This is a genomic window from Clostridium sp. MSJ-8, assembly GCF_018918325.1.
Lineage (GTDB): Bacteria > Bacillota > Clostridia > Clostridiales > Clostridiaceae > Clostridium.
On the sequence record NZ_JAHLQH010000032.1, the window covers coordinates 1 to 57,671 of the forward strand.

The following is a 57,671-nucleotide window of genomic DNA, read 5'->3' on the forward strand; positions in this document are numbered from 1 at the left end:
AATAATAAATTATTCTATGATATTATGATTTTCTACAAAATTGTATATCACTAAAATCAAATAAAAATGTGATTATTTCTAAGAAGAAATTAAGAATACACAAAATTATTTACAGGCTCAATTTTCAGGATTAAGGCATTTTAACTCATCTAATACAAATAATCCGTCTTTTCTGATAAGAATATCATCAAAATATATTTCTCCGCCACCATATTCAGGTCTTTGAATTAAAACTAAATCCCAGTGGATGGCAGAAGCATTTCCATTATAAGCATCATCATAACAACTACCTGGTGTAAAGTGTATAGAACCACATATTTTTTCATCGAAAAGTATGTCTTTCATAGGTTTTAATACATAAGGATTAACACCAATAGCAAATTCACCTACATATCTTGCACCTTCATCTGTATCAAATATATCGTTGATTCTCTTAGTATCATTTGATGTTGCATTTATAATTTTTCCGTCTTTAAAGGTAAGAGAGACATTTTCATGTACAAAACCTTCGTATAATGAAGGCGTGTTATATGTTATAGTTCCATTTATTGAATCTCTAACAGGTGCTGTATACACTTCTCCATCAGGAATATTCATTGCTCCATCACATTTGATAGCTGGTATATCCTTTATTGAAAATGTTAAGTCGGTTCCTTCAGCTACAAGACGTACTTTATCTGTTTTATTCATAAGATCTACTAGGCTGTCCATAGCATTCGACATTTTAGAATAGTCTAAGTTACATACATCAAAATAGAAATCCTCAAAAGAATCAGTACTCATATTAGCAGCTTGAGCCATTGAATAGTTAGGGTATCTTAAGATAACCCATCTTGTTTTTGGTACTCTTATATCGCCATGAACCTTGTTCCAGAAATATTTATTATATATTGCTAATTTTTCTGAAGGCACATCAGCTAGTTCTGATATATTGTTACTAGAACGAACTCCAATGTAACAATCTACATCATTCATTCTATCTGCTTCATATTTTGCCATCATAGACATTTGATCTTCTGTACAACTCATAAGAAGAGCACGGTCTATTTCTTTATCTTTTAATGTTACTAGAGGTATAGCTTTTGCCTTATATGTTTCGTTTATTAATTCCTTAATAAGTGGTTTACATTCTCCTATACCTTCTATTAAAACTTTTTCTCCAGGTTGAACTTTACAAGAGTAGTTTATTAAATTATGTGCTAAAGTAGTATATCGTGGATCTTTCATAAAATAAATACACCTCCAATTATTTATATATTAATTTATAAATAGTATAACACTAATAATGTACATATTTAATACATATTTTAATTATAGAAAAATATAAATAGATTAATAGGGGGGGAGTTTTGGTTGAGAAAAGTAATAAGGTTTGCTTCTATTTTTTTTCTTATAATTGTTGCTTCAATTTTAATATTTAGTTTTTCAGATAAGTATAAGATTGGAGTTATAAAAAATAATATTGAGTGTACAGTTATTGCAAAGTGCAATGATGATGCAAGAGCTATTGATGTTATAGATAATAGTATCTATGTAGCATATCCACATAGCGTTAAAGTAATATCACAAGATGGTAGGGTAAAAAAGTTATTTGATGTAGATGAGAATATAGATGATATAGTCTGTTTATCAGATAGAATATATGTAATAAGTGATAGTAGTATATATGAATATAATAATTCTAAGGTTAATGTATTATTGAGTAATATACCAAGTGGAAATAATGATATAAAACATAAAATTTTAGTGTGTGGAGACAAAATTTTATTTACAGTACCTGCCAAAACTAATTCTGGAGTATATGATGATAATAGTCTAGAGAAAATAGCTACATTTGAAGATGAAGCAATAGGAACAGCAAGTGTATATTCTGTAAATGTAGGTACAAGGAAAATTGAATTATATGCAATGGGGATAAGAGGAATAAAGGGAATAGATATAAGTAGTGAAGGTAAAATATATGCAATATTTTCGGGGATGAATAATAAAGGCGTTAGACCTGTATGTAATGATACTGATTATATATATGAAATAAAAGAAAAAAAGAATTATGGCTGGCCTAATTATAGTGGAGGAGATCAAATAGATTCATCTAGATTTGCAAGAGATAAACTTATAGAATTTATAGGAGAACATAAAGTAATTGATATGGATAAACCTGTTTTTGTAGCTAACTCTTTAGGTGAATTAGAAGAACTTGGAGTGTATAAATGGAATAAAATATTACCTAAAGATTCAATAATATATGTAAATACATTGAAAAATGAAATAGAAGCTATAGTTAATAAAAAATATAAGATTAGTTTATTACGATTGATAGATAAAAGTAATATAAAAGATATAACTGTTAAGGAGGATAAAATAATATTATTAGATAGTGGGGCAAATGCCATTTATAGCATTAATTCAAAAAATGATTTTTCAAAAGGTAAGGTATCTATTGAGATTTTAGTATATTTATTTATTCTTGTTTTAGCAATAATTATGATTATAATGTTCAAGAAAAGAAAGGCAGATGAAAATGAATAAAACATTAGTTGTTAATATGAGTTATTTTAATCTAAATGGTGATATTTTAGATATTTCATGTGATGAGTATGGAATTATATATAATCTATCAAAAGATGTGCTAGATGAGATATCTTTAGATTATGTAGATGAAAATAATAAAAAGTTATTGTATGATAGAAAATATGATGCCTGTACGTTCTTTTTTAATATAAGTAAGATATTTAGTAATAGAAAAAGGAAAAAAATGATAAAAGAAGTATCACAATATATAAAAAAAGAAGGTCATATATATTTATGGGATGTAAATAAAGATATTAGGGAAAATGTGAATAGTAAGATTGAAATAATTCTACCTAATGGAAATGTTAAAACAGGGATTTTAAAAAATAATAATCCTTTTATTAAGTGCGGTTATGATGAGATAATAGATATTGTAAAACAATATTATATAATCGAAGAAACAAGAGTGTGGGAAAATATGTTTTTTATAAAAGGAAGAAAAGAAAATTAAATAAACATGTATAGTAAAGGAGTAGCATAAGAACATGAAAGTATTATTAGTAGCGTTAAATTCAAAGTATATTCATAGCAATTTGGCAGTAAGATATTTGAGAGCATTTACAAAGGATATGGATTATGAAGGAAAAATAAGAGAATTTTCTATAAATGATAGAGAAGAGAGAATATTAAAGGAAATAATATATGAAAAACCAGACGTGGTTGCATTTTCTACATATATATGGAATGTAACTATGGTAACTGAATTAGCATCTCTTATAAAAAAAGTAAATAAAAATATAGAAATAGTATATGGTGGGCCTGAAGTATCTTATGATAGTAGGGAATTTCTAGAAGAAAATGTAGGTGAATATGTTATAGAAGGAGAAGGAGAAAAAACATATAGAGATTTTATTGAATATAAATTAGGAAAAATTGAATTAAAAGATGTAAAAGGGTTACACTATAAAAAAGATGGTATTGTATATTCTAATGCTAGAAGAATGCCTATGGACATGAATGAAATTGTGTTTCCTTATGAAGAAGATGAAGATTTGAGTAATAAAATAGTCTATTATGAGTCTAGTAGAGGATGTCCATTTAATTGTATATATTGTTTATCTTCAACAACACATGGGGTTAGATTTTTAGATATAGAACGAGTGAAGAGAGAATTGCAGTATTTTATAGATAAGAAGGTTAGGCTAGTTAAGTTTGTAGATAGAACTTTTAATTGTAATCACAAGCACACTATGGCTATATGGCAATTCTTGATTAATGCTGATACTGATACAGAATTTCATTTTGAAGTTTCGGCTGATATTCTTAAGGACTCTGAGATAGAGTTACTTAAAACAGCACCTAAGGGGAGGTTTAGATTAGAAGTTGGAGTACAAACAACTAACAATGAGATTCTTAGAAACATTAATAGATTTGTAAACTTCGAAGATATAAAGGAGAAAGTTGAAGAGCTTCAAGAACTTAAGAATATAACTCAACATTTAGATTTAATAGCTGGCCTTCCAGGTGAGGATATGGAGTCGTTTATTAAGTCATTTAATGATGTGCATGAGATAATGCCTGAAGAAATTCAATTAGGTTTCTTGAAATTATTAAAAGGATCAGCTATGAGAGAAGAAAGCTCAAAATACAACATGGAATATTCTGACAAACCACCTTATGAAATATTAACAACAAGTAAACTTTCGTATTTTGAAATTCAAAGACTAAAAAAAGTAGAGGAAATGGTCGATAAATATTACAACAGTAAAAAATTTGATAATATACTAGGTTTCTTCTATAGAAAGTTTGACACACCGTTTGATTTTTACGATAAGCTTGGAGACTTTTTTGAGCAAAAAGGTTATTTTGATAAAAACATTGGTAATTCACAATACTATAAAGTATTCTTAGATTTTAATGTGGAGATGCTAGAAGGTGAAGAGGACTATTTAGTAGATATAATTAGATATGATTATCTTAGATTTAATAAAAAAAGAGGAATGCCTGAATTCTTAAAGGTGAATATTGATAGAGATATAGAACAAAAAATAAAAGAATACTATAAAGGTATATACTCATTTAAAGATTATATTATAGAATTTTTTTCAATAGATATGGATACATATGTCTCTACAGGAGATGTTTATAAGCGAGATAATTACTACTTGGTAAATAATAATAATGAAATGATAAAAATATATTAATTATCTTGAAACATGTATATAAAGTTATTGAAAAAAAGTTGAGATAGTGTATAATTAAATAATATAAAGTAATTAATACTATATTAAATATTAATTCATATATTATTAATTATTATATAAGAAATCCTTATACGTAAAGGTGGTGAGATTTTGGCATTAGAAGCAATAAAAGAAATTAAAACTGCAGAAGCTCAAGCTGATGAAATTATTAAAAATGCTAATATTGAGGCTAAGACAATTGTTCAGAATGCAAAGAAAGAGGCTGATGAGCAATACATAGCAGCAATAGAAAAAGCTAAAGAAAAATGTAAATCAATTTTAGACAGCAAGATTAAAGAAGGCGAAGAGATAGCTCAGCCTATATTAGAAAAAGGTGATGTTGATACTAAAGGGATTTATGATTTATCTGATGCTAAAAAACAAGAAGCTGTAAAAATAGTGGTTGAGAGGATAGTGAAGATGAATGGCAATTGTTAAGATGAACAAATTCACCTTGCTAGCTTTTGAGTCACAGAAAAAAGAACTTCTTAAAGAATTACAAAAATCTTCTTTAGTAGAGTTCATTAATTTACAAGACGAAAACTTTTTAGAAAACAACGAAGAGTTTTCAGACCTAGGAAAAGATGATTCGGGGTCAGTATATGGTGATTGTGAAGAAGAATTATCATTGGCTAAAGTTACTCTAGCATACTTAAAAGAATTTATTCCTCGACAATCAGGATTTAAGGCTATGAAGGAAGGCAAGAAGGAATTAACAGCACAAGAATTAGAAAAAACAGTTAAAGAAACTGACTGGAAAGCTATCTGTGCAAAGGTTAAAGAAAAAGAAGATAAGATATCAGGGTTAGAACATGAGAAAACTCAATATCAAACTGAAATAGAAGCTATGAAGCCATATGAAAGTTTTGATGTTCCATTCTCAGAATTAAAAACTCTGAAAACACCTTATTACATTGGTAGCCTTCCAAATCAATACAAGGAAACAGTAGTTTCTGAGTTTGAAGATTGCTATGTAGAAGTAATTTCTAGCAACAATCAAGATGTGTTTTTATTCTTAATGTGTGATAAAACACAACAAGAGGAAGTGTCAGAAAAGCTTAGAGGGTTTGGATTTAGTCAATTCAAGACAGAATTGGAAGACACAGCAATAAAGATAATCCATGACAATATGGATAAGATTGAGAAGATTAACTCAAACATATTCTTTGTTAAAGAAGAACTAGCAGCTTTAGATGAAGATGCTAAAACCTTAGAACTAGTATGTGAATACTACGAGAATATGATAATAAGAAAAGAAGCGGTAACAAACTTCTTAAAAACAGAAAATGTCGCTGTAATTCAAGGTTGGTTAGCAATCGAAGATAATGAAGAATTCACTGCTATACTTAATAAGGTATTAGGTGATGAATATAGTTTATCATTTGAAGAAGTTACAGAAGACGAGATATTAGATGTACCAGTTAAGCTTGAAAATAATTCGCTTAATAGTGCATTTGAAGATATAACTCAAATGTACAGTACACCTAGATATAATGAAATAGATCCTACACCGCTATTAGCACCATTCTATTTGATATTCTTTGGAATGATGATAGGAGATATAGGATATGGATTATTACTATTAATAGGAACAGCAGTTGCACTTAAATGTTTTAATCTAGAAGAAGGTACAAAAAAGTTTATGAAATTCTTCTTCTACTTAAGTATACCAAGTATACTTTTTGGAGTTATAACAGGTTCATTCTTTGGTGATTTAATTGCGTTACCGAAATTAATAGATACTAATAAGGACATTAATACTTATTTAGGTATTTCAATTGCATTTGGTGTTATCCAAATATTCTTTGGTTTAGGAATTAAGGCATATATGCTAATAAGAGATGGAAAACCAAAAGATGCATTTTATGATGTAGGAGCATGGGTAATAACATTAATTTCCCTTGCATTAGTTCTATTTGGAAGTAAAGTTGGACTTCCACCAGTTGGAAAGAAAATTGCTATTGGCTTTATGATATTTGGTATGGTAGTAATAGTTCTTACAGGAGGAAGACAAGAAAAGAACGTTGGTGCAAGACTAGGTCAAGGTGCTTATTCTCTATATAATATTACAGGATACGTTGGAGACTTGGTATCTTATACAAGACTTATGGCATTGGCATTATCTGGAGCATCACTAGGAGCTGCTATGAATCAATTAATGAATATGGTTCCTGGAGTAGCTGGACTTTTATTTGGACCTATAATATTTTTATTTGGTCATATATTTAACTTTGCATTATCTTTATTAGGTGCATATGTTCATACATGTAGATTACAATATGTTGAATATTTTGCTAAATTCTATGAAGGTGGTGGAAAGGCATTCAAACCATTCAAAACAGAAAATAAATTTATTAACTTGAAGAGAGAGTAGGAGGAAAATAATAATGGAAATGAATTGGGTACAATTTTTTGCAGAAAATAATGGAGGATTTATATTTGGAGCTTTAGGTATTGCTCTAGCAGTTGGTTTATCAGGTATTGGATCAGCTAAAGGTGTTGGATTAGCAGGAGAAGCAGTTGCAGGATTACTTACAGAACAACCAGAAAAGTTTGGTAAAGGGTTAATCCTTGAATTATTACCAGGTACACAAGGTTTATATGGATTCGTTATTGGATTAATGGCTTTAGGTAGTGTTTCACTTGATACTTCATTAACTGATGGATTATATATCTTATTTGCTTGTTTACCAATGGCAATTGCAGGTTTATTCTCAGGTATAGCTCAAGGTAAAGCAGCAGCAGCTTCAGTTCAAATCTTAGCTAAAAAAGAAGAACACAATACAAAGGGTATCGTATTAACAGCAATGGTTGAAACTTATGCATTATTAGGATTCGTTGTATCAATCATCCTATTAACTCAACTATAATATTTAGCGGATTGGAGTAGGTAGCTATGGCAAATATAAGCACTCTAACTTCTAAGATCCTTAAGGATGCAGAAGATAGAAAGGAAAGTATTTTACAAGCTGCTAATGCTGAAAAAGCAGAAATCCTTGAAAAGAAGTCAAAAGAAGCTAAGGTATTAGAAGCTGAAATGACTGAAAAGGCAGAAAGAGAAGCTCAAACTAGTAAAGAAAGAGTAATCTCAGGAGCTGAATTAAAATCAAGAAATAAAAAATTAGCAGCAAAGCAAGTAATAATAAATGAAGTGTTTGAAAAAAGTGTTGATGCATTATGTGCATTAAATGCTGATGAATACACAGACTTTATAAAAAATACTATTGTAAATTTAGATATTGATGGTGATGAATCATTAGTACTAAATGAACAAGGAAAAAAATTATTAAATGATACTGTACTAAAAGAAATTAATGATGGTCTTGTATCAAAAGGAAAAAAAGGTGAAATAAAAATAGCTAACGAAGTTGGCAACTTCAAAGGTGGTTTCATACTAGAAAAAGGTGGAATAGAAATAAATAATACTTTTGAAGCATTAGTTTTATCTTTAAGAGAAGAATTAGAATTTGAAGTAGCAAAAGTTTTATTTAATTAAGGAGGTTCATTATGAAAGCAATGCAATTTACTCAAGTAATTCCAAGACTTAGAGTATTAGAGACTAGACTCCTTGATAAAGCTAAAATTGACAGAATGATAGATTCAGATTCTGCAGAAGCATCAATAAAAGTGCTACAAGAAACAGAGTATGCCAACGTGATGTCAGAAGTTAAGAGAGCTGAGGATTATGAAATAATGCTTAGCTCAGAACTTAAGAGAATATATAATGAAATGTATTCTATGAGTCCATCAAGAGCTTTAATAGACCTTATGGGAATAAAATATGATTATCACAACATAAAGGTAATAATAAAAGGAATGATTCTTGAAAAAGATTTTTCTGATTTATTAATACCAGTTGGAGTAAATGATATAAACAAACTAAAGTATTCAATTGAGAATAATGAGTTATCAGGATTTGCTCCAATAATGAGAAAAGCAATAGAAGAAGCTATTGAAGATTATAATTCAAAGAAGGACCCTCAAAGAATAGACGTAATCTTAGACAAGTATATGTTTGAAGATATGAAGTTAATAGCTAAAGAAATAGATGATAAATTCGCTGATAAATATGTTAGTTCATTAATAGATTTAACTAATGTAAAAACTTTACTTAGAGTAAAGAAACAAAACAAGAGCAGAGAATTTTTATTATCAGTAGTTATTGATGGAGGCTCTATTGATAAGGAAACATTAGCAGCATTGTTAACTGATTCAGTTGAAAACATTCCTGGAAAGTTAAGCTATACAGATTATGTTGATGTTTTAAAGAATGGAGTAGAGGAATATTCTAAAAATGGTTCAGCAGGACTTTTAGAAAAGCTAATTGATAATTACATAATGGATATGATGAAAGATGCGAAATTAATACCATTTGGAATAGAACCTGTCTTAGCATATATTTATGCAAAGGAAACAGAAATAAAAGTAATTAGAATTATAATGGTAGGCAAACTCAATAATATTGCTGGGGAAGTAATAAGAGAAAGGCTGCGTGATATATATGTATAAGAAAATAGGAGTAGTTGGTGATAAAGATTCAGTTTTAGCATTCAAAGCACTAGGAATAGATGTATTTCCAGTAGTAGAAAGCGATGAAGCAAGAAAAATTATCGACAAATTAGCTATGAACGATTATGCAGTTATCTTTGTAACAGAACAAGTTGCTCAAAATATAGAAGAAACTATTGAGAGATATAACAATAAAACACTTCCCGCTGTAATATTAATTCCTAGCAATCAAGGATCATTAAATATAGGATTACAAAGAATTAGCGATAACGTAGAAAAAGCTGTAGGCGTTAATATTTTATAGGAAGGTAGGTTGGTAAGGTGAAGACCGGAAGAATAATTAAAGTTTCAGGACCTTTAGTAGTTGCTGAAGGAATGGACGAAGCAAATACTTATGATGTTTGTAAGGTTGGAGAAAAAGGACTTATCGGTGAAATTATAGAAATGAGAGGCGATAAGGCATCAATCCAAGTTTACGAAGAAACTGCAGGTATAGGACCTGGAGACCCAGTTGTTACAACTGGAGAACCACTAAGCGTTGAGTTAGGACCAGGACTAATAGAATCAATGTTTGATGGTATACAAAGACCACTAGATGAATTTTGGAAGGTAGCAAAATCTGACTTCCTTACAAAGGGTATATCAGTTCCATCATTAAACAGAGAAAAGAAATGGGCATTTAAAGCAACAGCTAAAGTTGGTGATGAAGTATCTGGTGGAGATGTTTTAGGAACAGTTCAAGAAACATCAGTTGTTGAACAAAAGATAATGGTTCCACCATATATGAAAGGTAAAGTAAAATCTATCCAAGAAGGTGAATTTACAGTAGTTGATACAATTGCTGTTATTGAAACTGAAGATGGAGATAAAGAAGTTCAATTAATGCAAAAATGGCCAGTAAGAAAAGGTAGACCATATGCTGAAAAGCTTAATCCAAAAGCCCCTATGACAACTGGTCAAAGAGTTATAGATACTTTCTTCCCAGTAGCAAAGGGTGGAGCAGCAGCAGTTCCAGGACCATTCGGAGCTGGAAAAACAGTTGTACAACACCAAATAGCTAAATGGGGAGATGCTGAAATAGTTGTATATGTTGGTTGTGGTGAACGTGGTAACGAAATGACAGACGTTCTTAACGAATTCCCAGAACTAAAAGATCCAAAGACTGGTGAAAGCTTAATGAAGAGAACAGTTCTTATAGCTAACACTTCAAACATGCCAGTTGCAGCTAGAGAAGCTTCTATATATACAGGTATAACAATAGCTGAATACTTTAGAGATATGGGATATTCAGTATCTATTATGGCTGACTCTACATCAAGATGGGCAGAAGCATTAAGAGAAATGTCAGGTAGACTTGAAGAAATGCCTGGTGATGAAGGATATCCAGCATATTTAGGATCAAGACTTGCTGATTATTATGAAAGAGCTGGAAAGGTTGTATGTTTAGGAAATGGTAATAGAGAAGGAGCAATAACTGCTATAGGTGCGGTATCACCTCCAGGAGGAGATATTTCAGAACCAGTATCACAAGCAACTTTAAGAATTGTTAAGGTATTCTGGGGACTAGATGCTCAACTTGCTTATCAAAGACATTTCCCATCAATTAACTGGTTAAATTCATATTCTCTATACCAAAGTACAATAGATGCTTGGATGGATCAAAATGTTAAACCAGATTGGTCAGATTTAAGACAAGAATGTATGTCTTTATTACAAGATGAAGCAAACCTTCAAGAAATCGTAAGATTAGTAGGTATAGATGCTTTATCAGAAAAAGATAGATTAAAATTAGAAGTAGCTAAGTCAATTAGAGAAGACTATTTACAACAAAATGGTTTCCACGAAATTGATACATATACTTCATTAGATAAGCAATATAAGATGCTAAAAGTTATTATTGGTTTCAAGAGAGAAGCTGAAAGAGCACTTGATAATGGTGTTTATTTATCAGAAGTTTTAGCATTAGAAGACATCAGAGATAGAATTGCTAGAAGTAAATATGTAAAAGAAGATGAATTAGAAAAGATCGATCAAACAGCTGAAGATCTTAAGAAAGCTATCGACGACTTAATAAACAAAGGAGGGGTACAAGATGCTTAAGGAATATAAAACAGTTACAGAAGTTGTTGGCCCTTTGATGGTTGTTGAAGGCGTTGAAGGTGTTAAATACGATGAATTAGTAGACATCGAGTTACAAACTGGAGAAAAGAGAAAAGGTAAAGTACTAGAAGTTAGTGGTTCAAAGGCCATGGTACAAATCTTCGAAGGTTCTTCAGGAATTAACTTAAAGGGAACAAAAGCAAAATTTTTAGGAAGACCACTTGAAATAGGATGTTCAGAAGACATGCTAGGAAGAGTATTTACAGGAATGGGTGTTCCAAAAGATGGTGGTCCAGCTATCATTCCAGAGGAAAGAAGAGATATAAATGGTGAAGCAATTAACCCAGTAGCTAGAGATTTCCCTTCAGAATTTATTCAAACAGGAATATCAGCTATTGATGGACTTAACACTTTAGTTAGAGGACAAAAGTTACCAGTTTTCTCTGCTTCTGGTTTACCACACAAGGAATTAGCAGCACAGATAGCAAGACAAGCGAGAGTTCTTAACAATGATTCAAAATTCGCTATAGTTTTTGCAGCTATAGGTATTACATTCGAAGAAGCTCAATTCTTCATAGATGAATTTGAATCAACAGGAGCTATTGATAGATCAGTTCTATTTATGAACTTAGCATCTGACCCAGCTATCGAAAGAATTAGTACTCCAAGAATGGCATTAACTACTGCTGAATATTTAGCATACGAAAAGGGAATGCAAGTACTAGTTATAATGACAGATATAACAAATTATGCAGAAGCATTAAGAGAAATTTCTGCAGCGAGAAAGGAAGTTCCTGGTAGAAGAGGTTATCCAGGTTATTTATACACTGACCTTTCAACATTATATGAGAGAGCAGGTAGAATAAGAGGTAAAGAAGGTTCCATTACACAAATTCCAATACTTACAATGCCTGAAGAAGATAAGACTCACCCAATCCCAGACTTAACTGGATATATCACAGAAGGTCAAATAATTCTTTCAAGAGAATTATATAAAAAGGGTATAGAGCCACCAATAGATGTTTTACCATCATTATCAAGATTAAAAGATAAAGGTATTGGTAAGGGAAAAACAAGAGAAGATCATGCTGATACAATGAACCAATTATTCTCAGCATATGCACAAGGTAAGCAAGCAAAAGAATTATCTGCTATCCTTGGAGAATCAGCATTATCTGATACAGATAAAAAGCTAGCTAAGTTCGCAGAAGCTTTTGAAGAGGAATATGTTTCTCAAGGATTTAACACAAATAGAACAATAGAAGAAACTCTTAACTTAGGATGGAAGTTATTAAAGATGCTTCCTAGAACAGAACTTAAGAGAATCAGAGATGAATACCTTGAAAAATATATGCCAAGAGAGGATGCGTAGCATATGGCAAAGCTTAATGTTAATCCTACCAGAATGGAACTTAGCAGACTTAAGAAAAGACTGTCTACCTCTACAAGAAGTCACAAGCTGTTAAAAGATAAGCAAGATGAGTTAATGAGACAATTCATTAATTTAGTTAAATATAATAATACATTAAGAAAAGAAGTTGAAGGACAACTAGAAGGATCTCTAAAGGACTTCGTTATGGCAAGAGCTGTAATGAGTTCTGAGTTTCTAGAAGAAGCTATAGCTTACCCAAAGGAACATATATCAGTTGATGTTGGAGAGAAAAACGTTATGAGTGTTTCTGTTCCAGTAATGAATTTCAAGAGGGAGCTAGAAGGTGATGAAGGTAGTATATATCCTTATGGATTTGCTAACACTTCAGCAGATTTAGATGATGCTATAGCAAAATTATATGGAATTCTACCTAAGCTACTAGAATTAGCAGAAGTAGAAAAATCATGCCAACTTATGGCTGATGAAATAGAAAAGACTAGAAGAAGAGTTAATGCTCTTGAATATATGACAATACCACAATTAGAAGAAACTATAAAATATATTCGTATGAAGCTTGATGAAAATGAAAGATCAGCAACTACACGTCTAATGAAGGTTAAGTCAATGATAGAACAAAGAGGTTAATTTCTGGATGTAAAAGCGTATTTTCACAGTTAAACTTTAACTGTGAAGATGCGCTTTTTAACTTTTCAAGGAAATTATATTTTATTTGATTAAAGTGCAGGATAATAGTATAATCTAATGTGAATTATAATATGAAAACTAAAAGAGAAAATTAGAGGAGAATATGAGATGCGTTATATATTAATTTTATTAGTGGCATTTGTTATATCTTTTTTATTAACTAAACCACTTATAAAACTATCTCAAAAGATAGGATTTACAGATAAGCCAACAAAAAGAAAGGCGCATGCAGCACCTATACCGTTATCAGGAGGTATAGGAATATATATAGGATTTTTTATTTCATTTTTAATATTTGTAACTGAGATTGATGAACATAAGTTTTGGATTTTTATAGGAGCAACATTAATATTATTTATAGGAATATTTGATGATACATATAAGTCTAGAAAAAAAGAATTTCCTATATTGCCTAGATTAATTGTACAGTTATTTGCTGCTTATTTAGTTTATAGAGCAGGAATAGTATTTAGAGGATTTGACAATCCATTTACAAATGAATATATATTATTACCAGAATATCTTCAATGTATTCTTACTATAACATGGATATTTGGAGTAACAACAGTTATTAATTGGTCTGATGGAATGGATGGATTAGCAGGTGGAATATCTGTAGTTTCTTCATTAACCTTTTTTTGTGCAGCATTAATATTAGGTCAAACATGTTCAGCAGAAACATCAATATGTTTAGTAGGTGCTATTCTAGGTTTCTTGATATATAATAAGTATCCTGCACAGGTATTTATGGGGGATTCAGGAGCTAACGTTATAGGATTTTTACTTTCTATAATAGCATTAGATGGAGCATTTAAACAAGCAACAGTAATGAGTTTGTTTTTACCTATATTTGCATTAGCTGTTCCTATTTTTGATAACATATTTGTTATTTTTAAGAGACTTTTTGATGGAAAACCTGTATATCAAGCAGATAGAAGCCAAATACATTTTAGACTTAAGTCTAAAGGTATGTCTACAAAGCAAGTTGTTAATTTTATTATTTTTATTAGTTTAATATTTAGTACAATTTCTATAGTATTATTAATTATAAAATAAATTATTTTAAGGAGGAATTTATAAATGGAAAAAGTAGAAAGTTTTGAATTAGATCATAGAAAAGTAAAGGCACCCTATGTGAGAAAATGTTGTGTGCTAGAAGGACCTAATGGAGACAAAGTAACTAAGTTTGATCTTAGATTTTTACAACCTAACAAGGAAGCATTTGGTACAGCAGCAATGCATGGACTTGAACATTTATTAGCTCATGAATTACGTAGTAGAATGGAAGGAATAATAGACTTTTCACCTATGGGATGTAGAACAGGATTCTATATAAGTATATTTGGAGATGTTGAACCTAGTGTAATGAAGGAAGCATTAGAAGCTTCATTAAAGCAAGTTTTAGTAGCAACAGAAATACCAGCTGCAAATGAGATACAATGTGGTAATTATAGAGATTTATCTCTTTTTGGTGCACAAGAATATGCAAAAGAGGTTTTAGAAAAAGGTTTTTCATTAAATATATACGGAGAATAAAATATGAATTTTAAGGGATTAAGTATTCCCAAGAAGGAAGTGCTTCGATATCTAGGTCATAAGAATCAAGAGATAAACGGGAATATTGATAGACTTATAGATGAAACTATAGAAGAAGCAAAAGAGTTAATTGCTCCTAAGAAAGTTGTTGCAAGATATAGAATAACAATAAAGGATACAGGAGTTTATTTAGATAATACTAATCTTGTCTTAACAGGAGAGGATATTAAAAATCATTTAAAGTACTCAAAGGATATATATATAATGGCTGTAACACTTGGAAGTGTGATTGAGAAAAAGATTGCGTATTATGAAAAGATAGATTTAACTAAAGCTATTATATTAGATTCATGTGCAACAACAGCAGTTGAGGAGTTTTGTGATTATATAGAAGAAGATATTAAGAAAATAGCAGAAAATGAAAATATGGGGATAACATTTAGATATAGTCCTGGATACGGTGATTTACCTATAGATATTCAAAAGGATTTTTTAGATACGCTTAATGCAACTAAGGTTATAGGTCTTACTGTATCTAGGCATAATCTTCTTATGCCTAGAAAGTCTGTAACTGCTATTATTGGATTAATACCAAAGGATAAAGAATTAAATAAAAGAACATGTGAAGTATGCAGTAATTATGAAAACTGCAAATTTAGAAAAGAGGGTGTAAGCTGTGGAAGTTAAAAAATATATAGAAGATAATATCCTTGTATTCGATGGAGCAATGGGGACAATGCTACAGAATAAAGGACTTAAGTTAGGTGAACACCCTGATGTATTAAACATTACAGAAAAAGAAAAAGTAATGGAAGTATATAGAGAATACATAGAAGCGGGAACTATGGTTATAACAACTAATACTTTTGGTGCTAATGAGTTAAAGTTAGAAGCATCAGGATATTCTGTTGAAGAAGTAATAGATGCTGGTATAAAACTTGCAAAGGAAGCAATAGGAGATAAAGATATATTAGTAGCTCAAGATATTGGACCTATAGGACAACTTTTACAACCTATGGGAACATTAAGCTTTGATGAAGCTTATGATATTTTTAAAAGACAAGTAGTTCAAGGTGAAAAATCAGGAGCAGATTTATTTATTGTTGAGACAATGACAGATCTATATGAAGTAAAAGCTGCAGTACTTGCTATTAAGGAGAACACTAATCTTCCTGTTTTTTGTACAATGTCATTTGAAGAAAACGGAAGAACATTTACTGGGTGTACTCCTGAGAGTATGGTACTTACATTAGAAGGATTAGGCGTTGATGCAGTTGGAGTTAATTGCTCTTTAGGACCTAAGGAATTAGAACCTATGGTTGAAAGAATAGTTAATGCAGCTAATATTCCTATAGTGGTTCAGCCTAATGCAGGATTGCCTAAGATATCATTTGGAGAAACTTATTATGATCTTACTGTAGGAGAATTTATAGGCTATATTAATAAGTTTATTGATATGGGGGTAAGTATAGTTGGAGGATGTTGTGGTACAACTCCAGAATTCACTAAAGCTCTTAGAGAAATAGCTGATTCTAAGAAAAGGGTGAAGAGAGAAAAAATATCCTATTCTGCTATATGTACACCATCAAAAGTTGTAAACATAGATAGTGTAAAGGTAGTAGGTGAAAGAATTAACCCTACAGGAAAGAAGAGATTTAAAGAAGCACTAAAAAATAATGATTTAGATTATATAATTAAGCAAGCTATAGAACAAGTAGAAGCTGGTGCTGATGTTCTTGATGTAAATGTAGGGTCACCTGATATAGATGAAAATGCAATGATGATAAAAGTGGTTAAAGAGATTCAAGGCATAACTGATACACCACTTCAAATAGATTCTTCTTATCCAGAAGTAATTGAAAGTGGATTGAGATACTATAATGGTAAGCCTATAGTTAATTCTGTAAATGGAGAAGATGAAGTATTAGATAGAATACTTCCTGTAGTAAAGAAATATGGAGCGAGTGTTGTAGGATTAACACTAGATAGTAGAGGTATACCACCTACTGCAGCTGAAAGATTTGCCATAGCACAGAAAATAGTAAATAGAGCAGCTGATTATGGAATAGATAAAAAAGATGTATTTATAGATTGCCTTGTTCTTACTGCATCAGCACAACAAGCAGAAGTACAAGAAACACTTAAGGCTCTTAGAAGAGTTAAAGAAGAGTTAGGAGTTAAGACATTATTGGGAGTATCTAATATTTCATTTGGACTTCCTTGTAGAGAAATAATAAATGAAACATTCTTGGCATTAGCATTAGCTAATGGATTAGATTTACCTATAATGAATCCTAATAGTACAGGAATGATGGATGTTATAAACGCTTATAGAGTTCTATATAATATAGATAAAGGCTCAGAGCACTATATTAATATGTATGGCAATATGACTATAGAACGTGGCTCAAGAACATCTAATGGTGGAGTAAGTGATAGCCTAGAGAAAACAGATGATATACAATATATAGTTTTAAAGGGATTAAAGGATGAAGCTGCAATTGCAACAGAGAAGTTATTAGAAACTAATGATGAGTTGACTGTTGTTAATGATTATCTTATACCAGCATTAGATGTTGTTGGAGAAAGATATGAGAAAGGAATAATATTCCTTCCACAATTAATTCAATCAGCAGAAACTGTACAGAAAGCTTTTGAAGTAATAAAAGCTAGACTATCACAAAATAGTGATAATAATATATCAAAAGGACAGATCGTATTAGCAACAGTAAAGGGAGATATTCACGATATAGGTAAAAATATAGTGAAAGTTATATTAGAAAACTATGGATATGATGTAATAGACTTAGGCAAAGATGTAGAAATAGATTTAGTTGTAGAAACAGCACTTAAATATAATGTTAAATTAGTAGGATTAAGTGCACTTATGACTACAACTATAAAGAGTATGGAAGAAACAATAAAAGCCTTAAGAGATAATGGATATAAAGGTGAAGTTGTTGTTGGTGGAGCAGTTTTAACACAAGAATATGCTGATATGATAGGGGCAGATTATTATGCTAATGATGCAAAAGAAACAGCAGAGATAGCTAAGAAAGTATTTAGTTAATATAATTTTATATAAATTATATTAGGATAAAAAATTATTGATGTACATAAATTATAGAATAAATAAGCTAGTTTATAATGCTGAATAGTTCTATAATTTGTGATATAATCAATAATTTTTTACTCTATAGGAAATTATAGTGTAGATAAGAAGTTTTAATGAGGTATTTAGTAAATATGGATAAGAAAATAAAAGAAGAGGAATTAGTTCTTAAAGATAAAAGAAGATTAATAGCAGAAGAGATAGATGAAAAGAAAGCAAATATAAATGATATAGATAAAAAAGTTAAGATATTAACAAAGGCTGCTAAGGGAAGTTATAGTGAAGAAAAAGAAACTACAGAGAAGATATATGATGTATTAGCAAAAGATATAGATTCAATGGAAGAAGCTATGAAAGCACCTTATTTTGGAAGGGTAGATTTTCGAGAATACAAAGGTAGAGAAGAAAAGATATATATAGGCAAAAAAGGTATAAGTAGTACCAAGGATGGAGATGAGATAGTAGTCGATTGGAGAGCACCAGTTGCTGATTTATATTATAGTGGAACAGGTGGAGATGCATATTATAAAGCACCAAGTGGAGTTATAAACGGTAAGCTAGATCTTAAGAGAAAGTTTATGTTTAAGGATGGTAAGATAGACCAGATATTTGATGAAGGCATAAATGAACTTATGATAAATGGAGAAGAAGGAACAGAGCTTGTAGATGAATTCTTAAAGGTTAATCTAGAAGAAAGTCGTGGAAAGAAGTTAAAAGAAGTAGTTGCTACTATTCAAAAAGAACAAAATGAGATAATAAGATGGCCTAAAAATCTTCCTATAATAGTTCAAGGTTCTGCTGGTTCAGGGAAGACAACAGTAGCTCTTCATAGATTAGCATATTTAATTTATAGATATGGAGATTCTATGAAAGGCAAGGACATATTAGTTTTAGCACCTAATAAATTATTTTTGGATTATATATCAGATATATTACCTAGCCTTGGAGCAACTGAAGTTAAACAAAGTACTTTTGAAGAACTAATATTATCTAAACTTAAATTAAAAGGAAAGATATATAATAAAGATGAAAAACTTAAAAATATAATGGAAGAAAAAGATGGAGATAAGAAGAAGCTATTAATAGAATCTAGTAGAATAAGAGGAACTATTGATTTTAAGGAGATGCTAGATAGATATGTAACATTAGTTGAAAGTAGTGCTATAAATATAGAAAGCATTAAAGTAGAAGGTGAGGTTCTATTTGATGCAAAGGAAATAACTAGGCTATATACAAAGGATTTAAAGTCTTATCCTATTAATAAAAGAAAAGATGAAATAAAAAGATATCTTAACCTAAAAATAAAAGAAAAATTACAATTGATTCTTCTAAAAATAGATAATGAATATGATAAAGCTATAAAGGACATAAAGATGAGTTCTCTTGAAGGAGAGGATAGAAGACTTAAGCTTGTAGCAGTATATGATGAGAGAGATGAAAAGAAAAATAAAATAAAAAATACAACTAAGAAAGTGTTTAATGATTATTTTAAGAATTGGAGAGGAATAAATTCAAGGGATATTTTATACAATTTTTATAATGATGATACTTTATTTAGCATAGTTACAGATGATAAGATATCAGATGAGCTATGGCAATATATGAAGGAAGAATTTATAAATAATTGTGAAAATGGAATAATTGATGAAGATGATCTCCCAAGTTTAGCATATATAAGGATACTATTAGAGGGAATAGAAGAAAAAGAGAAGTTCCAACATATAGTTGTGGATGAAGCACAAGATTACAGTCCTTTCCAAGTTTTAGTTGTTAATAATTTTGCAAAGGGAAATTCATTAACATTAGTTGGAGATTTAGCTCAAGGAATATATTATTATAAAGGATTAAAGACTTGGAATGATATAACTAGTGGATTATTTAATAATAAAGCTACTTATGTACAATTAACTCAAAGTTATCGTTCAACAGTAGAGATAATAGATTTTGCAGAAAAGACATTACAAGCTCAGAAGTTAGGATTAAAAGATGCAAAACCGGTATTAAGACATGGAGATAAACCAAAAGTAATAGAAATATTAGAAGATAAGGATTATATAGAAGAAATTGATAAGATTATAACTAAAATAAGAGATGAGGGAAAGAAATCAGTAGCATTAATATGCAAAGATATTGATAGAGCAACTGCAATATCGAAATTGCTTAAGAGAAAAAGCAAATATTCTTTTGATCTTATAAAAGGAAAAGAGAAATCTATAGAGCAGGAAAATGTTATAATACCATCATATTTAACAAAGGGCTTAGAATTTGATTGTTGCATTATAATTAATCCTACTGTAGAAGATTATGGAGAAAACATATTAGATGAGAGATTATTGTATGTAACATTGACTAGAGCATTACATTATGAATATATATTAATAAAGGATGAAATTACTACTTTAATATAAATAAAAATTTAAAACGAAATATTATTATATTTTTATACTTGAAGTTTAATATAATTATGATATATTATATATTGAATTAAAGGTTAGGGAGTGAAAAACATGCTAGATAATAATGAAGAAAAACAAATAATGTCATTTAAAGATGAAGATGGCAATAAGGTTGATTTTGAAGCAGTTGCAAGAATTTTCTTGGGGAAACAAGAATATCTATTACTAGCACCTTTAGATGAAGAGGATAGTGAAGATGTGTTTGCATTTAGAATAGATACAAAAGATGGAAAAGAAGAATATAATCTGGTAGAAGATGATAAAGAATTTCTAGAGGTAAAGAAAGAATATAAAAAGCTTTTATATTAATTTAATGTCTGGAGGTTATATATATGAATTATGAAAATATCTTAGATATTATGGAGGAAAATGGTTTATCAGATTGTGATGTAATTAAGAATTCGGATGATCATATTGTAGTTGAATTTTGTTATGATTTTGATAATGATGAGAAACAAGCAGCAAAATCTTATGCAAATGATGAAAGTGGAATGAATAGCGATAGTCCTGAATGGATGGAAGATTATTACGTCCCTTATCTATATGATGTTGCAAAGGACAATATACAAGAGATAATAGAAGATATATGCGACGAATATGATTTAGAGGCAGAGTTCAGAAAGATAGATAATGCTGATGATAGTGAATACATAAAGGCTCTAGTAGTATTTTGTACTGAAGAATGTGAGTCAGATATAGAGGAAATAATTAGCGATTTTGTGTAAAAATAATTGTTGAAAACCATTAGAAATGTGCTATAATAAAGTCATAAAAGATATTCCTGAGATGTTCGCGTAGCTTATTATGTTCAACCTACATAACATATAAGGGATTTGCAACATTGTTATGGCTGTCGGGCTTCAGTAATCCATTACATGGCAGGAGAAGGCAAAAGTAACATGAGCTTAACCCACCTGCGAGGCGCAGGTCTGAGCAACTAAGCAGACGGCATGTTGGGGTATTTGATTAATGAATTGAAACCACTTAATCTTTGATTAAGTGGTTTTTAATTTTTAGGCAATTATATTTTGTTCATAGTTGTGGATAACTATCTTAGATATAGTGCATAACTAAATTCAAGGCATACAAACCTAAAGAGTAAAAAAGAAAAATAGTGATATGAAATGGGGATAAAATATGAAGATATGTGTATATGGAGCAGCTAGAGAAGAAATTAATGAAATATACAAAATAGAAGCGGAAGCTTTAGGAAGATTGATCGGTGAAAGAGGACATACATTAGTTTTTGGCGGTGGAAGATATGGAATGATGGGGGCAGTGGCTAGAGGTGTTAAGGAAAAATGTGGACACATAATAGGAGTTTCACCTGAATATATACAAGCTAAACAAAGTATTCTTGAAGATTGTGATGAAATTTTTTCTCCAGCTACGTTACAAGATAGGAAAAAGATGTTTGAAGATATAAGTGATGCTTTTATTATTCTTCCAGGTGGAATTGGAACATGTGATGAATTATTTGAAATTTTGGCACAGAAAAGTCTAGGACAAGTTAATAAAAAGGTATGTGTATTAAACATAAATGGATATTATAATAGAATAGATGAAATGCTAAAATATATGATGCATGAAGGATTTATAAAATCAGATATTAATGCTCTATATAAGATATTTAATAATATTGATGAGTTATTAGATTATGTGGAAAATTAATCAAGGCAGATTTATTTTCAATGCATATTATGAATAAATAGGCGAATATATGGTGATAATATAAAAAGAAAAATATCAATTTACTATTGATAAAAATACATATTAGATATTAAATAGTAATTGTTAACGATATAATGACATAAGAAGATTATGAATTTTCTGTAAGGGGGAAAGTTATGAAATTTATATTATCTATATTGAAGAAGTATAGAAAGGAATGTATAATTGCGCCATTATTTAAGATGCTAGAAGCTATATTTGAACTTTTTGTTCCTATTGTAGTTGCTTCTGTAATTGATAATGGGATAGCTTATAACAATAAGACTTATATAATTAAGATGGTTGTATTGCTTGTAGTTTTAGCTATAGTGGGATTAAGCTGTTCTATAACAGCACAGTATTTTGCAGCGAAAGCAGCTGTTAATACTGCAACTTCACTTAGAAGTAAATTATTTAAGCATATTCAATCATTGTCATTTACTGAATTAGATACATTAGGAATATCTACTTTAATTACTAGGATGACTAGTGATATTAATCAAGTACAGAATGGAATAAACATGGTTCTACGTTTATTTTTAAGATCTCCGTTTATAGTTTTTGGTTCAATGATTATGGCATTTACTATAGATTTTAAGGCTGCACTTATATTTTTATTTACAATACCTGTTTTAAGTATTGTAGTTTTTGGTATTATGAAGATAACAAGACCTTTATATAAGAAGTCTCAAACATCATTAGATAGAATATTAGGAATAACTAAAGAGAATTTATCTGGTGCAAGAGTAATTAGAGCTTTTAATAATGAAGATATAGAGAGACGAGATTTTTATAAAGCAAATGAAAATTTATCTTCAATACAAAAGTTAGCAGGAAAGATATCTGGGCTTATGAATCCACTTACATATATAATAATTAATGTAGCTATTATAATATTAGTATGGACAGGAGCAATAAGAGTAGATAATGGTATTCTAACTCAAGGTCAAGTTATAGCACTATATAATTATATGTCTCAAATATTAGTTGAATTAATTAAGCTTGCTAACTTAATAGTTAATGTAACTAAGGCAGTAGCATGTGCTAATAGACTTTCAGATGTATTTGAGATAAATAGTTCTATGAAGGAAGGAAATATAAATGAATTTTCTTCAGATTCTGAATATGAAGTAGAATTTAAAAATGTAAGTTTTAAGTATCAAGGTTCATCTGAAGATGCATTGACTAACATTAATTTTTCTGTTAAGAAAGGCGAAACAATTGGAGTAATAGGAGGAACAGGATCTGGTAAGTCTTCTTTGGTCAATCTTATTCCTAGGTATTATGATGTTACAGATGGAGAGATTTTAATAGATGGACGTAATGTTAAAGAATATACATTTTCAGCAATGCAGAAAAAGGTTTCTATAGTATTTCAGAAGGCACAGTTATTTAAAGGAACAATAAAAAGTAATTTATTAATTGCTAATGGAGAAGCAAGCGAAGCTGAAATCAAAAATGCTATTGATATATCTCAATCTACAGAGTTTATAGAGAATAAGGACAAAAAGATTAATTCTGAAGTAGAACAAGAAGGTAAGAATTTATCAGGAGGTCAGAAGCAAAGACTTACTATTGCTAGAGCATTAGTTAAAAATTCAGATATATTAATTTTAGATGATAGTGCTTCAGCACTTGATTATGCTACAGATGCAAAGCTTAGAAAAGCTCTTGCAAATATGAAAAATTCACCTACAGTCTTTATAGTATCACAAAGAACAGCATCTATTATGCATGCAGATAAAATTATAGTTCTTGATGATGGTAAGGTAGTAGGTATAGGCAATCATAGAGAATTACTCGATAGATGTGAAGTATATAGAGAGATATATGATTCACAATTTAAAAAGGAGGGGGATAACTAATGAAAGATAAAACAATAAAAAAATTAATGAGTAGACTAAAGAAATATAAGGCACTTATTATATTTTCGCTTATTTTTGCTTTAGTAACAGTTATTCTTACATTATATCTTCCAATAATTATTGGAGAAGCAATTGATTGTATAGTGTCTAAAGGAAATGTTGACTATGATAAGATAATAACATTATTAATAAGAATAGGCATTGTGATAGCTATTACAGCAGTAGTACAGTGGGCTATGAATATATGTAATAACAAAATTACTTTTAATATAACTCGAGATATTAGAAATGAAGCTATTAATAAGATTGAAACTGTTCCTCTTAAATTTATTGATGCACATTCTCATGGAGATATAGCAAGTAGAGTTATTGCCGATGTTGATCAATTAGCTGATGGACTACTTATGGGATTTACTCAATTTTTCACAGGAATAATTACTATTTTAGGTACACTTATATTCATGTTTTCCATTAATGTATGGATAGCATTATTAGTTGTATGCTTGACACCATTGTCATTATTAATAGCAAAATATATAGCAAGCCATACTTATTCAATGTTTAAAGTGCAATCAGAGATAAGAGGAGAAGAAACTTCATACATTAATGAGATTTTAGGTGGAGAAAAGGTTGTTAAATCATTTGGTTATGAAGATAAAGCTATTGAAACATTTGATGAAGTAAATGATAGATTGAAGCATGCATCATTAAAAGCATTATTTTATTCATCAATAACAAATCCAGCAACTAGATTTGTTAATAGTCTTGTTTATGCAGGTGTAATACTTATAGGATCATTTTCTGTTATATCTGGAGGATTATCAATAGGACTTCTTACTTGTTTCTTGAGTTATGCAACTCAATATACAAAGCCTTTTAATGAAATTTCAGGGGTTATTACTGAACTTCAAAATGCTTTTGCATGTGCTGCAAGAATATTTGAACTTATAGAAGAGCCTTCAGAGGTTGAAGATAGTGATGATGCAATATCTATTACAGATGTTCAAGGTAATGTTGAATTAAAAAATGTAAGTTTTTCTTATGTAAGTGATAAAAAACTTATAGAAAATTTTAATATCAATGTAAAACCAGGAGAGAGAGTAGCAATAGTAGGTCCTACAGGATGTGGAAAAACAACAGTAATTAATTTATTAATGCGTTTCTATGATGTAAATAGTGGAGATATATATGTTGATGGAAATAAAATCAAAAACATTACTAGAAAAAGTTTAAGAAAATCATATGGAATGGTATTACAGGATACATGGCTTAAGTCTGGAACAATAAGAGAAAATATTATTATGGGAAAGATGGATGCAACAGAAGAGGAGATTATAAATGCATGTAAGGAAGCACATTCATATGAATTTATAAGAAGAATGCCTAAAGGATTAGATACATATATTACAGAAGATGGAGGCGGATTGTCTCAAGGACAAAAACAATTGTTGTGTATTACAAGGGTAATGCTTACATTACCACCAATGCTTATATTAGATGAAGCAACATCTTCAATAGACACAAGAACAGAAATGAAGATACAAAATGCTTTTGCTAAGATTATGAAAGGCCGAACTAGTTTTATTGTAGCACATAGATTATCAACTATTCAGAGTGCAGATATAATATTAGTAATGAAAGATGGTAAAATAATAGAACAAGGTAATCATGAAGAATTGATTAAACAAAATGGATTTTATGCTAATTTGTATAATAGTCAATTTGAAAATATATCATAAAGATACGCTGTATAGGACGATAAATTCTATACAGCTATTTTTCTATAGAAAATTATAATTAAAGGTTCTTCAATTAGCGTTTTATAGAAAATATATTTAAAATGTATATTGTGATAATAATATGTGTGATATAGTATAAAAAAGAAATAGATTTAGAGATGTGTAAATAAGTTAATTGTATAAGATAAATAGTAAGAGAAAGGAAGTGGAACAAAAATGAGTATTAATTATAAAGTGAGAAAAAAATTTGAAGAAGCAAAGTATCTATCAGTAGAGAATGCTGAGAGGTATAGAGTAATTCTAAGATTAGCATATGAAGAATATGAACAGATGAAGTTTTGGTTTTATAAAGAAGATATATATGAATTAATAACAAATATAGAAGGATTTGAGGAATATACACTAGATAATTTGAAACAAGATTTAGATTCTCTAGAAGAATGGGGGAATCTTATTACAGTTCAAGATGCAAGCAGAGTAAAGACACTAGAAGAATTTAAAAATAGAAGATATAAGTATCAGATTTCTTCTAATACAATAGAGCTTGAGAGAACTTTAATTGCAATTGAGAATATAAATGAAACTTCTAGGGGGTCTTTAGAAATATCACTTATTGAGAACTTCAGAGATAAGTTATTGTGTATTAAAGAAATAGATATGCAAGATAATCAAAAGGTATATTCATGGTGGATGAATTTAAGTGAAGAATTTAGAAGATTAAATGAGAATTATAAAGATTATATTAGTAAGTTCTATTCTCCTAAAACGGAGGTTATACTAAAAACTACGGAGTTTCTATTATTCAAAGAGAATTTTATAAGATATTTAAGGCAATTTGTAAAAGGATTGCAGACATATGTTCCCTATATAAAAGAGATATTTGAAAAGATGGATGAACAGATAATTGTGCAATTAATTAACAATGTTATTGAATATGAGAAAAAGATAAATAATATAGATTCTTCATCATATGATGAAGAAAATGAATTCCGCATTATGTATGGAATGTATGATAATATGAAAAATTGGTTTATAGGCACTAATAAAAAAGAAGCTATGATAGATAGTTTATTAGAGAATACTAATGAGATTATTAGAAAAATTACTACTTATGCGCTACAGATAATTGAGATGAATTCTCTAGGCGGAAATAGAAAAGAAGAATATAAAACAATAATTAATTTATTTAACAAATGTGAAGATATAGATGAAGCTCATAAGTTATCTTCAGTTGTATTTGGAGTACTTAACTCTAGACATATAGTATGTAATATTGATAGAGAAACTGAAAGTATTAATAGTAGTATATTTGAAGAAAAACCAACTAAGGTTATTGTAAAGCCAAGAAATAGATATAGAGAAAAAACTGCTAGCAGATCTCCTATAAGGGATAAGTCGGCAGAAAAAGAAAAAATAAGAAAAGAGATATTAAAGAAAAGAGAAAGAGAACAAGAACTTTTAGAAAGTAGAATAAAAGATAATAAGCTTGTATTTGCAAGTCTACAAGATATATCTAGAGAAGAGAGAAATATATTTTTAAAATGGTTGTCTGTAGGATTAAATAGTAATGGTGCATGGACAAAAAATGAATATGGAAGATATTATAAAGTGGATATAACTAATAAGGATAAAAATATAGTTATAAGTTGTCAAGATGGTGATTTTATTATGCCAGAATACGAGTTGATTTTTAAGGAGAAATAAGAATTGAAATTTGATGATTTGTTAGAAAATTATATTATACTAAAAGATAATGATAGAGAGTTTTATTACGATATAAAAGATAATATAGATAATTATAGTGAATTTATAAATGAGATATTAGCTTATGATGTGATTATCAAAGATGACTTTATTAAATTAGAAAAGATTCCTGCAATACCAGAGTCTTGGATGGGGATTACTGATTTTAAAACTAAAAAAGAATACATATTTTTTATGCTTTTATTAATGTTTTTAGAGGAAAAAAATAAAGAAGATCAATTTGTTTTATCAAATATTACAGAATACATAATGAATTATTATCCTGATGAAAAGATAGAATGGACTAATTTTACTAATAGAAAATCTTTGATTAATGTTCTTAAGTTTTCTCTCAAAATAGGAATAATGAGAAAGAATGATGGAGAAGAGGAGGATTTTTCTAGGAGTGAGTATGTAGAGGTATTATATGAATCTACAGGTATATCTAGATATATAGTTAGAAGGTTTAACTATTCCATAGAAGATGTTGAAGATTATAGAGATCTTATTAATAATGTTTGGGATGGAATAAATGAAGATAAAGGTAGCGTAAGAAAAAGTAGAGTATTTAGGAGACTTACATTATCTCCTATAGTCTATAAAGATGATGGAAATGAGAGTGATTATGATTATATCAAGAAAAATAGGAGTTATATAGCTAATATTTTTGAAAAATATTTAGGTTGGACAGTTCATTTTCACAAGAATGCTGCTCTAGCAGTTCTAGAATCTCAGAGTACATTAAGAGATACTTTCCCTAACCAAAAAGGTGAAGCTTCTATAACACTTTTTGTTAATAGAGAAATATTGAAAAGGGTACAAGAAGGAAATCTTAAACCTAAGGAAAATGACATAATAATTTTAGATGAATCAGAATTTGATAATATTTTAATTAAGGTTAGAGAAGAGGAAGGACATGGATTTGCTAAGATTTATAGAGAGGCAAGTACAGAGAGATATATTTTAGATATAAAAAAATACATGGAATCATATTCTTTCATTAAAAGAGAAGAAGGAATAATTAAACTTATGCCATTAATAGGAAAAATAATAGGAGAATATCCAAAAGATTATAAGGGAGATGAAAGGTAAGTGGATAGATGGGTAGCAAATAAATTTGGATTAATAAATTTTTGGAAATATGATGAACAAGAATTTAAGTTATCTAATGGAAAAATAATATTTAGAGGAAGCAATGGAAGTGGAAAATCAGTAACTACTCAAAGCTTTATTCCTTTATTATTAGATGGAGATAAAAGTCCTAGTAGACTTGATCCATTTGGATCAACAGCTAGAAAGATAGAGAATTATGTATTAGTTGATGAAAAAGAAGATGATAGAATATCTTATTTATATATGGAGTTTCACAAACCAAGTACTGATAATTATATAACAATAGGAATGGGGCTTAGAGGGAGAAGAGGTAAAAAATTAGAATCTTGGTATTTTATATTGAAAGATGGAAGAAGAATAAATAAGGAGTTGTTTTTATATAAGAATACAGGGGCAAAGTTTTCTTTAACTTCCAAACAACTTGAGATTGCTTTAGGAGAAGGAAATGTATATACTACTAGTCAAAAGGAGTATATGGCAAAGGTAAATGAAAATTTATTTGGCTATTCTGATATTGATAGTTATAAGGATTTATTAAAGCTATTGATTCAGATAAGGAGTCCTAAGTTATCTAAAGATTTTAAACCAACTGTAATATATGAAATATTAAAGGAATCATTAAATACATTGTCAGAAGATGATTTAAGAGCAATGGCAGAAGCAATGGATAATATGGATAGCTTAAATATGAAGCTTGAAGAATTAAAAAAGAGTAGAGAAGCTTGTGAAAAAATAATAGAAGTATTAAATAGATATAATGTGGAAAAGCTATATAATAAGGCTATTAATTATAACAAAGAGCTTAAAAAAGTTAATAATATAGATAAACAACTAGAATTAAATAAACAAGAACTAGAGAATATTATTGTAGAAGTTAATGAAGATAAACTAAAGCTGAAGGAGTTAGAGAATATATTAGAACAAGCGAAGATAAAAGAAACCTCATTAAAAGGTAGTAAAGAGTATGCCTTAAGTGATGAAATAACTAAGCTTGAGCATAAACTATACGATTTGCAACAAGAACTTCAACTAAAAGAAAGAAGATACAATAATAAATATAATGATTATCTTTATAAAAAAGATAAAAAGAAACAAATAGAAGATAAAATATATAGAATAAATAATAAGTTAAAAGAAAAACTAGATGATGAAAAATATTACAGAGAAGGTATATATTTTAACCATAAAGAAGATATTTATGGAATAATAAATGAGGAATATGTAGATAAGATTGATAATTTAATTATATATTTAGAAGAATACTCAAAGTTAATTGATAATATATACAATAAGATAGTTCAATATGAACAAAAGAAAAAAGAATTAAATGATATAGAAGAAAATAAGAATAAACAAGAAAGTAAAGTAGAAGGCATCAAAAATAATTTAAATGAAGCAAAGGAATATTTAACTACAGTTAAGAGCGAATATATTGATAGCTTAAATTCATACATATATTCCCTAAAAGAATTAAAAATAAAAAGAGAAGATATACTAGATATACACAAGAGAGTAAATGGAATATATGATAAGAATCAAAAAGATGTTATAAGAAATAAGATAACAGATATATATAGAAATATATCTAATGAACTTGAGATAGATAATATAAAGATACAAAATGCTATAAATCTTATTGATGAAGAGATAGAGATTAAGAAGAAATGTATAGAAGAATTATCTTCTAAAAAGCAAATAATAGAGGATAGTAATGAGTTATCTAAAGTAAAGAATATATTAGATACATATGATATTCCATATATAGATTTTTATAAATCGATTGATTTTAATGAAGATGTGGATGATTTAGAGAAGAATATTATAGAAGGACATTTACTTAATATGGGAATAATAGATTCACTTATCATTCCTCATAAGTATAAAGAGGAAGTGTGCAATTTATTAAATAATAAGACTTACAAGATAATATTTTCTAATATTCCTGAAGAGGTAGATAATATATGTAAATATTTTAGATTGGAAGAAAATGAATTTAATAAAACTTATAAAGAAGATACTCTAAATGTATTAAAGGCTATAGGACATTATGATGCTTATGTTACATCAGAAAATAGCACTCAAATTATTAAGAACAAAGGTTATAATATAGGTATTCTACAAGGTAATACTGAAGATACTTATATATCAAAATATATTGGTATAGAATCTAGAGAAAATTATAGAAGAGTTCAAATTCAAAGTTTTGAGAAATATATATATGAATTACAAATTCAAAAAGAAGAAAAAAATAAAGAGATATTATCATTAGAAAACAGAAAGGCTATATTATTAAAAGAAAAAGAAGAATTTCCTGATATATCAGATATTATGGAAAGTATTAAAATAATAGACCAAAAAGAAGAAGAATTAGATAGAGAAGAGAAGGAATTAAACTTTATAGAAGGTAAATTTGTTCAAATTAACAGAGAGAAACAAGAGATAAATAAACAGATTTTTGATGCATCTCAGTCTATAAATATACCTAAGGAAAAACATATATATGAAGAGGTTAAAGAAGGAATATCTGATTATAGGAAGACTTTATATAGCATTAAGGAATATTCAAATGAAATATTTAGTGAAAATAAACAAAAACAATATATATGTGAAACTATAAAATCAATTGAAAGTGATATTGATGAGTTATCTTATGAGGTTGATAAACAAAAAAACTCAATTGAAAAAATAAATAACCATATAAAAGGGTTAAATGAGGCAATTAAAGCTTATAACATTGGAAAACTAAAAGAAGAATATAGAAAGGTAACTGAGATAATAGAAAAGAGTCCATTAGAAATTCAACATATATCTAAGCAGTTAGGTAATAAGGAAGCAAATGTAGAAAATAAAAAGGCTGCAATAATTAAGTTAGAAGATGATTTAAATAATGAAAAGAATAAACTAAGGATTTATGAATTAATGTTAAAGGATGAATTATCTTTGCAGTACATAGATGAAATAAAATCCTATGATATTAATAAATCTGTTAAATGGGTTATAAAATATTATGAAGAGAAAGCAATTAAAAATGAAAATATTTTAGAAAAATTATTTAATACATTTAATATGTATAAAGGCAGTCTTATAGATTATCATCCAAAACCAATAGAAATATTTAACCAATATGATCGAGAAGAGGATGATGAGATAAATGAAATTCTAAAAGAAGGAATTAGAACAGATATAGTTGTTAAATTTCAGAAAAAAAACATAAGTATATATGTACTTAAGGAATATATTGAAGGAACGTTAGAAGAACAGAATATGCTTATAAATGCGAAGGAAAGGGAAGTGTTTGAAGATACGCTTATAAACACTCTTAGTACTAAAATTATAGCCAAAATAGTAAGAGCTCAGAAATGGGTTAAAGATATAGATAAGCTTATGAGTAACATGAATACATCTAGTGGATTTAAATTATTTTTAGAGTGGAAACCTAAGAAATCAGATAGTGAAACTGAGCTAGATATAAAAGAGCTTATGGATATATTACAAAAACCTCACTTTATGTCTGAGGATAAGAGAAATAAAGTTTCAGAACATTTTAAGGAAAAACTAAAAAAACAAAAAAGAATACTTAATGAAGATGGAACAAGAAAAAATTATCAAACAATAATAAAAGAAGTATTAGATTATAGAGAATGGTTTGAGTTTAAGCTTAAATTTATAAAAGGAGATAAAGATAAAAAGGAATTAACTAATAATCAATTCTTTGTTTTGTCAGGAGGAGAGAAAGCAATGGCTATGTATATTCCATTATTTGCAGCAGTAAATGCTAGATACAATGCAGCTGACAAAAAAGATTCTCCTAGAATAATTGCATTAGATGAAGCATTTGCAGGCGTTGATGAAAATAATATAAGTTCTATGTTTGATCTTATAGAAAGTTTAAATTTAGATTATGTACTTAATTCACAGGTATTATGGGGAACATATGAGAGTGTTAAGCAATTATCAATATACGAATTGATAAAAGAAGGTGAAGATATAATAATTCCTATAAGATATACATGGAATGGAAAGATAAAAGAGATGGGGATGTAGGGGAAGTGAGAGAAGCACTAGATTTTATCGAAAATAATAGAATATACAAGAATATATTTAAGAGCATATATAATAAATATAAGAAGTATGGAAAGATAACTGGAAGTTTTAGTATATATCCTAAGAATGATGAGGATGTAAAAGTGCTAATGAATTTTGACATAAGTGTTATAACAGATAGAAAGGCTACAATAAGATCTAAAGTTGTACAAGAATTATTTGAAAATAAATTTAAAAATATTGATTTTTTAGAGCTGTTAGAGGAAGTTGTAGGTAAAGAATTAATTACTAACAAAGAAGTTAAAGAAAATGAAACTAACAAACTTAAAAATTTTTATGGAGAAGTTATAAAAGAATCAGATGAAGGATATGGAAAACGATGGTTTATTTATGTTGTTTCAGAAAAGTCAAAAGGTTATTCAATAATAAAAAAGCGTTATAACGATAAAAGTGAATCAACAAATAAATTAAAGTTACAACTTATATATATTAACAATTGTTTAAGTAACTTACCATATATAAAGGGGGGAAAGGAAAATATATCAGTTTTTTCAGCCCAATTAACAAAAAATCCTCATTTTTTGGATTATGATAAGTTTACAGGTAAGTTGTTTATTTATGGTTTGCAATTTATAACAAGATTAGAAATAGATATTTCTAGAGTTGTAAATATAAATGAACTATATTATAAGGTAGGAATATTAAAAGATGAAATATCTAATCATTCTACAATATACAATATAGATTGCTATGATTATAATAATATGTTTATAGAACATATAAATGAATTTTTTAAGTGGGGAGAAACTTTAGAACTTTCTATAAGAAATATTCTTAAGATAGAGTATTTTATTGCAAAAAGAAGTATTATATATATTTTTGAGAATCCAGCAGTATTTAATGAAGTACAGAAGAGGACTATAAAGGATGATGTTTCATTAATGTGTACTAGTGGACAGATTAATTTATCTTCATATTTAATATTGGATAAGATAAAAGATATACAGAAGATATATTATGCTGGTGATTTCGATCCGGAAGGTTTGATTATAGCAGATAAAATCGCAGATAGGTATGGAGATAAAGTGGAATTTTTATTTTATGATGTAGATACGTTTAATGAGATAATATCATCAAAAAAAATAGATGAGAAAAGAATAAGTATGTTGAATAACATAAAAAGTCCTAAATTAAAAAAAATTACAGATGCAATAAGAGAAAAGAAACTAGCTGCTTATCAAGAATTATTGATAGATAAATATGTTAACTATATAGAAAATAATTAAAAAATTAATGTTTTTTGAAAGAAAGTGATTCTTTAATATTATGATAAAAATGAGGTTATCGCACTAAAAAATAGTGCGATACTTTTTCTTTATGTAAACGTATTGAATAAAAAGAAAAAAATTGGTAGAATATAAAATATGAAATATGTGAATTTTTTGTGATTTAATTGTAAATATTATATTGGGTAATATTATTTATTTTCTTATATTTTTGTAAGAAAGTATAATATTAAAATATTTATTTAAATTATAAGGGGGAAATAATATGAAAGGAAAAAGAAAACTTTTAGTTAGTATATTATTATCAATAATAATACTAACAGGATCTTTTCTTGCTACATCTTTAGTTGCTAATGCTGCTTCTAATAGCAATATTATTGTTCACTTCTATACAGAAGATTGGAAGAGTCCAAGAGTATATTATTGGAATGCTCATCCAACTAATATAGAAACTACTTGGCCAGGTAAAAAGATGACTAGTGAAGGCAGCAATTGGTTTACTTATACTTTTGAAGGCAAGACTAAGATTAATTTGATTTTTAATAATGGAGGTTCTAATCAAACTCCTGATTTAGAAGGAATTAAAGCAGGCGAATGGTGGTATAAGAATGGTCAATGGACAAGTTATGATCCTGATGATAGACCACAAACTTCAGGAGACTTCAGAGATGAAACAATATATTTTGTTATAACTACAAGATTCTATGATGGTGATGAGAGTAATAATGTTCATTGTTGGGATGACAAGAAGGCAGGAAATACTGATTCAGATCCAGCATGGAGAGGAGACTTTAAAGGTCTTATACAGAAATTAGATTATATCAAGGCTATGGGATTCTCAGCAATATGGATAACTCCTGTAGTAGAAAATATGAGTTATTATGATTATCATGGATATCATGCAATTAATTTTGCAAAGGTAGATAGTAGATACGAATCAAAAGATTGTACTTATCAAGACCTAATAAATGCATGTCATGAAAAAGGAATAAAACTTATACAAGATATAGTACTTAATCATACATCTAATAATGGAGAAGAAAATATATTCCCATTAGTAAGTAAACAAGAAGGAAAAGAAGATACAGCAGAAAATGTTGTTAGAGCATCTAATAGTTTATTAGATTCAAGTTATGATTCATTAAACTCTGCTGGAAAGCATGATGCTAGATATGCATTAATGAAGAATTTAACTACTAATAATGGAATATATCATAATTCTTCAATAAATTATGAAGGCTTTACAGTAACTACAGGACAATTTGCAGATGATTGCGTTGATTTAAATACAGAAAATCCAACAGTTTATAATTATTTAATTAATTGCTACAACAGATATATAGATATGGGTGTAGATGCATTTAGAATTGATACTGTTAAGCATATTTCAAGATTGACATTTAATAAAACATTCTTACCAGCATTTAAGGCAAGAGGTGGAAAAGACTTCTTTATGTTTGGTGAATGTGCAGCTAGAGTACATGAGATATGGAATAAAGGAGTACCAGGAGTATCATCACAATTCTTTACATGGAAGGAAGATAAAGAATATCCATGGAGTGATAATCCAAATGATTATGAATTAAATTGTAAGAGTACAGAGCTAGAATTTAATGATAATTCAAGTGTAGAATCTCAGAGAACTTCTGATAATGCATTCTTAAAAGGTAATGAATATCATACTCCAGATTATTCTCAAAATTCAGGCCTTGCAATGATAGATTTTACAATGCACTGGAATTTTGATAACGCAAATAATGCATATGGAAAAGCTCTAGAAGAAGACAGGTACTATAATGATTCAACTTGGAATGTAGTATATGTTGATTCACATGATTATGGTCCAGATAGTAAGATAAGATACAATGGTGGAACAACAGCTTGGGCTGAAAATTTAGATTTAATGTTCTCATTTAGAGGTATACCTTGCGTATATTATGGATCAGAAATTGAATTTAAATCAGGACAACCTATAGATGAAGGAAATCAAATAGCATTAAAAGATAGTGGTAGAGCATATTATGGAGATAATATAGAAGGTTCAGTTGTAACAACAGATTATGGTGTATATAGTAATGCAACAGGACAAATGGCAACAACATTAAATAGTCCTTTATCAAAGCATATACAAAGATTAAATCAAATAAGAAGAGCAATTCCTGCACTTAGAAAAGGACAATATTCAACAGAAGGATGTAATGGTAATATGGCATTCAAGAGACGTTTTACAGGAAATGATTCATTAACAGGAAAAGATGTAGATAGCTTTGTATGTGTGGCTATATCAGGACAAGCAACATTTACAGGAATTCCAAATGGAACTTATGTAGATGCAATTACAGGCAATAAAGTAACAGTAGGAAATGGAACATTAACTACAGATTCTATAGGACAAGCTAATATGAGAGTATATGTGTTGCAAAACTCTTCAACTCAAACTGGAAAGATAGGTTCTGTAGATTCTCAATTCTTAAAATAATATAATAGAAAATACCTTTAGGGAAAGTTTCCTTAAGGGTATTTTTTAGTTAAATAAAGAATGTTAAAATCGCCATAATTCATATATAATTCTTTATTCTTAAATTTGTTCTAAAAAATGTATGTAAACGTATTGAAATTTATTGATAAATCGAGTAGAATAATTTATATAAAGTATTAATTATTTATTACTTTTTTATGAATTACAAACTAATACAATTGATATAGTGTTTTGACTATACTTGTAAACGTTATTTTGATTAATATTATTTATTTTCTAATGTTCATTGTAGTTTCTATATTACATAAGGGGGAATAAAGGAAAATAATATATTAAAATATTTTTTAAAATTATCAAGGGGGAAATATGAAGAAGAAAAGAAAACTATTAATTAGTATCTTAATGGCTGTTGTATTACTATGTGGATCTTTTCTTGCAACATCTTTAGTTGCTAATGCAGCTTCTGATAGTAATATTATTGTTCACTTCTATACAGAAGATTGGAAGAGCCCAAGAGTATATTATTGGAACGCACATCCTACTAATATAGAAACTACTTGGCCAGGCAAGAAGATGACTAGTGAAGGTGACAATTGGTTCACTTACACTTTTGAAGGCAAGACTAAGATTAATCTTATTTTTAATGATGGTGGTTCAAATCAAACTCCTGATTTAGAAGGAATCAAATCAGGCGAATGGTGGTATAAAGACGGTAAATGGACATCTAAGAACCCTGATTATCATACAAATTATGAGAGATCTGGAGATTTTAGAGATGAAACTATTTACTTCCTTATAACTACAAGATTCTATGATGGTGATGAAAGCAATAACTATCGTTGTTCAGAAGATAAAAAGGCACAAAACCCTGATTACGATCCATCATGGAGAGGAGATTTTAAAGGACTTATAGAAAAACTTGATTATATCAAGGCACAAGGATTCTCAGCTATATGGATAACTCCGGTAGTAGAGAATAGAAGTGGGTATGATTATCATGGATATCATGCATATAATTTCACTAAAGTTGATTCTAGATACGAATCAGATGGTGTAACTTATCAAGATTTAATAGATGCATGTCATGAAAAAGGAATAAAAGTAATTCAAGACGTTGTATTCAATCATACTTGTAACTGGGGAGAAGAAAACTTACTACAAAGAAATAGTGATGTATATGCAGAGAGAAACCAAGTTGTTATGAATGGTAAAGAAGACACAGAAAATATCTATCACCATAATGGATTCTGTGGCGGTGGTGACTGGGATAACTATTCAGCACAAAATAAAACAATTGCAGATGACTGTTTCGATTTAGAAACAGAAAATCCAAAGGTATACAATTATCTAGTTGATGCTTATAAGAACTACATTAATATGGGTGTTGATGGATTTAGAGTTGATACTGTTAAACATATTAATAGATTAACATTAAATACTGCTATATTACCAGAATTACAAAAGACTGGTGGAGATAGTTTCTATATGTTTGGTGAAGTATGTACTAAGGGTCATGATGTATGGTATCGTGATCAACCAGGAATATCTACATGTTTCTATACTTGGGATGATGATGATTCTTGGAAGAGTAAATGGAGTGATACTGATTTAGCAACTAATGAAGCATTAGTTGAATCACATTATGTAGCACATTCTAATATGTCAAACCAACCAACTAGTGATAATGCATTCTTAAAGGGAAATGAATATCATACTCCAGATTATTCAAAGAAATCTGATATGGGTGTAATTGACTTTCAAATGCATTGGAGTTTTATAAATGCTAAAGGTGCATTTGATACTGCTAAGGGAGAAGATAAATACTTCAATGATTCTACATGGAATGTAGTATATGTTGATTCACACGACTATGCTCCAGATGAATGCCAAAAATTAAGATACAATGGTGGAACAACTGCATGGGCAGAAAACTTTGATTTAATGTATACATTCCGTGGAATTCCATGTGTATACTATGGAAGTGAAATAGAGTTTAAAGCTGGAAAGCAAATAGATGTTGGACCAAATGATAAGCTTGAAAATACAGGTAGAGCATACTTTGGAGATAATATAGAAGGTTCAGTTGTAACAACAGATTATGGTGTATACACTAATGCAACAGGACAAATGGCAGAAACATTAAATAGTCCGCTATCAAAACAACTACAAAGATTAAGTCAAATAAGAAGAGCAATTCCTGCACTTAGAAAAGGACAATATTCAACAGAAGGATGTAATGGAAATATAGCATTCAAGAGACGTTTCACAGGAAATGATTCATTAACTGGAAAAGACGTAGATAGCTTTGTATGTGTAGCAATATCAGGACAAGCAACATTTACAGGAATTCCAAACGGAACTTATGTAGATGCAATTACAGGAAATAAAGTAACAGTAGGAAATGGAACATTAACTACAGATTCTATCGGACAAGCTAATATGAGAGTATATGTATTACAAAACTCTTCAACTCAAACTGGAAAGATAGGACAAGATACTGATTACTTAAAATAATATAATAAAAAAATGCCTTTAAGGAGTATTCCTTAAGGGCGTTTTTTTACTTATATAGGAAATTATATTTTGTTTATAGTTGCGAATAAGCATTTAAAATCTATAGAGCTAAAAAGTAGATGTACTTAAAAGCACATCAGAATAAATTAATAATTAAATATAATAAGGTTACTAAAAATAATGATATTATATTATAATTTTATTTTGTAAAAAAATGAGATATATTTACATAGAAAAGGTTTACAGTATTTGACAAACAATTACAAAAAAAGTATTATGTAGTTGAAAGGATAAAAATGTAAGAGGATTATAAAGAAAATGACTACAAAAATAGAATGTATTTTGTAAGCGTTTTTAAATGATTAAACTTACGCAAAAAATTAAGGGGGAATATTATTAATGAAAAAAAATCAAAATGTACTAAAAGCTATAATAAGCGTATTAGTTTCATTAGCGATTTTTGTAAACCTTACACTAAGCATAGGAATTACAGTAAGTGCGGACGAAGTTAATAGTAGTACAAAAGAACAAAAAACAAATGAAGAAAAAGTGGTTAGTAAAGTAACTAATCCAGATCAAGAAAATATAAAAGAATCTAATGGCGAAAAATATGTAAATAATAGTATATTAATTTTCTTTAAAGAAGATATTAAAGAAGAAAATGTTGATTCTGTAGTGAAATCAATAAATGGTACTGTTGTTGGACAAGTTTCAGAATTAAATGAATATCAAGTAGAAGTTAAAGAAAGCACATTAGATGAATTAAATAAGATGACAGAAGATGTTATGAATAACTATAGTGAATATGTTGATTATGCATGTGTAGATTCAATATCAGAAAGTGCATCAATAGAACCTAATGATCCATGGGGAGGAGATAATGAATGGAATTCAGAACAACCTTATGGTAATAACTGGGGAATGGAAGCTATACAAGCACAAGAAGCATGGCAATACAATAACATATTTGATGAATCTGTAAATAAGGTTAATGTAGGAGTAGTTGATGGAGGTTTTGATACAACAGTAGAAGATTTTCCGGATGATTATGTAAAGTATACAGATAGTGGTGTAAATTTACCTTATGATCATGGAACATTTGTAACTGGAATTATTGCTGCAAAGGCAAATAATAACAAAGGTGTTACAGGACTTGTATGGAATCCAGGAAAAATTTATTTAGCATCAGTAGCTTCTGATTCTTATGGATATTTAACATTAAGTGGATTATCTAAAGGATTAGTAGATGTAATTGATAATGGAGCAAATGTTATTAACTGTTCATTTGGTGGTGGTAATTCAAATGATAGTAGAGTAGCAGCTATATTAATGGCAAGAATGTTAAAAAAGGGACATGACTTTGTTATAGTTCAAGCATCAGGAAATAGCTCTGCAGATGCAGATTATTCATATTGGTTTGCTGGAATAGGTGATACAGAATTAGAAATAGCAAGTAAATTATATGATGTAAATGAAGGCGATATAAAAGATAGAATAATAGTAGTAGGTGCAGCAGAATTACAACAAGATGGTTCATATATGCAAGCTGAATATTCTAATGGTGGAAAAAAGGTAAATATATGTGCACCAGGTTCAGCTATATATTCTCAAGCAGCTCAAAATAATTATTATTCAGCAAATGGTACTTCATTTGCAGCACCACATGTAGCAGGTATTGTAGAATTAACATGGAGAGCTAATCCTAAACTTACAGGTGCAGAAGTAAGAGATATAGTTTGTGATTATAATAATACTATTTATGATGTAGTAGATAATCCAAGTTCTTATTATACAACTGGAGACTATAGAATGGCTAATGCCAAGTTATCAGTAGAATCTGCATTAAAAACTAGAGATGATTTGGTTACTATATATTATAATAGTGATTCAGATATTAATGTTTCTTATGTATTGGATAATCAAAGTTGGAAAAATGCAAAAACAATTGCAATGAATGATAACGAAGATAACAATGGATATTCAAAATCTATAACAATACCAATAGAAAATGCTAAGTATATGTTAGCTAAGTTTGGAAAAAATAATAATTGGGATGCTAATAATGGTAGTTACTATAAGTTAACACCAGGGGCATATACAATAGATGGTGGAAAAATAAATGAAACTGTTGATAAATTCGCAACAATAAAAATTAATAATTTTATTACTGATGAAGGAACAACAACAACAGCAGGAGACCATGTTAAGTTATCAACAAAAGTATCTAATATAGTTGGAAATGCTCAATATAAATACACTGCAATAGATGAAGCTGGAAATGAAGAAGTAATAAAAGATTATTCATCTGAAAATGAAGTTACATGGTTTGCACTAAAAGAAGGCAATTATACTTTAGTTGCAAGTGTAAAAGATGATAGAGGATATGTTACAACAAAGAAAATGAACTTTACAGTAACAAGTAGAGCAAAAGTAGTTAACTATTCTATTAATCCTTCTAATGTAGGGGAAGTAGGAAGAGAAGTTTCAATGGGCGTAGATACAATAGGTGGAAAAGGAAGAGTTAAATGTTTATTCATAGCTCAAGGTGGAGATTATCCATATGGACAGAAGGATAAATATTTTAGTATGTCAGATTATAGATATGGTGCATGGACTCCAGATATGACAGGAACCTACAGAATATATTGTGATACGGAAGATGAAGCTGGAGTACACAATAGACAATATTTATTTACTTATAAAGTAACAGAACAAGGTAGTAATCCTATTAAATTTAGTGCTTTAAATACAAGTAAATCTTCAAACATTGAAGTTGGAGAAGATATACTTATTAACTTTAATTATTATGGTGGACTTAAATCAGGAGAAAATTTTATTTATACTGTAATAACAGCAACAAATGAAGATGGAACTGTAGAAGAAATCAGTAATAATTTTTATTATAGCCAAATATTAAATTCTATAAAATGGGCACCTACTAAATCAGGAAAATGGACAATAAATATTAAGCTAGGTGACAATACAGATAAATATAAAGCCTCAGAAGATATAACTATAAACGTTAATGAATATAAGAAAAATACTCAAAGTGATAATACAACAACTATTTATTATAAAGGATATACTAATCCATATATTCACTATGGAATAAATAATAAGTGGACAAGTGTTCCAGGTGTAAAGATGGATACAACTAATGAACTATCAGGATATACTCATAAATATACAATAGATCTTGGAGATAGTGATGCAGTTTCGGTTTGCTTTAATGATGGTAATGGAAACTGGGATAGTAAAAATGGTCAAAACTATACATTTGGTTCAGGTGTTTACACATATTCAAATGGTAAATGTGAAAAGATAGGTGATAATAGTAGTGATTTTGCAGTATCATATTTCAAAGGAGATTATGATAGTCCTAGATCAGCTCAAACAAATATAACCTTCCGAGCAGAAACAATTAAAGCAGAAGGTAATGTTACTTATACATTTGAAGCTACTAATGAAAGCGGAGAAAAAACAACTATTGGATCAGGAAGTAGTAATAAGGTAACATGGAAACCTAGCAAGGCAGGTAATTATGTTGTATCGGTAACTGCTAAAGATTCAAAAGGTCATACAGATAGAAAGACTATGAACTATAAGATTAATGATAAAGTTAGAATTTCAAAGTTTACATTGGATAAATCTAAAATAATAGTTGGAGAACCTGTTACATTATATGCAGAAGCTGAAGGTGGTACAGGAAAATATGATTTTTCTTTCTTTGTATGTAATATGGATGAAACTTCTTTTGGAGGAATAAGTGGAGGTCAAACTTCAAATAGTTTTACATGGACTCCAACATATTCTGGAGATATTAAAATAGGAGCAAGTGTTAGGGATGAGAGTGGTAGTACAGCAGAATATATAATTCCAATTACAATAGAAAAGTGTGAAGTACAACCATTAAAAATCTATAATGTTTATTCAACAGATAAAAATATAGTTAAAAATAAAGAGTGCAATATAAATGTTATTATGTATCAACCAGGTGTTGGAACTGTTAAATATAATGCTTATGCAGTATATGAAGATGGAACAAAAGAAACAATAGTAACAAATTATGATAATAACGTAATAAAATGGACTCCAAGTAAATCAGGCAATTGTATGGTATTTGTAAATGCTGAAGATTCTATAGGTCAAAAAGCATATTTACAAACAAACTTTAAAGTAGTAGATAAGGTAGAAAACCATGTTACTATCTACTATAATGGTTCTGAAAATACTAATATTCATTATAAGATAGGAAATGGAACATGGACTACTGCACCTGGAGTTCCAATGATAAAAACTGATGAAATAGAAGGATATACTCATAAAATAACTATTCCATTAGGAGAAGAAACTAAGATCACATGTTGCTTTAATGATGGAAAAGGTAATTGGGATAACAATAATAAAAATGATTATACTCTAGAAGCAGGAGATTATCTGATAGATAATGGAGAAGTTAATCAAGTAACATTACCAGATTCATTAGCAATAAATTATGCATGGTTAAGTAAAGGAACAATAACATTAGGGGAAAGCATAGATATTACGACAAAGGTATTATCTGCAAAGGGAGATTGCAAGTATACAATAGTTGCGATAAACCAAGATACAGGTAAATTTGAAGAAATAGCAAAAGAAGATAAAAGTTCAGTTTCTTCATGGAAACCAAGTGAAAAAGGTACATGGTATGTATATTTACTAGTTGAGGATGAAGGATATGGCAATGATGGCGGAATAATGAAGCTAATTGTTGAATAATTATTAATTTAGTAGCCTTATAGTACAAAATTAATTTTTGTATTATAAGGCTATTGTATTTTAAAGCTGTTAATAATATACTAGTTCTTCTTGTAAATATTAGATATTAGTATTATATTTATAGTGTAATTAATAGAGAAAATATTTTGTGCATTATTTTCTAAAAGGAGGAGAGAATTATGATTATTACAATAGCAAGAGAATGTGGATGCAATGCAGATAAAATAGGTGAAGAATTATCTAATATATATAAGATACCTTGTTATAACAAGAAAGAAATTATAGATATAGCAAAGGAAAAAGGAGTATATGAAAGAAATCCTAACTTCTTCTCAGAGAATCCTGTTAACAGTTTTTTGTATGCAATTGCAGAAGGAGCACTTAATGATGATGTTTTAGAAATACCATTAAAAGCATTAAGAGCAACTATAGGTACTCAAGATTGTATTCTTATTGGAAGATGTGGAAATTTTGCACTTAGAGATGAGAAAGATGTTTTTAGGGTATTTATAAGTGGAGATATAGATAAAAGAATAAATAATATTATGAAGAAACATGATATTTCAAGAAAAGAAGCAGAAGAATTAGTGCATGAAATAGATAAAAAGAGAAGCGATTTTCATACCTATTATACTAAAGAAGTATGGGGATATGCAGGTAACTATGATTTATGTATTAATGAAAGTATGTATGGTGTTAAAGGAACTGTTGACATTATTACGGAGCTAGTTGGAGGAAAAAAGTTTGATTAAAAAATGCGTACAATGCAATAAAGAATTTGACATAAGTAAAGGTGAAGAAAAGTTTTATAGAGATAAGAATCTAGAATTACCTAAACGTTGTAAGGAATGTAGAGAAAAAAACAAGAAAAGTATCACTTATAATAATAATTCGATAAATTCTAATTATAAATCTAATAATAAGAAGAAAACTATTAATTCTAAGATTATTATTGCAGCTATAGCAACGATATTGTTAGTAATAGGCGGAATAATAAATGGATTTAATGAAAGTGGCAATATAAATTTTAATAATAACAAAAAAGAGTCTATTAGTTCGGAATATACATTTAGAAATGATGAATATCTAACACAACATTTTAACAAACATGGAGCAGAATTTGGTTATAGTACAAAAGAAGAGTATCAACAAGGGGCAAATGCTGTAATTAATTCTACTGAAGCATTACATAAAAAAGAAGCTGAAGACAATGATGATATATATTATATAGAAGAATCTAATGAATTTGTAGTTGTATCTACGGATGGGTATATTAGGACATATTTTAAACCTAATAGCGGTATAGATTATTATAATAGACAATAAATAAAGAGAAAAAGCAAAAAAGTTAATGGAATATATTGACAATTGGAAATAAATGTTATAAAGTATAAGAGTAGTAATTATTAAATATATTGCAAACTAAGTTATCTAGAACAAAATCCTCAAGGTTACTATAAGGAACCGTGGATTTTGTTTGGCCATTATGACAGGTTTTAAAACTTGTTTTTAAGTCCTGTCAAGGCACTTTTTCTTTGCTTTACTCTATAGGCAGTATACTTTTGTATTGCTTAGGAACTATATTTGCAATATTCTTTCTTAGGCTTGAATTTTATATAATTTCCTATAGAGTAAAAAAGTGCTTTTGGCATAGAGAAAAAAGGTAAATGAGAGATTTTAAAAAAGCCAAAAGCACAATATAAAATTATTTTTATAATAAATTAAGCGGATATTTTATCATAAAAATAATTATTATCATAAAAATAGTCATTATAATAAATATTTTTGCGATGTTTTTTATACATCCTATTTTGTAACAAAGTAATATAATTATCTAAGTCTTGTGATAAATATATCATAAGACAATTAGTTGGTTTCATAAATAATAATAAAAAATTTAACAAATTTTTTCTGAATTTTATCTTATTTCTTAATTTTTTGTTTGTCATTTTAAGCACCTCTATTCCAATTATGTAAATATTATACTAATATATTATATCATTCTTAGACAAAAGTAAAATATTTTCGTAAACCATTTTGTGACAAAAATACCTAAAAAGAATAAAAAATTATATTTTTTCACTAGTTTTTGAAATGAAAAAATGTAGAATAAAAAAATATAAGGTGGTAAAAATAAAGAATATCACTAAATAAAAATGTTATTTTTAGTTATGTTTAAATAATGAAAATGATTTTAGCTATAAACTTGATAATATACAATATAAAAGGTAAAATTATTGTATATAATTTATGGATAAGGAGATTTTTTATGAACATAAGCAATATGGCAATAGAAGAAGTTGTAGAACATATAAACAGACTATATAAGAAAAGTCAAGAAGAGGGCTTAACAGAAGACGAGAAGACTTTTCAACAAGCGTTAAGACAGAGGTATATAGATAATGTTAAGAGAAACTTTAGAGCTCAACTAGAAGGAATTAAGCCAAACAGATAATTATATAGGGGTGGATTTTATATGTCAGTTACAATTGAAAAATTAATCGAAGATTTTGAATTAGAAGTATTAGTAGAAGGAGACATATCAAAAGAGATAACAATAAATGATATAAATAGGCCAGGATTACAACTTGCAGGATTCTATAATTATTTTGAGCCTAAGAGAATTCAAGTTATGGGTAAGGCTGAACTTAGTTTTTTAAATGATATGCAGTTAGAACAACGTAAGAAGAGATTAGCCAAGTATTTTTCTAATGAGATGACTTGCGTTATAATAGCTAGAGGTCTTGAGGTACAAGATGAGTTTATAGAATTAGCAAGTAAACATAATTCACTAGTACTTAGAAGTAAATTATCAACAACTAAACTTATTAGTAAGCTTACTATGTATCTTGCATCTAAGTTAGCACCAGAGACTAGATTACATGGAGTTTTACTAGATGTATATGGAATTGGAATATTAGTTACAGGTGAGAGTGGAATAGGTAAGAGTGAAACTGCATTAGAACTTATTAAGAGAGGACATAGATTAGTAACTGATGATGCAGTAGATATAAGAGAAATAGATGGAGAATTAATAGGAACATCTCCAGATATAACTATGGGTATGCTAGAAGTTAGAGGAATAGGAATTATAGATGTTTCAGCTCTATATGGTTTAAGCTCAACTATTCCTGAGAAATCAATATCATTTGTAATGCATTTTGAGCATTGGAAGGATGATGGAGATTATGATAGATTAGGTACAGATAATGAATATGTAGAGATATTAGGTGTTAAGGTTAAGAAGCTTACGTTACCAGTTAGAACTGGAAGAAATATTGCGGTGCTTATAGAAGCAGCAGCAGCTAATTATAGATATTCATTATTATCAGATACATCTCCTATAGAAATTATAGAGAGAAGAATAGATAATTCATTAAAATAAGAAAATGAGGCGATGTTTTATGAAAGAAAAAGTAAAGAATGCATGGGAGAAATATGATGAAGCATCGATAAAGGATGTTTTTGATTTCTCAGAAGGATACAGAAAATTCATTTCTGATTGTAAGACAGAGAGAGAATGTGTTAGGGAATCTATAAGATTAGCAGAAGCTAAAGGCTATGTTAACTTACAAGATATTATTAAAAACAAAACACCATTAAAGCCAGGGGATAAGGTATATGCTGATAATATGGGAAAGGCAATAGCACTATTTCTTATAGGAACAGAAGATATAAGTAATGGTCTTAAGATATTAGGTGCACATATTGATTCACCTAGACTAGATCTTAAGCAAAATCCATTATATGAAGATACAGATATGGCTATGTTAGATACTCATTATTATGGTGGAATAAAAAAATATCAATGGGTTACACTACCTCTAGCAATTCATGGTGTAGTTGCGAAGAAAGACGGAAGTGTTATAAACATTAATATAGGTGAATCAGATAATGATCCAGTTGTTGGAATAACTGATTTACTTATTCACTTGTCTCAAACTCAATTAGAGAAAAAGGCAAGAGTAGTTATAGAAGGTGAAGATTTAAATGTCTTAATAGGAAGCATTCCTCAGAAGACAGAAAAGAAAGATAAAGTAAAAGCAAACATACTAAACATACTAAAAGAAAAATATGATTTTGAAGAAGATGATTTCTTATCAGCAGAATTAGAAATTGTTCCTGCAGGAAAAGCAAGAGATTACGGTATAGACAGAAGTATGATAATGGGATATGGACAAGATGATAGAATATGTGCATATACATCACTTATGGCTATGTTAGAAATGCAAAAATGTGATAAAACATGTGCATGTTTATTAGTAGATAAAGAAGAAATCGGTAGCGTTGGAGCTACAGGAATGCATTCTAAATTCTTTGAGAATATGGTTGCAGAGTTAATTGATAGAACTGGAGAATATTCAGAGTTAAAATTAAGAAGAGCATTAACTAACTCTAAGATGTTATCATCAGATGTAAGTGCTGCTTTTGACCCTAACTATCCTGCAGTAATGGAGAAGAAGAATTCTGCATATTTTGGTAGAGGTATTGTATTTAATAAGTATACAGGTTCAAGAGGAAAATCAGGTTCTAATGATGCTAATGCAGAATATATGGCTGAACTTAGAAGAATAATGGATGACAATGATGTATCATTCCAAACAGCAGAATTAGGTAAAGTTGATCAAGGTGGCGGTGGTACAATAGCTTATATAACTGCTAACTATAATATGAATGTAATTGATGCAGGTATAGCTATTCTTAATATGCATTCACCTTGGGAGATATCAAGTAAAGTAGATATATATGAAACATATAGAGGATATATTGCATTCTTAAATGAAGCATAATATCATTTTAAAATTTCAAATGAATTAGTTAATTATAAAAATACTTAAGGTCTTTTCTATGAAAATGTTGAAGTTATAATGAGTAATATTATCCAATAAATAACTTCAACACGGTTATGGAAAAGACCTTATATTTTATAAAAGTATATATGATTGGTTGTGAATTTGACATAAAACTACATCTAAATTACAGAAGCTTAGATTTGTAAAACTCATAGAATTCATTAAAATATTCTATTGGATAAGGAATTTTACCTATATCACCATGTTTGGTGTCTGTTATAGAATTACCATGACAATCAGAACCACCAGTTATTAATAGATTATTTTCTCTAGCTAATGCTACTAATCTTTTTTCATCATCTGGAGTGTTTTGATAATAAATAGCTTCCATTGCATCAAATCCTAAGTTCATAAAGTCAGAAACAGGTGAATATTTTATTAGAACAGGATGTGCAAGAGATACTATACAATTATATTTTTTTAGTAGAGCTATGCCTTCTTCTGTTGGAATTCTACATACAGGTTCATAAGCAGGGCATCCTTTACCTATAAAATTATCAAAAATGTAATCTGTAGTATAATTATAGCCTTGAGCAATTATTTCAGCAGCAATGTGAGGTCGTGCAATTATATTTTTGCTTCTTTTTCTTACATTGTCAAAATCTATATCTATATTGCAGTTGTTTTTTAATTTTTCTATCATAATCTTGGCTCTATTGAATCTTCTATTTTCTAATTCTTCTAAAAAACTAATAAGCTCAGGATTATTGTAATTATCATCAGTAAAATATCCAAGTATATGTATACTTTCTTCATTATATTCAGTAGAGAGTTCTATTCCTGGAATAAATGTTAAAGGTAAGATTTTGCTAACATTTATTGCTTCAGGTAAACCAGATACAGTATCATGATCAGTTATTGCAAAAAATTCAACATCATTATTAAGTGCTCTGTTAATCATTTCAGTAGGTGTAAGTAATCCATCTGAGAAAGTTGTATGGTTATGTAAATCAGCTATAGCCATATGTAAATAACTCCTTTCATAAAAACAATATATTATATATTTTACTATAATAAAAAAGAATATACCAAATAAATGTGTTATAATCGTGTATGATAAAGATTGAAAGGAACATAAATATGTTACTAATGATAGATAATTACGATTCATTTGTATATAATCTTGTTAGATATTTTAGAGAACTAGATGAAGATATAGAAGTATATAGGAATGATAAAATAACAATAGAAGAGATAGAAGAGAAACACTATGAAGGAATAATAATATCTCCAGGTCCTAAGAATCCCAAAGAAGCAGGATTATCTCTAGAAATAATAAACAAATTTAAAGGAAAAGTTCCTATACTAGGAATATGTTTAGGACATCAATGTATAGGGGAAAGTTTTAATGCAAAGATAACAAAAGGTGAATATCCAGTTCATGGTAAGGTAAGCAAAGTGATACATAATAATGAAGGGATATTTAAAGATTTAAAGAATCCGCTTAATGTAACTAGATATCATTCACTTATAGTGTCTAAGATAGACTTTCCAGAGGAACTTGTTATTACAGCCGAAACTTCAGATGGAGTAATAATGGGAATTAGACATAGAGAATATCCTATATATGGAGTTCAATTTCATCCAGAAGCAGAACTTACAGAAGAAGGGCATAAATTATTAAAGAATTTTATATATGAATGCAAGAGGTTTAATAATGAATTTTAGAATTAAACAATTAGATAAGAATTATAATAGTCTTAACGTATTTAAACTATTTAATTATGACAATAATATATATCTAGATAGTGCAAAGCTAGATTCTAAGTTAGGAAGATATTCTTTTATTGGAGTTAATGTATTATCAACATTTATGAGTAGAGGTCATGATGCATATATAGATGGTAATAAGGTTTTAGGAGAACCTTTTGAAGTATTGGAGAAATTAATTTCTAAATATAATATAGCATATGATTCCAACATTCCATTTGTAGGAGGACTTGTAGGGTATTTTTCTTATGATATGGGAAGAATATTAGAAGAGTTACCTGATACTTCAGAGAGTTTTATAGATATTCCTGATAGTATATTTTATTTATATGAGAATATAATCATATTTGATCATGAAAATAATAAGACATACATAACAGCATTAGGATTTATAGAAAATAGTATAGAAAATATATATAATACAATATTAAACAAATATTCTGATGAAGAGTTAGAAATAGAACTTGGAGCAGAGAATACAGAATTTTATTCTAATTTTACAAAAGAAGAATATATAAAGGCTATTTCTAGTATGAGAGAATATATAAGAAATGGGGATATGTATATTGCTAATATGACCAGAGATGTATGGTGTGATAACTATGAAGATTCATTTACTATATATGAGAAACTTAGAACTATTAATCCGGCTCCATTTGCTGCATATATGGATTGCGGAGATTTTCAGATTATTTCATCATCACCTGAGAGATTTATGTATGTACAAGATAGAAAAGCATATACTAGACCTATTAAGGGAACTAGACCTAGAGGATATAATATAGAAGAAGATAATAAGAATAGAGAAGAATTAATTAATTCTGAGAAGGATAAGTCAGAATTACTTATGATAGTAGATTTAGAGAGAAATGACCTAAGTAAAGTATGTAAAGCATCAACAGTTAAGGTTACTGAATTATTTAAGATTGAAGAGTATGCAACAGTATTTCACCTTGTATCTGAGATAGAAGGTGTGCTTGAAGATAATGTTTCTAGTGTAAGATGTATTAAGGAGTGTTATCCTGGAGGATCTATTACTGGAGCACCTAAGATAAGAGCAATGGAGATAATAGAAGAATTAGAAGGACTTAAGAGAAATATATATACAGGGTGTATAGGATATTTTGATATAAGAGGTAATTGTGATTTTAATATAGCTATTAGAACAATAATTAAAAAAGATAATAAAGCATATTTTGGCGTAGGTGGCGGAATAACTTATGAAAGTGATGCAGAAGCAGAATGGTATGAAACTATAGATAAGGCAAAGGCTCTAATGAGAGTATTATAGGGGGAATTTATTATGCGTGATATATTATATAATGAAGATAAAGTTTATGTTGATCAAGGTGTATTTTTTGGTAAAGGAGCATTTGAAACAATAGCATATTATGATAAACCAGTATTGTTAGATTATCATATTGAGAGATTAAAGAAGGCTCTAGATGTTTTAAATATGGATCAGCTAGAAGAGAAGAAGTTAAGAGAATTTATAGATGACAAATTATCTCTACATAATACATCTTTTAAGATAACTGTAACTGATAAAAATATTATAATATCAACAAGACCTATACCATATACAGAAGATATGTATAGAGATGGATTCAACCTGACTGTATCAGAAGTAAGGAGAAATAAGACTTCTAGACTTACTTACATAAAATCTTGTTGTTATTATGAAAATATATTACAGAAGCAAGAAGCAGTAAAAAAAGGATATAATGATTTGATTTTTTTGAATGAAGAGGATAAAATTACAGAAACAAGTTGTGCTAATATATTCTTTGTGAAGGATAAAAAGATATATACACCAAAGGTATCAGAAGGATTGCTAGAAGGTGTAATAAGAAGATGGATTATGGATAATTATGAGGTTATAGAGACTTCTATAGATATAGAAGATATATCAGAATATGATGAAGTATTTATAACAAATAGCTTAATGGGAATTATGAAAGTTTCTAAAATAAATAATACATCCTATAATAATGGAGAAATTAGTAGTATAATAAGAAAAGATTATGAAAACACCAAGATAAATTAGGAGGAATTAATTGAAATGATTAATAAGGATAAAGTAAAAGAAGGAGTAAAGCTTATACTAGAAGCTATAGGAGAAGATCCTAATAGAGAAGGTCTTATAGAAACTCCAGATAGAATTGCTAGAATGTATGAGGAGATTTTTTCTGGACTAGGTCAGACAGCTGAAGAACATTTATCTAAAACTTTTACTGTAGACAATAATGATTTAGTAATAGAAAAAGATATTACATTTTATTCAATGTGTGAACATCATTTAGTTCCTTTCTATGGTAAGGCGCATATTGCATATATTCCAAATGGAAAGGTTGCAGGTTTATCTAAACTAGCAAGAACAGTAGAAGTGTATGCCAAGAAACCTCAATTACAAGAGCAATTAACAGCAGAGATAGCAGATGCAATACAAGAATATTTAGGAGCTCAAGGGGTAATGGTTGTAATAGAAGCTGAGCATATGTGTATGACTATGAGAGGCGTTAAGAAACCAGGAACTAAGACAGTAACTACAACATATAGAGGAAAATTTGTAGAAGACAAGGAATTAAGAAATGAAGTTTTCTACTTATTAGATAGATAGATGAATAAGGTAAATGAGATACTTCATAACAAAAAATACACAAAATATCTTAATGAATTAAATGAATTAGAACAAGATAGGGAGTTCTGTAAGCATACAATGGAGCATTTTCTTGATGTATCAAGAATAGCTTACATTAAGGTTTTAGAGAATAATCTTAATTATTCAAAGGATATAATATATGCAATTGGACTATTGCATGATATAGGGAGAGTACTTCAATATAATAAAGGAATTCCTCATGATGAAGGAAGTGTAATTATAGCTAGAGATATATTATCAGAAACCTCTTATACAGAAGAGGAAGTAGAAATAATCCTAAGGGCAATTGATTCTCATAGAAGAAAAACTGTTGGGGAACTAGAGAATATAATATATACTAGTGATAAGGAATCTAGAAATTGTTTTATGTGTTTAGCTGAGAAGGAATGTTATTGGAGTAAGGACAAGAAAAATTTTGATATAATTATATAAATAAAGAGGTAATTAATTATGAAAATAGGAACAAAAGAATTTAATTTAGGCGAAAGAACGTATGTAATGGGGATACTTAATGTTACTCCTGATTCATTTTCTGATGGTGGAAAATTCAATGAATTAGATGCAGCTGTTGAGAGAGCTGGAAAGCTTATAGAAGAGGGAGCAGATATAATAGATATAGGAGGAGAGTCAACTAGACCTAACTTCGAAGTCGTTTCAGTAGAAGATGAAATAGAGAGAGTTGTACCAGTTATAAAAGCTATAAAAGCTAAATATGATATTCCTATATCTATAGATACATATAAGGCTGAAACTGCAGAAGCAGCAATATTAGCAGGAGCAGATGTTATTAATGACATATGGGGATTTAAAAAAGATAAAAATATGGCAAAGGTAGCTGCTAAATATGATGTACCATGTATATTAATGCATAATAGAGATAATACTGATTATGATAACTTGATGAAAGACATAATAACTGATTTAACTGAATGTATAAGCATAGCACTTGAAAATGGTGTAGACAGAGATAAGATAATACTTGATCCAGGAATAGGATTTGGAAAGACTCTAGAACAAAACTTAAGTGTAATGAATCATTTAGAAGACTTAAAGAAATTCGAATTACCTATACTTCTTGGAACATCTAGAAAGTCAATGATAGGATTAACATTAGATCTTCCAGTAGATGAGAGAGTTGAAGGAACAATTGCTACTACTGTATTAGGAATTGTAAAAGGTTGTGAATTCATAAGAGTTCATGATGTTAAGGAAAATAAGAGAGCATGTGTAATGACAGATGCAATGTTAAAAGCTAAATAATAAGGGGCTTAGAATATATGGACAAGATATATTTAAAAAATGTAGAGATATTTGCAAATCATGGAGTGTTTAACGAAGAAAAAACATTAGGACAGAAATTTGTATTGGATTTAGAGTTAACATTAGATCTAAGAGAAGCTGGTGTTACTGGGGATTTAACTAAATCAGTGCATTATGGCGAGTTATGTCATGGAATAGAGAAAGAATTTACTAGATGTTCTTATGATCTTATTGAAACTGCAGCAGAAAAGATAGCAGAATATACATTATGTAATTATCCAGAAGTAAAGTCTGTTAAAGTAACACTAAAGAAACCTTGGGCACCAATAGGTAGACATTTAGATTATGCTGCTGTAGAGATAGAACGTGCTTGGCACACAGCTTATTTGTCAATAGGTAGCAATATGGGTGATAAGAAGCATAATCTTGAAGTAGCTATAGAGAAGATTGCAGAAGGTAAGGATACTATAGTACAAGAAATATCTAGTTTTATTGTTACAGAACCATGGGGGTATACTGATCAAGAAGAATTCCTAAATGGTGCAGTTAAATTAAAAACTCTTCTTACTCCTAGAGAACTTATGCAGAAGCTTTTAAACATAGAGAGTGATATGAAGAGAGAGAGAATTGTTAGATGGGGACCTAGAATTATAGATCTTGATATAATTATGTATGATGATCTAGTAAGTGATGATGAAATGGTTATATTGCCTCATCCTAGAATGGAAGAGAGGGAATTTGTACTAAAACCATTATGTGAAATTAACCCTAATATCGTTCATCCATTAAGTAAAAAGCGTGTATTTAGATTATTAGAGGAACTTCAAGATCAAAGTAAGTAATTACAATAAATGAATTAAAATGTAATATGTGAAAAGATTATTAGTGTTTTTTTAGTACTTATTTTCTTTTCCATAAGTATGTTGAAATATTATTTACTATAAAGTAAAACAAAAAGGCGGTTACATTATAATGTGTAAGCGTCTTTTTGTGAGCTTGTAGTAGATTTAGATTATTATAAAAAAATACAAATAGTTTTATATATAAGATAAATAGTTAATATGCCTATTGCAATCCAGGCAACAGATAATGAAGCTTTCTTATTCAATGTTATTTTGATACCTCTCAATAAGTGATTTTAACATTCTAACGGATTTAATAGGGTGTTTTCCATAGGAAGTTTCACCGCATAAAATGAATCCGTCTATATTTATTTTTATATAATTATATATGCATTCAACTTCGGTAAGAGTTGGTGAAGTGCTCTTTTTTAAGGAATCTAATAGATGAGTTGCTATAATAATTTTTTTGTTTTGAGATTGAGTTTTATTTATTATAATATCTTCTATAAGTGGAGCTTCTAATAAGGAGGTTTCTGGAATTAAGTCGCCTCTTCCTATAATTATTCCATCACATTCATTTAGTATAGAGTTTATATTGTTGTAACCTACTAGAGTTTCGATTTTGGCAAAAACTTTAGGGCTTGAATTAGAATGAGACTTAATGTAATTTTTTAGATGTATTAAATCTAAAGAATCTTCAACAAAAGATTGCGAGATAATGTCTATAGAGTTTTTAAGACCCCAATTTAAGTATTTTTTATCATTATTAGATAAATGATTAGAGCATTTCTTTAACCCTGGAATGTTGCAGCCTTTTGTTTCTCGTATTATTCCATTATTTTTGGATATAGTAAGTATTCCTTTAGAGGATATATCTAGTATGTTAAAATTTAGCGTGCCATCTTTTATGGATATATTAGTTATTGGAGAAGCTATAAGTGAATCATTGTCAATGGTAAGAGGAACTATTAAGATATTTTTTTGAGTATTAAGGGAAGTATAGACGTCTTCTCCACAAAATAGAACTTTGGTTCCTGTGTTTATAGATAATGTGTTTTTTAATTTATTGCTTACTCGTATCTTAGAACCAGCAAGGTCTAAGAGAATATGTATGTTATGATTATTCTTTTGAGTGTAGTTAATTATATCTTGAAATTCATAAGTAGTACCATGTGCAGCATTTAATCTTATTGTATCTAGACCACTATTTATTAAGTTAGAGAGTATAGATTTATTCTTGGTATTCATACCACTAGTTCCTATTATATACATACAAAGACTCCTTTAAAATAACATTCTTTATTATTATTACTATTTATGAAGAATTTATATCACATAAATATAAAAAAACTGAATAAATTTATAAATATAATTTATTTTATGTTGGGGGAATAATGGTGAAGAAAATAAATCTAATATATTTAGCTTTTGTTTTAGTAATAGTATTACAAGGTTGTTTTTTTGATGATCCAAAATATGTTCATATAAAAGAAAAAGGAAGCTTAAATTATTATTCAAATGAAGTTTATAATAAAATATTATTAGGTGAAGAATATACAATTGAGGTTTTTTATACAGACATAACAGAAGCTAGTCCTATAGATGAAACTGAATCTAAAATAATAGAAAATTTTTTTTCTAGTTTAGAAGAAAAGAATTATAAAAAATATAGAGATATTGAAGAGATAGAACCTTATCAGATAAGAATAAAATTCAAATCAGGAGATAAGTATATAATAAAGATTTATGATAAAGATAGAGCAAGAGTGTTTCCTTGGGACGGCGTATTTAATGAAGATGTTATTGATATGAAGGGGGTTCCCTTAAGATATAATCTATATGATTTTTGTAAGACTGTAGAAGAGAGAAAAAATTATATGCAATAGTAGGTATAAAAAAATTAAGTATGGGAATAATAAAAAATGCAGATTAAGTAGGAAGGAGTAATTTCTGAATAAGATAGGGTTCAGAAGTGATAGTTTTGAATATATTTAAGAGGATTTTTTATATTTTTTCAGCTTTATTTTTGGTATATATAGTATATAAGATTTCGATATTATTACTTATGGTTGGATTAGATACTATGTCTAGAGAATTCTTTTTATTAGTTCTAGGAATATATTTAGTTATACCATTAGTTAAAAACCTTAGATTGAAGACATCAGATTTGAATTGTATAGAGATAAATAATAATATTAGTAGAGTATGTAAGAAGATAAAGGATTCTAAGACTACTAGTCTGTTAGGATTAACATTGAAGTATAACAATATAGAGAAATATTTTGATGCTATTATTATTAATAAACATGGAGTATTTAATATTGTATTCTGTGATTATAAGGGGAATATAGTAGTTTCAGAATATAATTCGTGGAAGAAAGTCAATAATAGAAGAGAAGAAACATTAGTATCACCTATCAATAAGATTAGAGAAAATAGAGAATTACTATCAAAAGTATATAAGGAAGAAGAGATAAACGACTTAATTGTTATGATAGATGAAAGTGTAGATGTGACAGAAGAAGAAAGCAGTAGTGTACCTATAGTTA

Annotated in this window: 46 protein-coding genes and 1 other RNA gene (1 of these 47 running past the window's edge); 44 read left to right on the forward strand and 3 right to left on the reverse strand. The window is 28.7% G+C overall.

Annotated elements, in window-relative coordinates; translation table 11 throughout:
* Window positions 1–117 precede the first annotated feature (117 nt).
* Window positions 118–1,227, reverse strand: coding sequence for an aminopeptidase (locus tag KQI77_RS06490; protein ID WP_216389554.1), 1,110 nt, complete (start codon window positions 1,225–1,227; stop codon window positions 118–120).
* Between the two features lie 126 nt (window positions 1,228–1,353).
* Between KQI77_RS06490 and KQI77_RS06495 the strand changes: the two genes are divergently transcribed.
* The 35 genes from KQI77_RS06495 (at window position 1,354) to KQI77_RS06665 (ending at window position 48,585) form a co-directional block, all read left to right on the forward strand.
* Entirely contained in the window at window positions 1,354–2,529 is a 1,176-nt protein-coding gene (locus KQI77_RS06495) for a PQQ-dependent sugar dehydrogenase (protein WP_216389555.1), read from the forward strand.
* The gene (locus KQI77_RS06500) at window positions 2,522–3,022 is read left to right on the forward strand and encodes a hypothetical protein (protein ID WP_216389556.1); all 501 of its coding nucleotides are present in this window, start codon (window positions 2,522–2,524) and stop codon (window positions 3,020–3,022) included. The genes KQI77_RS06495 and KQI77_RS06500 overlap by 8 nt, the downstream gene beginning before the upstream one ends.
* A gap of 34 nt (window positions 3,023–3,056) precedes the next feature.
* A complete protein-coding gene (locus KQI77_RS06505) occupies window positions 3,057–4,715 on the forward strand; it encodes a B12-binding domain-containing radical SAM protein (RefSeq protein ID WP_216389557.1) in 1,659 nt (552 codons plus the stop codon).
* A gap of 150 nt (window positions 4,716–4,865) precedes the next feature.
* Window positions 4,866–5,192: an ATPase gene (locus KQI77_RS06510; RefSeq protein ID WP_216389558.1), complete on the forward strand. Its 327-nt coding sequence runs from the start codon at window positions 4,866–4,868 to the stop codon at window positions 5,190–5,192.
* On the forward strand, window positions 5,179–7,128 hold the full coding sequence (locus tag KQI77_RS06515; protein ID WP_216389559.1) for a V-type ATP synthase subunit I: 1,950 nt from the start codon (window positions 5,179–5,181) through the stop codon (window positions 7,126–7,128). Before KQI77_RS06510 ends, KQI77_RS06515 begins: the two co-directional genes overlap by 14 nt.
* Window positions 7,129–7,141: 13 nt before the next feature.
* On the forward strand, window positions 7,142–7,624 hold the full coding sequence (locus tag KQI77_RS06520) for a V-type ATP synthase subunit K (protein WP_216389560.1): 483 nt from the start codon (window positions 7,142–7,144) through the stop codon (window positions 7,622–7,624).
* A gap of 26 nt (window positions 7,625–7,650) precedes the next feature.
* Complete coding sequence (locus tag KQI77_RS06525) at window positions 7,651–8,250, forward strand: V-type ATP synthase subunit E (protein ID WP_216389561.1); 600 nt, start codon at window positions 7,651–7,653, stop codon at window positions 8,248–8,250.
* A gap of 11 nt (window positions 8,251–8,261) precedes the next feature.
* Entirely contained in the window at window positions 8,262–9,263 is a 1,002-nt protein-coding gene (locus tag KQI77_RS06530) for a V-type ATP synthase subunit C (RefSeq protein WP_216389562.1), read from the forward strand.
* A complete protein-coding gene (locus KQI77_RS06535; RefSeq protein ID WP_216389563.1) occupies window positions 9,256–9,567 on the forward strand; it encodes a V-type ATP synthase subunit F in 312 nt (103 codons plus the stop codon). The genes KQI77_RS06530 and KQI77_RS06535 overlap by 8 nt, the downstream gene beginning before the upstream one ends.
* A gap of 17 nt (window positions 9,568–9,584) precedes the next feature.
* Entirely contained in the window at window positions 9,585–11,363 is a 1,779-nt protein-coding gene (locus tag KQI77_RS06540) for a V-type ATP synthase subunit A (RefSeq protein ID WP_216389564.1), read from the forward strand.
* Window positions 11,356–12,735 (forward strand): V-type ATP synthase subunit B, encoded by a 1,380-nt coding sequence (locus KQI77_RS06545; RefSeq protein ID WP_216389565.1) that lies wholly within the window; start codon window positions 11,356–11,358, stop codon window positions 12,733–12,735. Before KQI77_RS06540 ends, KQI77_RS06545 begins: the two co-directional genes overlap by 8 nt.
* A gap of 3 nt (window positions 12,736–12,738) precedes the next feature.
* Window positions 12,739–13,380 (forward strand): V-type ATP synthase subunit D, encoded by a 642-nt coding sequence (locus KQI77_RS06550; protein ID WP_216389566.1) that lies wholly within the window; start codon window positions 12,739–12,741, stop codon window positions 13,378–13,380.
* 168 nt (window positions 13,381–13,548) lie between these two features.
* Window positions 13,549–14,496 carry an MraY family glycosyltransferase gene (locus tag KQI77_RS06555; protein WP_216389567.1) on the forward strand — a complete coding sequence of 316 codons (948 nt, stop codon included), beginning with the start codon at window positions 13,549–13,551 and terminating at the stop codon, window positions 14,494–14,496.
* Between the two features lie 24 nt (window positions 14,497–14,520).
* Window positions 14,521–14,976 carry an S-ribosylhomocysteine lyase gene (locus KQI77_RS06560; RefSeq protein WP_216389568.1) on the forward strand — a complete coding sequence of 152 codons (456 nt, stop codon included), beginning with the start codon at window positions 14,521–14,523 and terminating at the stop codon, window positions 14,974–14,976.
* 3 nt (window positions 14,977–14,979) lie between these two features.
* The gene (locus KQI77_RS06565; protein WP_216389569.1) at window positions 14,980–15,663 is read left to right on the forward strand and encodes a vitamin B12 dependent-methionine synthase activation domain-containing protein; all 684 of its coding nucleotides are present in this window, start codon (window positions 14,980–14,982) and stop codon (window positions 15,661–15,663) included.
* Window positions 15,653–18,046 (forward strand): homocysteine S-methyltransferase family protein, encoded by a 2,394-nt coding sequence (locus tag KQI77_RS06570; protein ID WP_216389570.1) that lies wholly within the window; start codon window positions 15,653–15,655, stop codon window positions 18,044–18,046. Before KQI77_RS06565 ends, KQI77_RS06570 begins: the two co-directional genes overlap by 11 nt.
* A 176-nt stretch (window positions 18,047–18,222) precedes the next feature.
* Complete coding sequence (gene helD, locus KQI77_RS06575) at window positions 18,223–20,496, forward strand: RNA polymerase recycling motor HelD (protein ID WP_216389571.1); 2,274 nt, start codon at window positions 18,223–18,225, stop codon at window positions 20,494–20,496.
* Window positions 20,497–20,595: 99 nt separating this feature from the next.
* Window positions 20,596–20,853, forward strand: coding sequence for a DUF1292 domain-containing protein (locus KQI77_RS06580; RefSeq protein ID WP_216389572.1), 258 nt, complete (start codon window positions 20,596–20,598; stop codon window positions 20,851–20,853).
* A 23-nt stretch (window positions 20,854–20,876) separates the two neighbouring features.
* Complete coding sequence (locus KQI77_RS06585) at window positions 20,877–21,269, forward strand: hypothetical protein (RefSeq protein WP_216389573.1); 393 nt, start codon at window positions 20,877–20,879, stop codon at window positions 21,267–21,269.
* A 50-nt stretch (window positions 21,270–21,319) separates the two neighbouring features.
* Window positions 21,320–21,507, forward strand: a non-coding RNA gene (gene ssrS / locus KQI77_RS06590) — 6S RNA.
* 174 nt (window positions 21,508–21,681) lie between these two features.
* Entirely contained in the window at window positions 21,682–22,215 is a 534-nt protein-coding gene (locus KQI77_RS06595) for a TIGR00730 family Rossman fold protein (protein ID WP_216389574.1), read from the forward strand.
* Window positions 22,216–22,391: 176 nt separating this feature from the next.
* Window positions 22,392–24,119 carry an ABC transporter ATP-binding protein gene (locus tag KQI77_RS06600; RefSeq protein WP_216389575.1) on the forward strand — a complete coding sequence of 576 codons (1,728 nt, stop codon included), beginning with the start codon at window positions 22,392–22,394 and terminating at the stop codon, window positions 24,117–24,119.
* The gene (locus KQI77_RS06605; RefSeq protein ID WP_216389576.1) at window positions 24,119–25,858 is read left to right on the forward strand and encodes an ABC transporter ATP-binding protein; all 1,740 of its coding nucleotides are present in this window, start codon (window positions 24,119–24,121) and stop codon (window positions 25,856–25,858) included. Before KQI77_RS06600 ends, KQI77_RS06605 begins: the two co-directional genes overlap by 1 nt.
* Window positions 25,859–26,074: 216 nt before the next feature.
* The gene (locus KQI77_RS06610) at window positions 26,075–27,562 is read left to right on the forward strand and encodes a TIGR02677 family protein (protein ID WP_216389577.1); all 1,488 of its coding nucleotides are present in this window, start codon (window positions 26,075–26,077) and stop codon (window positions 27,560–27,562) included.
* A gap of 3 nt (window positions 27,563–27,565) precedes the next feature.
* Complete coding sequence (locus KQI77_RS06615) at window positions 27,566–28,693, forward strand: TIGR02678 family protein (RefSeq protein ID WP_216389578.1); 1,128 nt, start codon at window positions 27,566–27,568, stop codon at window positions 28,691–28,693.
* Window positions 28,694–32,758, forward strand: a complete 4,065-nt coding sequence (locus tag KQI77_RS06620) for a TIGR02680 family protein (RefSeq protein ID WP_216389579.1) — start codon at window positions 28,694–28,696, stop codon at window positions 32,756–32,758.
* Window positions 32,759–32,763: 5 nt separating this feature from the next.
* Complete coding sequence (locus KQI77_RS06625; protein WP_216389580.1) at window positions 32,764–34,044, forward strand: TIGR02679 domain-containing protein; 1,281 nt, start codon at window positions 32,764–32,766, stop codon at window positions 34,042–34,044.
* 265 nt (window positions 34,045–34,309) lie between these two features.
* Window positions 34,310–36,523 (forward strand): alpha-amylase family glycosyl hydrolase, encoded by a 2,214-nt coding sequence (locus tag KQI77_RS06630; RefSeq protein WP_216389581.1) that lies wholly within the window; start codon window positions 34,310–34,312, stop codon window positions 36,521–36,523.
* A gap of 366 nt (window positions 36,524–36,889) precedes the next feature.
* Window positions 36,890–39,037 (forward strand): alpha-amylase family glycosyl hydrolase, encoded by a 2,148-nt coding sequence (locus KQI77_RS06635; protein ID WP_216389582.1) that lies wholly within the window; start codon window positions 36,890–36,892, stop codon window positions 39,035–39,037.
* A 399-nt stretch (window positions 39,038–39,436) separates the two neighbouring features.
* Window positions 39,437–43,795 carry a carbohydrate binding domain-containing protein gene (locus tag KQI77_RS06640; protein ID WP_216389583.1) on the forward strand — a complete coding sequence of 1,453 codons (4,359 nt, stop codon included), beginning with the start codon at window positions 39,437–39,439 and terminating at the stop codon, window positions 43,793–43,795.
* A gap of 179 nt (window positions 43,796–43,974) precedes the next feature.
* Window positions 43,975–44,547, forward strand: coding sequence for an AAA family ATPase (locus KQI77_RS06645; RefSeq protein WP_216389584.1), 573 nt, complete (start codon window positions 43,975–43,977; stop codon window positions 44,545–44,547).
* The gene (locus KQI77_RS06650) at window positions 44,540–45,121 is read left to right on the forward strand and encodes a zinc-ribbon domain containing protein (protein ID WP_253289371.1); all 582 of its coding nucleotides are present in this window, start codon (window positions 44,540–44,542) and stop codon (window positions 45,119–45,121) included. The genes KQI77_RS06645 and KQI77_RS06650 overlap by 8 nt, the downstream gene beginning before the upstream one ends.
* Before the next feature lie 943 nt (window positions 45,122–46,064).
* On the forward strand, window positions 46,065–46,250 hold the full coding sequence (locus tag KQI77_RS06655; RefSeq protein WP_216389586.1) for a DUF896 domain-containing protein: 186 nt from the start codon (window positions 46,065–46,067) through the stop codon (window positions 46,248–46,250).
* Window positions 46,251–46,271: 21 nt separating this feature from the next.
* Complete coding sequence (gene hprK, locus KQI77_RS06660) at window positions 46,272–47,180, forward strand: HPr(Ser) kinase/phosphatase (RefSeq protein ID WP_216389587.1); 909 nt, start codon at window positions 46,272–46,274, stop codon at window positions 47,178–47,180.
* Window positions 47,181–47,199: 19 nt separating this feature from the next.
* A complete protein-coding gene (locus tag KQI77_RS06665) occupies window positions 47,200–48,585 on the forward strand; it encodes an aminopeptidase (RefSeq protein ID WP_216389588.1) in 1,386 nt (461 codons plus the stop codon).
* A gap of 187 nt (window positions 48,586–48,772) precedes the next feature.
* Here the strand turns inward: KQI77_RS06665 and KQI77_RS06670 are convergent, their stop codons facing one another.
* Window positions 48,773–49,612: a PHP domain-containing protein gene (locus tag KQI77_RS06670; RefSeq protein WP_216389589.1), complete on the reverse strand. Its 840-nt coding sequence runs from the start codon at window positions 49,610–49,612 to the stop codon at window positions 48,773–48,775.
* Window positions 49,613–49,728: 116 nt separating this feature from the next.
* On the opposite strand from KQI77_RS06670, the gene KQI77_RS06675 reads away from it, so the two are divergent.
* Genes KQI77_RS06675 through folK form a run of 7 tightly spaced genes read left to right on the forward strand, consistent with a single transcriptional unit; the run spans window position 49,729 to window position 55,122 of the window.
* A complete protein-coding gene (locus KQI77_RS06675) occupies window positions 49,729–50,316 on the forward strand; it encodes an aminodeoxychorismate/anthranilate synthase component II (protein ID WP_216389590.1) in 588 nt (195 codons plus the stop codon).
* Window positions 50,306–51,649 carry an aminodeoxychorismate synthase component I gene (gene pabB, locus KQI77_RS06680; protein WP_216389591.1) on the forward strand — a complete coding sequence of 448 codons (1,344 nt, stop codon included), beginning with the start codon at window positions 50,306–50,308 and terminating at the stop codon, window positions 51,647–51,649. The genes KQI77_RS06675 and pabB overlap by 11 nt, the downstream gene beginning before the upstream one ends.
* A gap of 12 nt (window positions 51,650–51,661) precedes the next feature.
* A complete protein-coding gene (locus tag KQI77_RS06685; RefSeq protein ID WP_216389592.1) occupies window positions 51,662–52,405 on the forward strand; it encodes an aminotransferase class IV in 744 nt (247 codons plus the stop codon).
* Window positions 52,406–52,423: 18 nt separating this feature from the next.
* The gene (folE, locus tag KQI77_RS06690) at window positions 52,424–52,978 is read left to right on the forward strand and encodes a GTP cyclohydrolase I FolE (protein WP_367397284.1); all 555 of its coding nucleotides are present in this window, start codon (window positions 52,424–52,426) and stop codon (window positions 52,976–52,978) included.
* Complete coding sequence (locus KQI77_RS06695; protein WP_216389594.1) at window positions 52,979–53,452, forward strand: HD domain-containing protein; 474 nt, start codon at window positions 52,979–52,981, stop codon at window positions 53,450–53,452. It abuts the gene before it with no gap.
* Between the two features lie 18 nt (window positions 53,453–53,470).
* Window positions 53,471–54,280 (forward strand): dihydropteroate synthase, encoded by an 810-nt coding sequence (gene folP, locus KQI77_RS06700; protein ID WP_216389595.1) that lies wholly within the window; start codon window positions 53,471–53,473, stop codon window positions 54,278–54,280.
* A gap of 17 nt (window positions 54,281–54,297) precedes the next feature.
* Entirely contained in the window at window positions 54,298–55,122 is an 825-nt protein-coding gene (gene folK, locus KQI77_RS06705; RefSeq protein ID WP_216389596.1) for a 2-amino-4-hydroxy-6-hydroxymethyldihydropteridine diphosphokinase, read from the forward strand.
* Between the two features lie 258 nt (window positions 55,123–55,380).
* Here the strand turns inward: folK and KQI77_RS06710 are convergent, their stop codons facing one another.
* Complete coding sequence (locus tag KQI77_RS06710) at window positions 55,381–56,394, reverse strand: pyruvate kinase (RefSeq protein WP_216389597.1); 1,014 nt, start codon at window positions 56,392–56,394, stop codon at window positions 55,381–55,383.
* Between the two features lie 125 nt (window positions 56,395–56,519).
* Here KQI77_RS06710 and KQI77_RS06715 point away from each other — a divergent pair, with 125 nt between their 5' ends.
* Both KQI77_RS06715 and KQI77_RS06720 read left to right on the forward strand, forming a co-directional pair.
* Entirely contained in the window at window positions 56,520–57,008 is a 489-nt protein-coding gene (locus KQI77_RS06715) for a DUF4883 family protein (RefSeq protein WP_216389598.1), read from the forward strand.
* Between the two features lie 95 nt (window positions 57,009–57,103).
* Window positions 57,104–57,671, forward strand: partial view of an NERD domain-containing protein gene (locus tag KQI77_RS06720; RefSeq protein ID WP_216389599.1) — the 5' portion only. 224 nt of this gene lie beyond the right edge of the window; the window shows 568 of its 792 coding nt (coding positions 1–568); it begins with the start codon at window positions 57,104–57,106; its stop codon lies off the right edge, out of view.

Bases quoted from the DNA above. Each gene is read 5' to 3' on its own strand.
- KQI77_RS06490 (WP_216389554.1), bottom strand. From the start codon at position 1,227: ATGAAAGATCCACGATATACTACTTTAGCACATAATTTAATAAACTAC.
- KQI77_RS06500 (WP_216389556.1), top strand. From the start codon at position 2,522: ATGAATAAAACATTAGTTGTTAATATGAGTTATTTTAATCTAAATGGT.
- KQI77_RS06505 (WP_216389557.1), top strand. From the start codon at position 3,057: ATGAAAGTATTATTAGTAGCGTTAAATTCAAAGTATATTCATAGCAAT.
- KQI77_RS06515 (WP_216389559.1), top strand. From the start codon at position 5,179: ATGGCAATTGTTAAGATGAACAAATTCACCTTGCTAGCTTTTGAGTCA.
- KQI77_RS06520 (WP_216389560.1), top strand. From the start codon at position 7,142: ATGGAAATGAATTGGGTACAATTTTTTGCAGAAAATAATGGAGGATTT.
- KQI77_RS06525 (WP_216389561.1), top strand. From the start codon at position 7,651: ATGGCAAATATAAGCACTCTAACTTCTAAGATCCTTAAGGATGCAGAA.
- KQI77_RS06530 (WP_216389562.1), top strand. From the start codon at position 8,262: ATGAAAGCAATGCAATTTACTCAAGTAATTCCAAGACTTAGAGTATTA.
- KQI77_RS06535 (WP_216389563.1), top strand. From the start codon at position 9,256: ATGTATAAGAAAATAGGAGTAGTTGGTGATAAAGATTCAGTTTTAGCA.
- KQI77_RS06545 (WP_216389565.1), top strand. From the start codon at position 11,356: ATGCTTAAGGAATATAAAACAGTTACAGAAGTTGTTGGCCCTTTGATG.
- KQI77_RS06550 (WP_216389566.1), top strand. From the start codon at position 12,739: ATGGCAAAGCTTAATGTTAATCCTACCAGAATGGAACTTAGCAGACTT.
- KQI77_RS06555 (WP_216389567.1), top strand. From the start codon at position 13,549: ATGCGTTATATATTAATTTTATTAGTGGCATTTGTTATATCTTTTTTA.
- KQI77_RS06560 (WP_216389568.1), top strand. From the start codon at position 14,521: ATGGAAAAAGTAGAAAGTTTTGAATTAGATCATAGAAAAGTAAAGGCA.
- KQI77_RS06565 (WP_216389569.1), top strand. From the start codon at position 14,980: ATGAATTTTAAGGGATTAAGTATTCCCAAGAAGGAAGTGCTTCGATAT.
- helD (WP_216389571.1), top strand. From the start codon at position 18,223: ATGGATAAGAAAATAAAAGAAGAGGAATTAGTTCTTAAAGATAAAAGA.
- KQI77_RS06580 (WP_216389572.1), top strand. From the start codon at position 20,596: ATGCTAGATAATAATGAAGAAAAACAAATAATGTCATTTAAAGATGAA.
- KQI77_RS06585 (WP_216389573.1), top strand. From the start codon at position 20,877: ATGAATTATGAAAATATCTTAGATATTATGGAGGAAAATGGTTTATCA.
- KQI77_RS06595 (WP_216389574.1), top strand. From the start codon at position 21,682: ATGAAGATATGTGTATATGGAGCAGCTAGAGAAGAAATTAATGAAATA.
- KQI77_RS06600 (WP_216389575.1), top strand. From the start codon at position 22,392: ATGAAATTTATATTATCTATATTGAAGAAGTATAGAAAGGAATGTATA.
- KQI77_RS06605 (WP_216389576.1), top strand. From the start codon at position 24,119: ATGAAAGATAAAACAATAAAAAAATTAATGAGTAGACTAAAGAAATAT.
- KQI77_RS06610 (WP_216389577.1), top strand. From the start codon at position 26,075: ATGAGTATTAATTATAAAGTGAGAAAAAAATTTGAAGAAGCAAAGTAT.
- KQI77_RS06630 (WP_216389581.1), top strand. From the start codon at position 34,310: ATGAAAGGAAAAAGAAAACTTTTAGTTAGTATATTATTATCAATAATA.
- KQI77_RS06635 (WP_216389582.1), top strand. From the start codon at position 36,890: ATGAAGAAGAAAAGAAAACTATTAATTAGTATCTTAATGGCTGTTGTA.
- KQI77_RS06640 (WP_216389583.1), top strand. From the start codon at position 39,437: ATGAAAAAAAATCAAAATGTACTAAAAGCTATAATAAGCGTATTAGTT.
- KQI77_RS06645 (WP_216389584.1), top strand. From the start codon at position 43,975: ATGATTATTACAATAGCAAGAGAATGTGGATGCAATGCAGATAAAATA.
- KQI77_RS06655 (WP_216389586.1), top strand. From the start codon at position 46,065: ATGAACATAAGCAATATGGCAATAGAAGAAGTTGTAGAACATATAAAC.
- hprK (WP_216389587.1), top strand. From the start codon at position 46,272: ATGTCAGTTACAATTGAAAAATTAATCGAAGATTTTGAATTAGAAGTA.
- KQI77_RS06665 (WP_216389588.1), top strand. From the start codon at position 47,200: ATGAAAGAAAAAGTAAAGAATGCATGGGAGAAATATGATGAAGCATCG.
- KQI77_RS06670 (WP_216389589.1), bottom strand. From the start codon at position 49,612: ATGGCTATAGCTGATTTACATAACCATACAACTTTCTCAGATGGATTA.
- KQI77_RS06675 (WP_216389590.1), top strand. From the start codon at position 49,729: ATGTTACTAATGATAGATAATTACGATTCATTTGTATATAATCTTGTT.
- pabB (WP_216389591.1), top strand. From the start codon at position 50,306: ATGAATTTTAGAATTAAACAATTAGATAAGAATTATAATAGTCTTAAC.
- KQI77_RS06685 (WP_216389592.1), top strand. From the start codon at position 51,662: ATGCGTGATATATTATATAATGAAGATAAAGTTTATGTTGATCAAGGT.
- KQI77_RS06695 (WP_216389594.1), top strand. From the start codon at position 52,979: ATGAATAAGGTAAATGAGATACTTCATAACAAAAAATACACAAAATAT.
- folP (WP_216389595.1), top strand. From the start codon at position 53,471: ATGAAAATAGGAACAAAAGAATTTAATTTAGGCGAAAGAACGTATGTA.
- folK (WP_216389596.1), top strand. From the start codon at position 54,298: ATGGACAAGATATATTTAAAAAATGTAGAGATATTTGCAAATCATGGA.
- KQI77_RS06710 (WP_216389597.1), bottom strand. From the start codon at position 56,394: ATGTATATAATAGGAACTAGTGGTATGAATACCAAGAATAAATCTATA.